The following is a 57,671-nucleotide window of genomic DNA, read 5'->3' as shown; positions in this document are numbered from 1 at the left end:
TTATTAATCGATCAGGTTATTTCTAAACCCGCTGAACTTGCCAGTGGCAAATTAACCGCTATTAAAAATGTCACAACCAATGACACTGTTGTTTTTGGCGAATTTTACCCACCGTTATTACTACTTGAAAGCATGGCTCAAGCATCAGGCATTCTTGCACATTACTACCTTTCACCTATGAGTGAAGATCAGCGATGTTATTTTGCCAGTATAAAAAACGCACGCTTTTATGATGTGGTTAAAGCCGGTGATCAGCTACTTATTGAGATCCAATTTTGCCGGCAGCGACGCACTATTGTTAGCTTTTCAGGTACGGTGAAAATTGGTGAAAAGATAGTTTGCACCTCTGAATTTATGTGTGCAAGGCAATAAAAAAGGATTGGTAGCTCAAACCAATCCTTCATATCATCATCTTATTGACATTATACTTAACTTAATTGGCCACTTCTTCATTACGCAATAATTGTGTTATCTCAGAAAGAGTGATCTTTTCAAAATTCAATACTTTTTCAACGAGTTGAGCCGATTGTTTATCCTCTATTACTAAAGAGGCATTATCGTAAAACTTACTGATCACATCTTTATCTGTTATTGGATTTTTCGGATTACCATATTGAATATCTAACCTCTCCGTGATCTTCTCGCCATTTTTTAATGTCACAAAAATTAATCCAGGAAAATAGGTAGGAAATGGAATTTCGCCTTTTTCTGGATAACGATAACTCACTTTTTTCGCTAACCTTTGAATATCTTCACGTTGTAGGTTTTCAGGAAATAATGAAGATAGCGTTAAAGCATTATCTAAAAAGCCCGCTGCAAATAGCCACGGTAAACTAAATTTTGCCCCATAAGCTGTTTTAGGCGCCCATTTTGTTTCAAGTGGCTCGCAAATTAAAGCGGCTGCAACAGGATCAACCACGCACTCAACGCTTTCAATATCATCAGCCGTGATCCCTTTTTTCAGCAAATTACGGCCACAATCAATAGTGGCATGAGCAAAATGACACACTGGGTAAGGCTTAATAGAAACATTTAAAAATTCCCATATTTCACCTAATCCCAATGCGACTTGTTCGGGTTGTGCTTGCTCTCGAATACCATGAGTTTGATAAAGACTATAGCGACCTTCAAATATCGTTTCAGGGCCAGTCATTCCACCTTTTGCTAATGATGCTGCGATAATACCAGATTGCGCAGCCCATCCCGCATGAAAGCATTTAGAAGATGAGCTATTAGCAAGATATTCTGCTACTCCTCCTGCTTGGCTTCCTGTTAATCCTAATGCATTCACAGTTTGTTCAGGCGTTAATTTTAATAGTGAGGCTGCACAAGCTGTTGCACCAAAAATACCAGCAATCGCTGTGGCATGAAAACCACGCTGATGAAATCCACTATGGCTTGCTAAGCCCACTCTTGCTGCTACTTCCCAGCCAATCACCCATGCTGTTAAAATATCTTGTGATGATGCACCAATAGATTCACCCAATGCAAAAGCAATCGGCGTTAATACCGCACTGCCATGTGCAATCGAGTCTGTGTGTGTATCATCAAAATCTAATGCATGTGAAGCAATACCATTTGTCAATGCAGCCACAGTGATACTTGCCGTTAGCGAACTCCCCCAGATTGGAACATTTCCTTGACTATCAGGTAAAAAAGCTACACCTTGGCGACTTTGAATAGCGCTTTGTTGCACACTTCCAGCAAGGGCGACACCTAATGTATCTAATAAATGAATTTTAGCGCGCTCTACAACTTGAGCAGGTAAATCAGAAAAATGGGTTGTGGTAATAAATTGGGCTAACTGCTGACTCAATGTCATAAACACCTCGGAATAGATAAGAAAAAGCCAGCAATATCACCGGCTTTTAGGATAATAAGAAGGTTAGATACAATTAAGTCACTTAGTCATTTAGCCAGCCAGAGGCTTTGGTTTGTGCAACAACACGATCAACTTGGGCTGGTGCATTACCAACATATGTCGTTGGATCTAAAAGCGCATCAAGCTCTTCTTGAGTAATGTGATCACGAATACGAGTATCACGATTAATCGCTTCCACAAAGGTGATACCTTCTTCTTGCCCAGACATTGATGCTTCATACACAATTTCATGTGCAGTTTGTTTACCCGCTTTATCAGATAATGCAAACATCACACGCTCTGCCAACATGAAGCCCCCTAGGATATCCATATTTTCGCGCATTTTCTCGACATGCACATTCAGTCCGCCTATTACTGTTTTCATATTATCGAAGATAACAGATAGCATCAAACACAGTTCTGGCATGATCTTCCATTCCATTTTCCAGATTGCACCATCACGCTCATGTTGATGTTTCATCATATCCGTTAAAACAGAAAGATTCGCTTTTAGGGTATTACTCACACAGGCCGCATTTTCAACAATGGCAGGATTACGTTTATGTGGCATGGTCGAAGAACCCACTTGCCCCTTACCAAAAGGCTCAGATAATTCATCAATTTCGTTATGTGCTAACAGTAAGATTTCATTAGCAATTTTACCTAAAGTTCCGCTAATTAAGCCTATTAGCATGCCATATTCACTGAATCTATCACGCGCAGGTTGCCATGAAATTTCAGGTACAGCTAAACCTAAGCGTTTTAATACGCGAGCTTCTAATTCATCTGCCTTATCGCTTAAAGAGGCTTTTGTGCCGACCGCTCCGACAACACTGCCAACAAATAAACGAGGTTCTATCTCTTTAAGACGTTGATAATGACGCGCTAATTCAGTTAACCAAATCGCTGTTTTATGTCCAAACGTAATTGGCAGAGCTTGTAATGCTAATGTACGCCCAACCATTGGTGTGTTGCGATGTTGTTCGCTTAATGAAAGCAGAGCACGACCTAATACTTTGATATCACGCAAGAAAGTATGATGAGCATCTTTTAGTTGCAGTACAAGGCCAGTATCAATTACATCTTGTGTTGTTGGACCAAAGTGAACATATTCTCCATAATGTTCTGGACAAGCATGCTCTAAACCACGAATTGTTGGCACTAATGGATGGCGAGTAAGACGCACTTGTTCTAATACATAATCCATATCAAGTTTTTCAAGCTTCGCAGTCTCTGCAATAACTTTTGCAGCGTCTTTTGGAATCAAACCTAATTCAGCTTGCTCAATCGCTAATGCAGCTTCGTAATCAAGCCAATTTTGCATTCTAGTTTTATCAGAAAAAATAGTTCTCATTTCTTCTGTTGACCATAAATTCTTTAATAAAACAGAATCAAAAACACTGGTTCCCATAATTATTTCCCCTGTTAAAAGAATAATAAAAAAATCGTTTTTTAAATAAAACGACTTGTTAGATTGTTATTTTATTTATGCAATATAATCTCAATAAAAACACTTTGATAATTTTAATCTAATTTAAAGCTTTTCTAATCAATTAAAAAATAACATTAATTCAAATAGTTACAAATAACTCTTTATTTATTAGTTATAACTTTTGAATCTTAAATGTTATTTAAGATTTAATTAGAATAATTAATGCTAAAAAATTAGAGGAAGATCATCATTTTTAAAAAATAGCTATTTTAAAAACAAATAAGTTTGTTATAAATAATAGAAACAAAATAAGCGCAAACAGTAATTAACCCTTTTATTTAATTACCAGGGAACTCTATTTCTATATTTGGAGATATTAATAATGAAACAAAATAAACAAACAAAACTAATACACAGTGGACGCCAAGCAATCAAAACTTCTGGCCCTATTAATCCACCAGTCATGAGGGCCAGTACCATTGTTTTTGATTCGATTAAAAGCTGGCGCGAAGTGCGTGATCGCCGAGCAACAGAGCGTGTTTTAAGCTATGGCGCACGTGGTACCGAAACTGCATTCGCCCTTGAAGCTTTAGTAACCGAATTAGAAGGTGGCTATCGCGCTCAGCTGTTCCCTACTGGATTGGCAGCTATCGCCGTCACTATTATGGGATATGCGCGTAGTGGTGGGCATGTTTTATTTGCTGATTCTGTTTATGAACCTGTGCGTAAAATTGCATCGGCTTTTCTTGAGCCCAATAACATTGCTTATAGCTTCTTTAAAACAGATGGTTCAGATTTTGAGCAAAAAATTCAACAAAATACACAGCTTATTTTTGTCGAATCACCCGGCTCATTACTTTATGAAATGCTCGATTTACCTGAAATTTGCAGAATTGCTCATGAACGGGATATTCCTGTCGGTGTTGATAATACATGGGGCTCTGCGTGGCTTTATAACCCACTGGAATTAGGCGCTGATGTCTCTGTTATTGCTGCAACTAAATATTTATGCGGTCACTCTGATGTGATGATGGGCATTATGGTTGCGAATGAAAAAGCATGGAAAAAAATTGGTGCATTACCTGAAGCATTAGGTCAAGCCAGTAGCCCTGATGATGCAGCACTGGTACTTCGCGGAATGAGAACATTAGGTCAACGTATTGCTGCTCATGGCAAATCAGCTTTGGCTATCGCACAGTGGTTAGAGACACGTCCTGAAGTTGAAAAAGTATGGTTCCCTGAATTACCTAATCACCCTCGTCATGATTTATGGAAACGTGACTGCAAAGGCAGTAATGGCCTATTAACCATTGAGTTTAAACAAGAATTTACCGCAAAACAATCAGAGCAATTTATTGATGCGCTTGAACTATTTGGTATTGGTGCATCTTGGGGTGGATTTGAAAGTCTTGCATTACCCGCCAATGTCGTTGGCGCAAGAACAGCGTCTAATTGGCGTGAAGGTCATGGCCCTTTTGTACGTTTACACATCGGCCTTGAAGCAACTGACGACCTCATTGCAGATATTACACAAGCTTTTTCAGCATTAAACCAATAACAAAAAGTATTGCATCATTACCGGGGAATTCACTATGACAGGTTTAATTATTGCCGCGCTGGTAACAGTGCTGGTGGTTTATTTACTGGCGCGGGGTTATAAACCTCAACCAGTATTATTACTCGGCGGGTTATTACTCTTGCTCTTAACAGCATCTCTAGATCTTAATCCGTTATTACCAGAAAATAAATCCACTCAATTTAAATATTTTGATGTTTTCCAAATCTTTACGAATATTATGAGTTCTCGCCTAGCGGGTCTTGGTTTAACATTAATGGCAATTGCCGGTTTCTCTCGTTATATGGAACACGTTGGCGCAAGCCGTGCTTTATTCGCTATTTTTGAAAAGCCATTAAAAGCGATAAAATCACCTTACTTATTATTAGTGATTTCATTTCTCGTTACTCAAATCTTGGTGATCTTTATCCCTAGCCATGCAGGTTTAGGTATGCTGTTAATGGTCACTATGTATCCGATATTAATTCGTTCTGGTATTAGTCCACTTTCCGCTTTAGCCGTAATTGGATGTTGCCAGTTTATCGACCATGGTCCCGGTTCTGGTAATGTGATTATGGCAGCAAAAACAGCGGATATTGAACCTGCCGTCTATTTTGTTCAGCACCAATTACCCGTTACTATTCCTATTATTATTGCGGTTGCGATTACTCATTTCTTTATTCAACGCTGGTGGGATAAACGTGAAGGATTTGTTTTCGACCCAACAACCATTGATGTCGTAAAAGAAGAAGGTAATAAAGTCCCGTTATCTTATGCCTTATTACCCGTGATCCCTTTAATTCTGATTATCGGCTTCAGTCCTTTGCTACACCCTTATATTAAATTAGAAGTCACCACAGCGATGATTATTAGTACTGTGATTGCACTTCTTTTTGAATATGTTCGCTTACGCGATGCAAAAGCGGTAATGAATAGCTTTATGCTGTTTTTTGAAGGAATGGGTAAGCAATTTGTATTAGTGGTCTCGTTAATTGTATCAGGTGAATTCTTTGCGAATGGTTTACTAAAAAGTGGTGCCGTCGACACACTCATTAGCTCTGCTCAAGATGCAGGTTTTGGTATTGCCGCCATGATCATTGTCATGAGTGCCATTCTTGCATTAGCCGCCTTTTTAATGGGATCAGGTAATGCGGCATTCTTCTCATTCGCCGCCTTAACACCGAAAATTGCTGCATTCTTAAAAGTAGATGTGGTCACTTTAATTTTACCAATGCAAATAATGACAAGTTTTGGTCGTACTGTTTCACCCATTACTGCCGCTATTGTCGCCATTGCAGGTATTGCGAATGTCTCACCTTTCCAAATAGTTAAACGTACTGCTATTCCTATGGCTGTCGCAGCCATTGTGAACTTAGCAATGACATTCTGGTTTTTATATTCTTAATTAAGTTGCGTTACCCCTTGCCCTTAAGCTCATTTACTCCTGAGTTTAAGGGGTTTTTTCTTATCATTGACTGTAACCTTTGATTGAAATAATTAACGCCAACACCAACTTTACTCAGGCTATTTATAAAAAATAAATAGCCTGTTTATTTAACTATTTATCTCTTTTTTAGCCACTATCATTTGTCGATTAAACTGACTTAGCACTTGTTTCAACTTCATATCTCGATATACTTTTGCGCAACATTCATCTGCAAATGAACATTATGAAAAAAATAATTATTGTTATTATCGCGCTACTTGCCTTTGGTTCTATCGGTGGTGTTTTCCTTGCGGGCTTAAATATCTATACACGCTCCACAACACCAATAGAAACAGAGCAAACTCAACCTGAAACATCACCTACACAGCAATTTCCAGCTATCCCAGACAGCTCACCTTCTGCTAAATAAATGAGGTCGCACCGTGGAATACGATTACTTTGTTACACCCCAATGGCTATTTGAACATCAACATAATGCTGATGTTGTGATCCTTGATGTCAGCGCACCAATGCCCACTCAACAGATTGACTATCAAGCACTTTACCTTGAACGTCATATTCCACATGCTCATTTTTTTGATCTCGATGAAATCGCAGATAAAACGACAACATTGCCACATATGTTGCCATCTGATGCACTCTTTTCAGAAACGCTGACGCAATTAGGTATCTCTAATACCACAACGGTTATTCTTTACGATCAAGGCAACTTATTTTCCGCACCTAGAGGTTGGTGGACATTAACAACGCTAGGTTGTTGTAATGTGCGTATTCTTGCTGGTGGCTTACAGGCATGGGTTGAAGCTGGATTTGCAACAGAACAAGGTAAAGCAATTAAAGTGCCGGCACTGTCTCCTTTTATTGTTGAACGTCATGCACAACGTTATGCCAATAAACAGCAACTTCTTGATAATTTAGAGACCAAACAAAAACAGGTAGTTGATGCACGTTCTGCTGATCGTTTTTATGGTAGAGCACCTGAACCCCGTCCTGGTTTGCGTAGTGGACATATCCCGGGTAGTAAAAATGTGCCTTGGAATGAACTCGTTGTTAATGGGCAATTGAAAAGCAATGCTGAGCTAAAGCAAATTTTTGAACAATCTGGTATTGATTTATCACAACCTATTATTGTGACTTGTGGTTCAGGTATGACCGCGGCAATTTTATTTTTAGCGTTAACCGTATTAGGTTGCCAATCTATCGCACTTTATGACGGTTCTTGGGCACAATGGGGTGCTGAAAGTGCCCTTCCTTGTGAATGCTAACTTGATCTATTTTGCCTGAAAAAGTAAACCCGCATTACGCGGGTTTGTTGTCAATCTCTATTTGGTATGAAGATATTAACTTGCAAATATCTTTGCAAGATAGAGCACCACAATGGCACCAATCACAGCAACGACAAAACTACCAAAGTTAAAGCCATCCACTTTGCCTTTGCCAAAGAAGCTACTAATTGCGCCACCAACAACCGCCCCCACAATACCTAAAATACAAGTCCATATCAGACCAATATCATAAGAGCCAGGCATTAAGAATTTCGCCAGAATACCCGCAATCAAACCAAAAATAATCCAAGAAAGAATTCCCATATTTCCCCCTAAAATAGTCATGATATAGACAACATACCTAAAAATGTCACCTATTGAGTGTAAGTCGAAATAGTTATTTTTTCCAATTGTTAGAGATAAGTAACATCATATTTAAGATAAATAGAGAGATTATTGCTTAACGAACAAAAAAATAGCGCTGATTAATGAGCGCTATTATTATCGAATAAGATTATTTTTAAACTACAGCGCCTCTATGGCGAGCGCAATTTCTGGCGACGTTTTTAATGTTCTAATTTGCCGAAATAACTCATCGGCCTCGGGATACTCTTTGCGTAAATAGCTAAACCACTGTTTAATCCGTGATGCATGATAAATTGTTGTATCGCCACGCTTTTCTAAACGAACATAGCGCTTTAATAATTCAATCACCTCTTGCCAAGGCATTCTTGCTTCAATCCCCTTTACAACACGGCTTAAATTAGGCGTGTTCATGGCGCCACGACCAATCATTATCGCATCACAACCCGTTGTCGCTAAACAGGCGAGTGCGTCTTCACGGTTCCAAATTTCACCATTGGCAATCACAGGTATTGAGAGTCTTTGACGAATATCACCAATGGCTTGCCAATTAATTTTTTCAGCATTATAGCCATCTTCTTTTGTCCTGCCATGTATCGTGATTTCCGTAGCACCACCTTGTGCTACGGCATCAGCAATTTCATGACTATACGCAGAAGAATCCCAACCAAGTCTTACTTTAACAGAGACAGGTAACGCTGAAGGCACTGCGTCACGCATTGCTTTTGTTGCTTGATAAATCGTTTCTGGCTGTTTTAGAAGAGAAGCACCACCACCACTACCATTGACTGTTTTTGAAGGGCAACCACAGTTTAAATCAACCCCCCAAGAGCCTAATGATACCGCCCTAAAGGCATTTTCAGCCAACCATTGTGGATGTTGCCCTAATAATTGCACCCGCACCAGTGTTCCACTTTTAGTGCGACTTTCTGTATGTAGTTCAGGACATAAGCGATAAAAAGCTTTTGTTGGTAATAATGAATCAACAACACGCACAAACTCTGTAATACAGAGATCGTAATCGTTAATCGAAGTGAGTAACTCTCTCACAAGGGGGTCTAAAACCCCCTCCATTGGCGCTAATAGAACTCGCACTTTTTAACCTCAAAACTCTTTTCTAGCTTTTGACCAAGGGCTTTGATTATTACTACCTTCATCACTTTTACGTGAACGACGAGGCCCTAATTTACCAGTACGAGAGCCATCTTTATTACGGTAGTTTTCTTTGCTTTTATAACGACCACCGTCTTTACTGCCTTCACTATCATTCTCTTTACGAGCATTATTACGATTATCTTTGCCACGAATATCTGCACGCCCATGACCACCGCCACTTCTACGTGGTGCATTATTTTTTGGCTTCTTATGCAATGGAGCCGCTTTAATTGAAGGATCAGGATCGTAACCTTCTAAGGCTAAACGAGGAATTTCACGTTTTAATAGACGCTCGATATCAGCTAATAATCCATGTTCATCAACACAAACCAATGAAATAGCTTTACCTGTTGCAGCAGCACGACCTGTTCTACCAATACGGTGAACATAATCTTCTGCAACTTGCGGTAATTCAAAATTGACGACATAAGGCAGTTGGTCAATATCAAGGCCACGAGCGGCAATATCAGTTGCCACCAGCGCTTTTAATTTACCGTCTTTAAAGTCAGCTAAAGCACGAGTTCTCGCACCTTGGCTTTTATTGCCATGAATAGCCGCTGATTTGATACCATCAGCATTTAAATGTTCAGCAAGCTTATTAGCACCGTGCTTTGTACGTGTAAAAATAAGCACTTGTGGCCAGTTTTCTAAGCCAATTAAATGTGATAACAACTCTGTTTTACGTTTTTTATCCACTAAATGGACATATTGATCAACAGATTCAGCTGCTGAATTTTTTGGTGCAACGGAAATACTCACAGGATTATTTAACAACGAGTTGGCAAGTCCTGTGATCTCTTTAGAAAATGTCGCAGAGAACAATAAATTTTGACGTTTTTTCGGTAATTTATTGATCACACGGCGAATATCATGAATAAAGCCCATATCTAACATACGATCAGCTTCATCAAGCACTAAGACTTCAACACGAGAAAGATCAACCGCATTTTGATGTTCAAGGTCGAGTAAACGCCCAGGCGTTGCGATCAATACATCAACGCCACCACGCAATTTCATCATTTGTGGGTTAATACTCACACCACCGAAAACCACAAGTGAACGAATAGGAATATAACGGCTATACGCTTTTACGTTTTCAGCAATTTGAGCGGCAAGCTCACGTGTTGGTGTCAAAATCAGCGCTTTAACGGGTTGGCGACCTTTAGTTTTTGTAGCTGATTGAGATAACTTTTCCAATATTGGTAATGTAAAAGCTGCTGTTTTACCTGTGCCTGTTTGTGCACTGGCTAATACGTCTTTACCTGCCAAAATCGGCTCAATCGCCTGTTGTTGAATAGGGGTTGGGGTTTTATACCCTTGTTCATCAATAGCGCGGAGAAGCGCCTCACTTAAACCAAGCGATGTAAAATCGGTCAAAACAGTAGTCTCCTACAACCAAAACGTATAACACGGTGATTGAAATTAAAAATGACGGGCTTTCATACTGTCAATCTATAAATATTATTACTCTATAGGTACTATCATTTCTAGGTATAGACAGTGATAAAAGAGAATGAACCTTGCTAGGTTAACCTAATAACCCCTATTTTAACAGTTTTTGCTATATTCAGAATACAAAAATAATTTTCAATAATAGATAGTATTTTTTATTACAAATCACTTTTATTCGATTATTTATTACAAATTTTCCCTATTGTTCAATATCATCTAATATAATACGCCTTGTTATCGCTGTTTTTAATATCATTGGTTTTGTTACATTTTACTTAAGTAAGGTATCTTCGATTATGTCAGAAACCCATCAGAAGACGACACGTGGTGAACTAGCAAAACGACAATTATTGGAAGCGGCATGTGAGATCTTTGGTAAAAATGGCCCCGATGCAGCCACCACACGCCAAATTGCACAAGCTGCTCAACAAAATATTGCCGCTATCGCTTATTATTTTGGTTCTAAAGAAGGGTTATATCTCGCCGTTGCACAACATATTGCTGATCTTATTCGCCTTGATTTTGAACCGACAGTGGTCATTCTTGACGAATTTCTTGAACGACCTAACCCAACAGAACATTTGCCATTACTGCAAACGCTTATCACAGATAGTTTTCTACAATATGCTCGTCTTGTGCTTGATAAAGAAAATATTCATCTTAGTCGTATCATGGCAAGAGAACAGCTTGTTCCCACAGAAGCATACTCTTTGATCCACCAACAAGCATTATCGCCGCTTTTAACGCGTGTAAACAAACTATTAGCTCTCTATATTGGTTTAGATGCTACACTACCCACAACGATGTTACATACTCACGCTATTTTAGGCGAAGTGCTATCATTTCGTTTAGTAAGAGAAACCATTCTTAGACAAACAGGATGGGATAGAATAGGTAAAAATGAATATCAAATTATCTCGAATACCTTAAAAACTCATATTACTTTATTACTCAACGGATTAAGAGAGATTTACACTAACCCACATCACGCATAAATAGAGTTATTATGAAAACTAAAAAAGTCAGTTTGTTTATTATCTTAATGATTATTATCGGTATTATTGCAGGTATCTATTATTATGAAGAAAACAAAGAGTCTGAATTAGTACTCTATGGCAATGTCGATATACGTACAGTCAATCTTAGTTTTCGTGTTGCTGGAAGATTAGACACATTACTCGTTGATGAAGGTGCCCCAGTCAAACAAGGGCAATTGTTAGGAAAACTTGATGATGCCCCCTATCGTAATGCACTAAATAAAGCTTATGGTGAGCGTGATAGTGCTATTGCTGCATTAGCGTTAATGGAAGCCGGTTATCGCAGTGAAGAAATTGCACAAGCCCAATCTGATGTGTCATTAAAACAAGCAGCTTGGCAATATGCCAACAACTTTTATAAACGCCAGCAAGATTTGGCTAACCGAAAAGTCATTTCAGCCAATGAGTTAGATAGCGCAAGAAATAATCGCAATCAAGCAGCCGCAGCCTTAAAAGCAGCCCAAGATAAATTAAATCAATATCAAAATGGTTATCGAAAAGAAGATATTGATGCGGCGAAAGGACAAGTTATGCAAGCTAAAGCCGCCGTCGCACAAGCAGAATTAAATCTCCAAGACACGCAATTAATCTCTCCATCACAAGGTACTGTGTTAACTCGAGCTGTGGAGCCAGGCACAATATTATCTGCTGGAAGCCCTGTATTTACGGTGTCATTAACTAACCCTGTTTGGGTCAGAGCTTATATCAGTGAAACACATTTAAACGAAGCTATTCCCAATCGAGAAGTTTATCTCTACACCGATGGACGTAAGGATAAGCCATACCATGGTACGATTGGATTTGTTTCCCCAACAGCCGAATTTACGCCAAAAAGTGTGGAAACACCTGAATTAAGAACGGATTTAGTTTATCGCCTCAGAGTGGTTGTAACAGATGCCGATGACGAATTGCGCCAAGGTATGCCTGTCACCTTAAAATTTGCCTCCTCTCATTAAATGTGAGGGAAAAATGGAACACACTGATTACACTATCGAACTTCAAGGTGTTGAGAAACGCTTTATAGGGATGGAAAACCCTGCAGTTTCGTCATTAACAGCCACCATCACAGGTGGCTCTGTGACGGGATTAGTTGGCCCCGATGGTGCAGGTAAAACAACCTTAATTCGGATGCTTGCTGGGCTATTAAAACCAGATGCCGGTGATATTCGTATTTTAGGCATGGATCCGCAAAAACAGAGTGTCGATGTCAGAGCTATTCTTGGCTATATGCCACAAAAATTTGGGCTCTATGAAGATTTAACAGTATTAGAAAACCTTAATCTTTATGCTGATTTAAAAAATGTCATCGGTGAAGAGCGTAAAAAAGTTTACCAACAGTTGCTCTCTTTTACCGATCTCACTCGCTTTACCTCTCGCCTTGCAGGCAATCTTTCAGGCGGAATGAAACAGAAATTGGGGCTTGCTTGTACTTTATTAGGTAGTCCTAAAGTTTTACTGCTTGATGAGCCCGGTGTTGGGGTCGATCCCATTGCACGCCGTGAACTTTGGCAAATGGTGCATGCTTTGGCCAGCGATGGCATGTTGATACTATGGAGCACCTCTTATCTTGATGAAGCAGAGCAATGTAAAAACATTCTTTTGCTTAACAAAGGAGAGTTACTTTATAGTGGTATTCCACAAGACTTAACAGCAAAAATGGCAGGTCGTTCTTTTCTGCTTGATGTTGAAGGCCATCAGCGAAGAAAAGTATTACAACAAGCTATTATTCAACCTCAAGTAACTGATGGTGTTATTCAAGGACAATCTGTTCGTTTGATCCTGAAAAAACAGAGTAATCAATCTGAATTACTGAACGCTTTGGGTAAACCTGATGCGAAGCTTATTCCTGCTACTCCTCGCTTTGAAGATGCTTTTATCGATTTATTAGGAGGTGGACCTTCTCATAAATCTGAATTAGCTGAAATTATACCTCAGATCCCTCCTTCACCTAATGAGACTGTGATTGAAGCGCAACAGTTAACCAAAATGTTTGGGCAATTTGCAGCAACCGATCATGTCGATTTTCAAGTTAAACGTGGTGAAATTTTCGGTTTATTGGGCCCTAACGGTGCAGGTAAATCGACAACCTTTAAAATGATGTGTGGTTTATTAGTCCCTACCAGCGGTAAAGCCCTTGTGCTAGGTATGGACTTAAAAGAAAGCTCAGGTAAAGCGCGTCAACATTTAGGTTATATGGCACAAAAATTCTCACTTTATGGCAACCTTAAAGTGGGACAAAACTTGAAATTCTTCTCTGGTGTTTATGGCTTACATGGCAAACAGCAACGCGATAAAATCAACGATATGATAACTGCTTTTGGTTTACAGCCAATGGTAAATCAAATCACTGAAACCTTGCCTTTAGGTTATAAACAGCGCCTTGCCCTTGCGTGCTCATTAATGCATGAGCCTGATATTCTCTTTTTAGATGAACCAACATCAGGCGTTGATCCATTAACACGAAGAGAATTTTGGCTACATATTAATGGCATGGTTGATAAAGGAGTGACCGTGATGGTTACCACTCACTTTATGGACGAAGCCGAGTATTGTGATCGTATTGGTTTGGTTTATCGCGGAAAAATCATTGCGGCTGGTGAGCCAGATTCTCTCAAAAAAATGGTTGCCAGTGATGATAATCCAACTCCTTCAATGGAGGATGCCTTTATTGGTTTAGTGCTGGATTACGATAAAAAACTTGAAAGTGAAAATGATAAAGGGAGCGAAAAACATGCATAATTCAGCTCAATCATCTCATGCTCGCTTTTCTTGGCGACGTTTATACGCACTGTGTTTAAAAGAAACAAAGCAGATCACCCGTGATCCCAGTAGTGCCCTAATTGCTATTGTTATCCCGCTCACTTTGCTATTTATTTTTGGATATGGCATTAATTTAGACTCAAGCAAATTAAATATTGGTATTTTAACTAATCAACAAAGCCAACCCGCACAAGAGCTTGTTTACACCTTCACAAACTCACCGTATATCAATGCAACTATTAGTGATAATCGACAATTATTAATCGATAAAATGCAAGCGGGGCAAATTCGTGGCATTGTGGTTATTCCTGTTAATTTTGCTGAATTACTTGCCCGTCAAGATACTACAGCCCCTATTCAAGTGATCACCGATGGCAGTGAGCCCAATACTGCAAACTTTGTTCAGGCTTATACCAAAGGCGTTTGGCAAATTTGGTTGCAGCAACAAGCCATTAGTAAGGGTATTGATACTACACCATTAATTGAAATAGAGCCTCGCTATTGGTTTAATCCTGCGGCGATAAGTCAGCACTATATTATTCCAGGTGCGGTTACTATTATTATTACCGTTGTCGGCGCAATTCTCACTTCGTTAGTAATAGCTCGTGAATGGGAACGTGGTACTATGGAAGCGCTACTTTCCACCCAAATCACTCGCACAGAACTCTTACTTTCAAAACTTATTCCTTACCAAGTGTTAGGCAGTTTTGTCATGATCTTGTGTATGGTAGTCACCGTATTTGTGCTTGGCGTACCTTATCGAGGATCGTTGTGGATTTTAGGTGGGATCACCTCGCTCTTTTTAGCTACCGCTTTAGGCATGGGATTGCTTATTTCCACGCTAACGCGTAATCAATTTAATGCGGCAATGATTTCGTTAAACGCTGCATTTTTGCCCGCAATTATGTTATCAGGCTTTGTGTTTGAAATTGATAGTATGCCCATCTTTATTCAAGTGGTGACCTATTTTATTCCTGCGCGTTATTTTGTGAGTAGTTTACAAACGCTATTTTTAGCTGGCGATATTCCATTGATATTGATGCTAGATATGTGGCTATTAATTGTATCGGCGATATTTTTTATTGGATTAACGGCGTTAGCAACACGTCGTCGATTAGATTAAAGGGAGAACTTTATGTTTTATCGACTTCTCACCTTGATAATGAAAGAGCTACAGTCATTATTACAAGAGCCTCAAACGCGTATTATTTTAATAGTACCCGTGATCTTTCAGATGATCTTATTCCCTTTTGCAGCGACGTTAGATGTTACCAATGCCTCTATTGCAATTTTTGATGAGGATAATGGAAAACAATCTATTGAGTTAACCCAACGTATCGCCAAAGCAAGTGCATTTGCTCAAACTCTTTTGCTTAAAAACGAACATGAAATAAAAGAAACAATTGATAATCGCAAAGCGCTTTTATTAGTTCGTTTTCCACAGAATTTTAGTGCTGATTTAGAAAGCCGTGCTCCTACCAAATTGCAATTAATCCTAGATGGTCGAAATTCAAATAGTGCGCAAATCGCTGCTAATTATGTACAGCAAATCGTTCAAAACTATCAAGCTGAATTAGCAGGTAATACACCTTCTTTGCTGAATAAAACAGAACTTGTTGTTCGCAATTGGTATAACCCTAATTTAAACTACAAATGGTTTATTGTACCTTCGTTAGTAGCGTTGATTATTACCATTGGCGTGATGATAGTCACTTCACTTTCCGTTGCTAGAGAACGTGAACAAGGCACTTTAGATCAACTATTAGTTTCACCTCTATCAACATGGCAAATTTTTATCGGTAAGGCGATTCCTGCAATGGTTGTCGCTGCCGTTCAAGGTACCATCGTATTAATTATTGGGATATTTGGTTATCAAATTCCGTTTTCTGGCTCACTGGTTCTATTTTACTTTACCATGCTGATTTATGGCTTATCGCTGGTAGGGTTTGGTTTGTTAATATCGGCCTTAAGTTCGACACAACAACAGGCTTTTATTGGTGTATTTGTGTTTATGATGCCTGCGGTTTTATTATCCGGTTATATTTCTCCCGTAGAAAACATGCCCGTTTGGCTACAACATGCCACATGGATAAACCCTATTCGTCATTTCACCGATATCACAAAACAGATTTACCTTAAAAATGCAGATATCACCGTAATATGGCACAGCTTATGGCCTTTATTAGTGATTGCAGTAGGAACGGGTAGCATTGCTTATTATCTTTTCCGAAGAAAGATTGCTTAAAACAATAACAATTAAATTATTCAATACAAAAAAATCCCACAACTTATAAAGTTATGGGATTTATTTTTTATACTGTTGTTAAACAGCGTCTATCAACGTCATATCGTTAAAATTAACGACGGTCGCCTAAAATACGCAGTAACATTAAGAACAAGTTGATGAAATCTAAATAAAGCGTTAATGCACCCATGATTGAGTAACGGCGCATATTTTCTTTATCTTCTTGGTTAATCTCATTACCCATATCTTTTAGTTTTTGTGTGTCATAAGCAGTTAAACCTGCGAAAATTAACACACCAGCGTAAGAGATAACCATGCTCATCATTGAGCTTTGCATAAAGATATTCACGATAGAAGCAATAATGATACCGATAAGCCCCATAAACAGGAAGCTACCCATACCCGTTAAGCTACGTTTAGTGGTGTAACCGTAAATACTTAATGCACCAAACATTGCCGCACAAATAAAGAAGGTGCTCGCAATCGAAGATGCGGTATAAACCAGTAATACGCTTGAGATAGTGACACCGGTTAGCACGGAATAGAGCATAAATAATGAGGTTGCCATTGCACCACTCATTTTATGAACCATACCTGATAACACGAAAACTAATCCTAATTGAGCAATGATCAAACCAAAAAAGACGATCTTGCTTGAGAAAATCATTGATAATAATGCTTCGCTTGATGCAACGTATAATGCAACAAACGCAGTTAATAACAGGCCGACAGTCATCCAACCATAAACCTGAGCCATAAAGGTTTGTAGGCCAGAACCTGTGCGCTGTACGATTGAATCATTTGAACGTGAAAATCGATCCATGATGATTACCCTTTAATCATAGTGATAACGTTAGGTTTAACGATAACGTTTATTTCAGTAAAGAGTCCATTATGGACTCATTAGGATTTAATTTTATCACACTGACTTTACATTTCCATAAAATAAACTGTATGAAATGTCATCATAAAATAAATTGAAGTAAAGTTATGTAGCGTTTAATTCAGCGTAGTGGTTTATTCCCAACGCTCGGCTGAATCATAATCACTTTGGCGTGCTTCAACCCATCTATCATTATTTTCAGAGAGCCCTTCTTTTTTCCAAAAAGGCGCACGTGTTTTTAAAAAATCCATAATAAATTCAGCAGATTCAAACGCGCTATTACGATGGGAACTAGTGACACCCACAAACACTATTTCTTCACCGATATTCAATGTACCCACTCGGTGAATAACACTAACTCGTTGTAAAGGCCAACGACCTCGCGCTTCATTAACAATGTCATTAAGCGCCTTTTCAGTCATACCTGGGTAATGTTCAAGCGTGAGCGTACTGACTTCATCCCCTAAATTGTGATTACGCACTTTCCCTGTAAAGGTCACAACAGCGCCATCACTGTCGCACTCAGAAAGCCATTGGTATTCATCACCAACACTAAAGTTTTCGGTTTGTACTGAAATACGAGTTGATGCGCTCATCTTATCCTCCTGTAACAGGTGGGAAAAAGGCGATTTCATCACCATCATTAATAACGTGAGAACCTTGAACAAAAGATTGATTTACCGCTGAGAGTAACTTGCCATCTTCTAACGCAAGTGACCATCGTTCACCTTTGTTGATTAATACTTTACGTAAATCGTCTACTGTGTGGTATTCACAATCTAATTCGAGAGAATCAACACCCACTAACTCACGGACTTGCGCAAAAAAGAGAACTTTAATCATGCTTCCACCTTAAAGTGGCCTGATTTACCACCTGTTTTTTCTAATAAACGTACAGGCCCTATCACCATATCTTTTTGAACGGCTTTACACATATCATAAATCGTTAACGCCGCTACCGATGCCGCAGTCAATGCTTCCATCTCAACCCCTGTTTTACCGGTTAAACGACAAACAGATTCAATGCGTACACGATTAGATTCAGTGAGTGCTTCTAAACGCACTTCGACTTTAGTTAATAACAGCGGGTGACATAATGGGATTAATTCCCATGTTCTTTTTGCTGCTTGAATACCTGCAATTCTTGCGGTCGCAAATACATCACCTTTATGGTGTTTACCTTCGGTGATCATGCTTAATGTTTCTGCTGACATTTCAACAAAAGCTTCAGCACGCGCTTCTCGCACTGTTTCAGCTTTAGCGCTAACATCTACCATGTGAGCTTCACCGGCAGCATTAATATGAGTTAGTTGAGACATGCACAACTCCTGAAATTAACGAAATAACAGAGCGAAAAACTATCCACCAATAACAGATAAATTCGGTGTCATACCGCTATCGCCTTGATGAAGAAAATGAGTTTCTCGTTTATGAAGAAGCCCGCCCTGAATACGCTGTTGTAATGCTTGTTGTTGACTATCATCAGCAAGTAAGTCGCGTAAAGGAATGCCATTTTCACCAAATAGACAAAGATGGAGATTACCAATAGCCGAAACACGTAAACGGTTACAGGTTAGGCAAAAGTCTTTCTCATAAGGCATGATCAGACCAATTTCACCTTGATAATCAGGATGGGTAAATACTTGAGCAGGCCCGTCACTACGGGCGCGAGGAATTTGTAACCAACCTTCATTGAGTAAGCGCTGACGAATAACTTCACCAGACAAATGAAAGCGGTTGAAAATATCACTCCCGTCACCGGTTTCCATTAATTCAATAAAGCGCAGCTGAATAGGTCTGTCTTTGATCCAATTAAGAAAATCAGGGAGGTTTTTATCATTCACATTGCGCATCAACACAACGTTAACTTTGACTTTTTCGAACCCCGCAGTAAATGCTGCATCAATACCTTCCATTACTTGATTAAATTTATCTTGCCCAGTAATAGCATGGAATTGACGAGGATCGAGGCTATCAACACTCACATTAATTGCACTTAAACCCGCGTCACGCCATTGTGCAACATCTCGTGACAAACGATAACCATTTGTTGTTACTGCAATTTTTTTAATTGCAGCATTATCTTTGATTGTCGCGATAATATCAGTAAAATCGCGGCGCATTGTCGGTTCACCACCGGTTAAGCGGATTTTTTCTGTTCCTAATGCAGCAAAAGATTGCGTGAGTCTACTGATTTCATCTAATGAAAGAAATGATTTGTGTCCATTAGGCTTATAACCATTAGGCAGGCAATAAGTACAACGGAAATTGCACACGTCTGTAATTGAAAGACGTAGATAGAAAAACTTGCGGGAAAACGCATCAACGAGTTGTTGCATAATAACACCTTTCCAAATCGGGAGATGCAGACATTTCTACCTTGCACCCTGGTGACTTGCTTCGTCACGGCCAGAACATCATATCTTGTCAATACACGACTTAGACGTAAAGGCTAGGAGTTTATCTTTACCTGTTTTTCACAGGTTTCTAATACCTATATATTTATTGTGGATTCTACCTGCTAATTATGCAAAAAGCGAATAATGTTTTCGCTATATAATTTATAATACAACGACTTACAACACTTTAGTCACGCTAATAACATAAATAAAAACACTTTAGTTGGTTAAATATTAGGCTATCAAAAGTGAAATAAAACTAGGAATGTGATGAAATCACGTCGTGATCATAGGCTTAAAATTTAATTGTGATAAATTAGCGGCAAATTTTTAAAGATGAGTAGAACAAATATGCGAAATCGCACGCTAAGTGATTTAGATCGTGTTGTTGCCCTTGGTGGTGGTCATGGCCTTGGACGTGTGCTTTCAGCACTCTCCTACTTAGGCTCTCGCCTTACTGGTATTGTTACAACAACAGACAATGGCGGTTCTACTGGCCGTATTCGTCAAGAAGAAGGTGGCATTGCGTGGGGTGATATGCGCAATTGCATTAATCAGTTAATTACTGAGCCTTCGGTGGCTTCTGCCATGTTTGAATACCGTTTTTCTGGTACAGGTGAACTGGCTGGGCACAATTTAGGAAATTTAATGCTAAAAGCGTTAGATAACTTAAGTGTTCGGCCTTTAGAAGCAATTAATCTTATTCGTGGCTTATTAAGAGTCAATGCACATCTTATTCCTATGTCTGAACAAGCCGTTGATCTAATGGCAATAGATGATCAAGGTAATGAGATTTATGGTGAAGTTAACGTTGATATTTTGCCTAAGATCCCACAAAAACTTGATCTTTATCCTAAAGTACCCACGACGAGAGAAGCCATTGAAGCCATTGATCAAGCAGATCTTATCTTAATCGGCCCCGGTAGTTTTTTTACCAGTTTAATGCCTTTGTTATTATTGCCAGAGCTTGCACAAGCATTACGCCGTAGTAGTGCAACAACGATTTATATTGGTAATTTAGGCAAAGAGCTAAGCCCCGCGGCTGCCAGTATGACGATGTCTGATAAAATCGCTATGATGGAAAATTATATTGGTTTACAAACAATAGATGCCGTGATCATTAGCCCTGAAACACAATATGAATCGATGAAAGGTCGATTAATTGTACAGACCCAATTGGAAGCTAAAGATATTCCTTATCGTCACGACCGCCATCTATTAAGCAAAGCTATTGAGTTAACATTACAGCAATTAGGGCAACGTAATTCATCACCTCAAGCTATTAAATAGTATTTATTACCTTGCTTCCATAAAAAAACCGCATCTGCAATAAACAGCAAGTGCGGTTTTTGGTTGGTAAAAACACAATATCACTATTGGTTTTCAACGTATTATTAGCTATTAAGCTGCTTTAATGTAATACGCTGGCTAATCACTTCTTCAATTTCGTCAAGTGTCATTGGTACATCATTTTTCATCAGACCGAGACCAGCCACAGTACGAGAGAAAGATGTTAAATCCAATGGCGGTAAATCCATTATCCAGTTTTCTTCTGTTGCCAACGTATCTTCTGCATTCAGAATATTTTGTATCACATCCGTAAAAGCTTGATGTGAAGAAACCCAATCTTGATCGCCACTTGCCCAAAACCAACGAGCAGCAATAAAGTTTCTCCACATATCTTCCCAGCCATCATAGATCCGACGCAACATTGATGCGCTCATTAATGACCAGGTTTGAGCTTCTTGTTGAGTAATATAACCTTGTTGGCAACCTTCTAGACAAAGTTTGTTAAAACGGCAGAGATCCCAAATAAGGTATTTCACATTTTGGATGTTCATGCGATTAGTGCTCATCATATCAATTTGCCATAAACGCTCATTTTTATCATGTTCAGTTAACTCAGAAAGTAAAATGTCATTTTTTAATGACTGAACATCGTCTTCTTTGCCATTCAAAATTTGATCACGTAGCTGATAAAAATCATTGGTGTGGCCTTGAGTGAGCAACCAAAATAGTTGATACACTAAATCCCAACGGTCGTTAATTCCCCAACCTGCTGATAATCCACCATCATCTTTACCTCGAGCATATTCGTTATATGCCCACTCATTCATTGCGGCATAAGGTGCTGCAACATATAAACCCCATTCATGAGGTAATAACTGAGCTGATGTATTTTCTGCTTCAGATAAAATGGGCTCTTGCCCTGATGTTGATGATTTTTGCAACTCACTATCTTGTACAGTAAATTTGCGTAGCCATTTAAAAAGTATAATAAGAAGAATAACTCCAAGAATTACCCCAGCAGAGCTAGGAAACCCTGCATAAACATAACCACTCATTCACTGTCCTTAATATCTTTTTTATCTTTGTAAATAATTGACGCTTTGTTTGTTGTGGTATTTAAACAGTTGAACGCCATTAAGGGAATATAAAACTAGGCAAAAAATGGAAGATAGAAGATAAAAAGGGATAATCCCTGTAAAATAAGGATACCCCTTTATCGGTTTGTGAATTTAATTTCGCTAATTAAGAGTTAGCAATAAATTGAGCACGTAATGCTTGCAACTTATCACGCGTACTCGCTGCTTTCTCAAATTCAAGATCTTTTGCATATTGGTACATTTCAGCTTCTAAACGTTGGATCTCTTTTTCCAATTCAGCCGTTGATAACAACGGATAATTTTCATGAATATCTGTTGCTTTATGCCCTTTCTTATTGCGCCCTTGCGTAGGTTGACCAATCTTAAGAATATCACCCACTTTTTTATTTAATCCTTTAGGGACAATACCATGCTCAAGATTAAATTGTTGCTGTTTCTCGCGACGACGCTCAGTTTCGCTTATCGCTTTTGCCATTGAATCGGTAATTTTATCGCCATATAAAATTGCTTTACCTTCAAGGTTACGAGCCGCACGACCAATTGTCTGAATCAATGAACGTTCTGAACGTAAGAAACCCTCTTTATCAGCATCTAAAATCGCTACTAAAGAGACCTCAGGCATATCTAAACCTTCTCGAAGTAAGTTGATACCCACTAATACATCAAACTCACCTAGACGCAAATCACGAATAATTTCGACACGTTCAACAGTATCAATGTCAGAGTGTAAATAGCGAACTCGTTCGCCATGCTCTTCAAGATATTCTGTTAAGTCTTCAGCCATTCGTTTTGTTAGTGTTGTAACCAATACACGTTCATTTTTTGCTGCACGAATACGAATTTCAGAAAGTAAATCATCAACTTGTGTGGCAACTGGTCGCACTTCAACAATCGGATCAAGTAAGCCTGTTGGTCTTACAACTTGTTCGATAATTTCATTACCCGATTTTTCAAGTTCATATTTACCCGGTGTTGCTGAAACATAAATCGTTTGTGGTGCTAACGCCTCAAACTCTTCAAAACGTAACGGACGGTTATCAAGCGCGGAAGGTAAACGGAAGCCATATTCAACTAAGGTTTCTTTACGCGAGCGATCGCCTTTGTACATTCCGCCAATTTGTGGAATGGTAACGTGTGATTCATCAATCACTAATAGACCGTCAGCAGGAAGGTAATCAAACAGGGTTGGAGGTGGCTCACCAGGCCCTCTACCTGATAAATAGCGTGAATAGTTTTCGATACCTGAGCAATATCCCAATTCATTCATCATTTCGAGATCAAATTGAGTACGCTGTGTCACGCGTTGTTCTTCAACGAGTTTATCATTCGCTAAAAGCACTTTGCGTCTGTCTGCAAGTTCTTTTTTGATTTCTTCCATCGCTTCAAGAATACGCTCGCGGGGAGTGACATAGTGCGTTTTAGGGTAAACAGTAAAACGAGGCACATTATAGTGAATTTGCCCTGTTAAAGGGTCAAACAGTGAAAGGCGTTCGACTTCTTCATCAAATAGCTCAACACGTAATGCATAATCATCAGATTCAGCTGGAAAGATATCAATCACTTCACCACGTACGCGAAATGTACCTCGCTGGAAGGCTTGATCATTGCGAGTATATTGTAAATCAGCAAGGCGGCGTAAAATGGCACGTTGGTCGATTATCATGCCGTTAGTCAGATGAAGCATCATTTTTAAATAACTATCAGGATCACCTAAACCGTAGATAGCAGAAACCGATGATACGACAATAACATCTTTACGTTCTAGCAAAGCTTTAGTCGCAGATAGACGCATTTGTTCAATATGTTCGTTAACAGAAGCATCTTTTTCAATAAAAGTGTCTGAGCTTGGCACATACGCTTCTGGCTGATAATAATCGTAATAAGAAACAAAGTATTCCACTGCATTTTCAGGAAAGAATTCTTTCATTTCACTATAAAGCTGTGCTGCCAATGTTTTATTCGGCGCCAACACCATAGTCGGACGATTGAGATTGGCAATTACATTGGCAATCGTAAAGGTTTTACCTGAACCTGTTACCCCTAAAAGAGTTTGATGAGCAAGACCATCATCTAACCCTTCACAGAGTGAGGCAATAGCGGCAGGTTGATCACCACCCGGTTTAAATTCAGAATGCAGTTTGAAATCTTTGCTCATATTTTCATCTCCTCGCTGACACTCCTTATGATACTGGATAAAAATCCAGCTTCAATCTCTATCTCACAAAATTTGTCTGAATAATTAGCATAAGTTATCCCCAGTTTTGGAACTGAATTTTTTTCAAAAAGGCAACCCCTTTTTTGTGAATTATTCCAAGAGACACACCAACACCACTTCCTCTATTGATTTTATTTAATTAATTGATATATAAGAATTAAAAATAAAAGTTGAGAATAACACCAATCTTTAGCAATGCATTGTATTCTCTCTATTCAGCGTATTTTTATAATGGTAATACACAAGGTTATCCACAGGAATAGTGGATAACTGTACAAAGTTGTTATCTCTCGGTAGGTTACGTCTTTTTTTCTACCTTAAAATATCCCTAAAAATTGACTGAATTTATTTTTTTTATTTTTTTATTAGTATAAAAAATAGACTTTTATAATTTACTTAATAACCGCCTATCAACTTAGTTTTAAACAGGAAAGATCGAGATAAGAAGTAAAATTATGCTCTTTTACTTCGTTTAAGTAGGGTATTTTGCCTAAAAATGGTGCGTTAATATGCTGTTTTAATGTTGCCAGATATTCTTTTTGATATCGCCCCGCAGGTTCAACTTCATTTGCAACCCAGCCAGCCAATGTTAAACCAGACTGAATAATTGCTTGTTGCGTTAATAACGCATGATTAATGCAACCCAATTTAACACCCACAGTCAAAATAACAGGTAGCTTTTCATTGATAACCCAATCAGAGAAAAAATAGTTTTCTGACAGTGGGGTAAACCAACCACCAGCGCCTTCGACTAAAACCCAATCAGCTTGTTGCTTTAAATAAGACAACCCTTCTGACATCACATTAAAATCAATAGGCTGTTTTATTTCTTGGCTAACAATATGTGGCGATGTTGGCGTTTCAAAACAGTAAGGATTAATACGGTGATAATCTAACTTTACTGTACTGAATTTTTGCAGTGTCAGTGCATCTGAATTACGTAAACCTTCATTTAGCCACTCACTTCCCGAAGCAACAGGCTTATAGCCTACGGTTTGATACCCTTGATGCCCCGCACATTGCAATAGTGCACTACTAACTACAGTTTTACCCACTTCTGTATCTGTACCTGTTAAAAACCATGTCTTAGCCATATGATATTTTTCCTATAACAATTTGATAAGTGAGTAAATATTTACCTGATTCTGTTTTCCATACATTTTCTAGCGCACGAAATTTTTGTCGTGTCATCAACCCTTTTTGTCGATCTCCTTGCACAAAATTGGCGCCAACGCCCTTTAAAGAAGCAAACAACGCATGTAATGAATCATAATGTTCTGTAACCGTTTCAGTAGAAAATTGGCAATGAAAGCCACAACACGCTTTCTTAATATCGTGAAGCGATAAAAAAGGATTAACATGCGGATGTTGATCAAGAGATTGCCAAGCCTCTCTGACTTCTTGCAGTGTCAACGTAGTGAGTGTTGAGAAATAAAGTGCACCTTTTTTATTTACTGCTTTCATGAGTGAGTTAATCGCAACAGATAAATCATCACACCATTGCATCGCTAAATTACTAAACACGATATCCACACTTTGTGGCGTAATTGCACAATGCTCGATATCACTTTGTAAGTAACCATCAGCCCGCTGTTGTTGTTTTGCCACTTGTAGCATGGTGTGTGACAGATCAAGTGCAATAACAAACTTGCCTTGTTGTTTCCATTTTTGGCTGAAATATCCTGTTCCGCATCCTGCATCTAAGACAATTTTGCCACTATCATAACGCGCTAAATCCATTAATTTATTACCGCTATAGCGCTGAATATTGGCGTGATTATCGTAATGAACCGCAGCTTTACCAAATGTTTGGGCTATACGTTGTTTATCTGTTTTGACTAAAGAATGCATGAAGCGTCTCGATTAACAGCTTAATATCTGAAAGATGATGGCGAGTGGTTAACGTTATTCGTAAGCGTGCACTTTGAGGCGGTACAGTAGGAGGAAAAATTGCCTTTACCCATAGACCTTTAGATTGCAGATAATCTGAAAGTGTTTGGCATAATTGCTCATCACCGATAATTAATGGCTGAATAGCCGTTTGTGAAGGCAATAATTTAATAGGAAGCGAAACAACACCTTGACGAAAGGTATCAATTAATTGTTGAAGGTATGCTCGCTCACCATCAGCTTGTTTAATCATATTGAGTGCTGAATGTAACGCAACTGCCTGTGCAGGTGGCATTGATGTACTGTAAATAAGATGGCGTGCGTATTGTTCAAAAAATTCCGCTGTTGACTTGTTACAAAGCACTGCCGCCCCACTGACACCAAAAGCCTTACCAAAAGTCACCACTAATAGCTCAGGTTTGATACCCGCTTCATCACAACTACCTCGACCTTCTTTACCTAAAACACCAATACCGTGTGCGTCATCGACCATTAACCATGCATCATGTTGTCGGCTTATTGTTGCTATTTCTGTTAATGGGGCTTGATCTCCATCCATGCTAAATACCCCTTCTGTAACCACCAAGGTTTTACTAGCCGACGTTTTATTAAGTCGTTGAAATAAAGAATCAGAAGAATTGTGTAAAAAACGCCATAATATAGCGGGTGATAATACAGCGGCTTCCATTAACGAGGCATGGCAAAGTTTATCCGCAATAATAGCATCGTCTTTTTCAAGTAATGCCGAAATAACACCTTGGTTAGCACTATAACCGGATGAAAATAACAATGCATTATCGTAACCTAGCCAATCTGCAAGATGCTGTTCTAACTGTGCATGAGCTTGTGTAAATCCAGTGATATGCCCTGATCCACCGCTACCTACACCATACTCATCAGCACCTTGTTGCCATGCTTTAATGACGTCCGCATGTTGGCTGATACCTAAATAATCATTACCTGAAAAATTAAGGTACTTTTCACCTGATATTGTGATCAAAAAACGCCCCTTCACCTGTTTGATCACGTTGCGTTTTCGCCATAATGGCGTATTTCTACGCCCATTAAGTTGTTCATCTAAATAGGTTTGCCAACTCATTACAGTGCCGCATTATAAAATTGTTCAGTGTCTTTATTGGCAACCGCTTGCATCAAAGCTTCTTCTTGCTGATTGTCACCCATAGATACTGCTAATCGTTCAGGATTTAAGCCTAATTTACGGAATAATTGGTGATCTTTATCTTCAGTTGGATTGGTTGTTGTTAACAATTTGCAACCATAGAAAATAGAGTTCGCTCCAGCCATAAAGCAGAATGCTTGTGTTTGTTCACTCATTTGCTCACGACCGGCAGAAAGGCGTACATAAGAGCGAGGCATCATGATACGAGCAACGGCGATAGTACGAATAAAATCAAAGGGATCGACATCTTCATTATCAGCTAATGGCGTACCTTTAATTTTGGCTAACATATTAATCGGCACACTTTCTGGCGGTTGTGGCAAATTGGCTAATTGCACCAACATTGCAGCGCGATCTTTAACTTCCTCGCCTAACCCTAAAATTCCGCCAGAACACACTTTAATACCCGCATTGCGCACTTTATCAAGCGTATCTAAGCGATCTTGATAGGTCCGTGTTGTCACAATACTGCCGTAAAATTCAGGTGAGGTATCAAGGTTGTGGTTATAAAAATCCAGCCCTGCATCTGCTAATCGGTTAGCTTGTGAATCATCTAACTTCCCCAAAGTCATACAGGTTTCCATGCCTAATGCTTTGACTTCTTTCACCATCTGTTCAAGATAAGGCATGTCACGTTCATGCGGGTTTTTCCAAGCTGCTCCCATACAAAAACGCGTTGAACCCGCTGCTTTCGCTTTTTTTGCTGATTCAATCACTTGCTGCACTTCCATTAAACGCTCTTTTTCTAATCCGGTTTTATAGCGCGCACTTTGAGCACAATATTTACAATCTTCAGGACAAGCTCCTGTTTTGATAGAAAGCAATGTACTGACTTGGATCTGTGAAGGGTCAAAATGTTGACGATGCACTTGTTGTGCTTGAAAAACCAAATCTAAAAATGGCATATCAAACAGTGCTCTGGCTTCTTTTAATGTCCAGCGTTTTAGTGTGCTCACAATACAATCTCCTGTTTAAAAGTGATTGCCAGTTTAAATAATAGGGTTATCATGTCAACTAAAATTGATCACCATTGGTTTACATGATTAAGTGAAAAATAGAATGACACCTGAAGATATCGCTTTCGATTTACGCCACATTTGGCATCCATACACCTCGATGAGTAATCCGTTACCTGCTTACCCTATCGTCAGTGCAAAAGGCGTTGAATTAGTCTTGGCTGATGGTAGAAAACTAATTGATGGAATGTCTTCATGGTGGGCTGCAATTCATGGATATAATCACCCAGAACTTAATAATGCCGTTACAACACAGCTAAGCAATATGTCTCATGTGATGTTTGATGGCATTACTCATCCCCCAGCAGTATCACTTTGTCGTAAATTATTGGCGATAACACCAGAGCCTCTTGAATGTATATTCTTAGCAGACTCAGGTTCAGTTGCTGTTGAAGTCGCACTGAAAATGGCCTTGCAATTTTGGCAGGCTAAAGGTGAAAAACGTCAACGTATTGTGGCGCTAAAGCAGGGCTATCATGGTGATACTTTTGGCGCGATGTCAGTGTGTGATCCAGATAACTCCATGCACAGTCTGTACAAAGGTTACTTGCCTAATCATCTCTTTGTGGATGCACCCAAAACAGGCTTTTATGAAAAATGGGATCCTGCTGATATCCACTCATTACGCTCAACACTAGAGCAACATCATCAAGAAATTGCCGCCGTTATGCTTGAACCCATTGTTCAAGGCGCGGGTGGAATGCGAATTTATCATCCTGAATATTTGAAACACGCAAGAGCATTGTGTACTGAATTTGATGTGTTATTAATTGCAGATGAAATTGCCACGGGTTTTGGCCGAACAGGTAAGCTTTTTGCTTGTGAGCACGCTGGAATTTCTCCTGATATTATGTGTGTAGGTAAAGCCTTAACGGGCGGTTATATGACCTTATCTGCTACCTTAACTACACGTCATATTGCCGAAACCATCAGCCAAGGTGATGCAGGATGCTTTATGCATGGCCCTACTTATATGGGAAATCCTTTAGCTTGTGCTGTTGCTGATGCCAGTTTGTCTCTAATAGAAAAAGGCGATTGGGTAAATCAAGTTGCACGACTTGAAGCCCAACTTAAAAAAGAGCTCCTGCCATTAAAACAGGTAAAAAGTGTCAAAGATGTGCGAGTGTTAGGTGCGATTGGTGTGGTCGAAATGAACGAGCCCGTTAATATGGCAAAATTACAAAAAATCTTTGTAGAAGAAGGGGTTTGGATCAGACCTTTTGGTAAGCTGATTTATATTATGCCACCATTTATTATGCCACCAACAAGCCTGACTAAACTCACTCAAGCTATTGAGAAAGTGGTTAATCTCTCATAAATCTTTCATTCAAATAAACCTCTAGTAAGGTAATGTTTTGCTAGAGGTTTTCAGTAACTTTTATACTGTGATAGTTATTTCGTCACAACAGTAACCCACATTGCGCCTTTACCTACTGGATAACACGCTAATTCTGTTAAGGCACCCGTATGTTTATCAATACGAGAAACAGATGCAAAATCTGATTTTTGACCACAAGAAATCAAGTAATTACCTGTATTATCAAGATTAAAACCACGAGGCTGTGTTTGTGTTGGATAATAACCTACAGGTTGTAGATAATCGCCAGCCTCAGAGATTGCCATCGCACAAATAAAGCTTTCAGAGCGTTCGCTAGCATAAAGAAAACGCCCATCAGGCGTGATATAAATATCTGATGCCCAACGAGTACTGTTAAATGTTTCAGGAACAATATCAACCGTTTGCATTAAACGGTATAAATCTCCCATGCGACGATAAACATTGATTGTCGCATCTAATTCATTAAGGCAATAAAACACATTACCATTAGGATGGAATGCCATATGGCGAGGCCCTGCATTTTGTGCTGTTGTCAGCTCTTCAGTACCTGCTTCTGTTAAACGCCCCTCTTCTGATAAATTAAATAAACGAATATGATCTTCACCTAAACAAGGCACAATCAGTTGTTTATTATTCCAATCAATATTAGATGAGTGAGGTTTATTTAATCCTTCAATAATTTGGATAGGTGATTGAGGGATACCCTTATCATTAATAGGTAAAACAGCTAAATTACCTTGATGATAAGAAGGTACAAATAAGAAACGCCCCGTTTTATCTAAGCATAAATGAACAGGAGTACTTGGAATGGAAGTGATAGCCTTTTGTTCTAACTGACCATCGGCAGCAATCGCAAATGTCACCACACTAAAATGAGGTCGAATACCGACATAAAGGTATTTTCCATCTGCACTTGCAATCATCGGTTGTACTTGCCCTGCAATCTCTACAACCTGCAATAAATCCATTTCACCTTCAGCGTTTAATGCATAAACATGGATTTGTTGACTCTCTGGACTTGCTACGTAGACTACCTGTTTCATCCCTTCTCCTTAAAATCGATTACCCATTGATTTATAAAGAATAATAGAGTAACTAACGATAACCTGTCACGATTAAGCTAGTTTATCTTTTATTAGTTAACGTGTACCATCAGCAACATTGCATCTTAATACTATCAAGGGGCTTATTTATGTCATATCGCGTTATTGCATTGGATCTTGATGGCACACTGCTTGATGACCAAAAACGTATCCTGCCGGAATCTTTAGAAGCACTCAATCTTGCAAGAAAAGCAGGTGTTAAAGTCTTAATTGTAACAGGTCGTCATCATGTTGCTATCCATCCATTCTATCAGGCACTCGATCTTGACACCCCTGCAATTTGCTGTAATGGGACTTACCTTTATGACTATATTGGTAAAAAAGTACTGGAATCCGATCCATTAACCACTCAAGAAACCAGAGCAGTATTAGATCTCGTTAAGCAAACAAATGTACACCATTTAGTTTATGCTGACGATGCAATGATGTACGACCAACTTACTGCAGCAGTACAACGCACTCTTAATTGGGCAGATACCCTTCCCATTGCACAGCGCCCCAATCTCGTTAAAGTCGATGATTTTTATAAAGCAATGCATGATGTTAATGCCATTTGGAAAATTGCCACAACAACGCCTGCTCACGATGAACTACACGCATTAGTTGAAAAAATTGAACAACAAGTCGGCTTAGAGTGTGAATGGTCTTGGGTTGATCAAGTTGATATCGCTAAAAAAGGCAACAGTAAAGGCCGTCGTTTACAACGCTGGGTTGAAGCGAATGGGATGAATATGAGTGATGTTATTGCCTTTGGTGATAATTTTAATGATCTTAGCATGTTAGAACATGTTGGTTTAGGTGTTGCAATGGGTAATGCTTCAGATGAAGTGAAAGCACGTGCGAAAATGGTCACCAAAGTGAATTCGCAGCCGGGTATTGCAGAAACTATTCACAAATATATTTTGTCTTAGTTTTATTTTTACCTCCCCAAAAGGAAAAGACCTCATTTAAAATGAGGTCTTTTTTATCAGCACATATAACGAATGAATCAAAGATGGCGGCTTAGGGAAATACTCTTAATTTGCGCATAAAGCCATTGCCCTTCTTGAATATTCAATTCATCTTTTGCCCAAGGCGTGATCCTTGCCCATAAATAATTACCATCATTGACAAGCTTTACATCGACTTGACCATCATTTTTAATGGTTTCAACCACTTTCATATGCAAAATATTACGAATACTGCTATTTGATGGACGACTCGTGGTTAATGACACATCAGAAGCATCAATACGGACACGCACATCACGACCAATTTTAGCCTCAATTTGAGGTAACCACAGCACTTGGTTACCAAAAGCCGTTGCTGTCATATCGTAATGACTATGGTGTTCTACCACCATCACATTGGCAATGCTGCTTAATGTCTCTTTTTGTAACCATGGACGTAATGCACTGCTTGCCCATACATCTTCCAGCTTACCTGTCGCCTTAATTTTTCCTGCATCCATCACAATGACATTATCTGCAAGTCGAATAATTTCATCAAGACTATGGCTCACATACAAAATAGGAATTTGTACATCTTGTGAGAGCTTTTCTAAATACGGCAGTAACTCGCGTTTACGCGGTAAATCAAGCGAGGCTAACGGCTCGTCCATTAGCATAATATCTGGCGCTGTTAACAATGCTCGCCCTATGGCAACACGCTGTTTTTCACCACCTGATAGTGTTATCGGGAAACGTGAGAGTAAATGTTCGATACCTAACAAATGAATAATGCGATCAAACTGCACTTTCATTGTTGGAGACATACCATAAAGCAAATTTCCTCTTACTGTATAATGAGGAAACAGTCGAGCATCTTGGAATACATAACCCACTTTACGTTTTTCAGGTGGCAGATAAATCTTCTTTTCAGTATCAACCAGTGTGTGATTATTTAATACGATGCGCCCTGAATCGGGTTTGGTTAAGCCACCAATTACATTAATCAGTGAGGTTTTACCCGCGCCAGATAAACCAAAAACTGCAGTAATACTTTCTGTTGGCAGTTCAGTATTGACTTCCAGACGCAGTGATCCTAACGTCTGTTTAAAATTCATCTCTAGCATACGCCCCCCAATCTTTTACGACCCCAACGAGTTAGCCACTCTGAAGCCATTAAAGAGACGAGCGCCAAAATAATTGCAATGACACATAAACGGGCAGCATCCATTTCCGCACCGGGTGTTTCAATCAAAGTATACATTGCCAGAGGGATAGTTCTTGTTTCCCCTGGAATATTGGAGACGAAAGTGATTGTTGCGCCAAATTCTCCCAATGAGCGCGCAAATGCCAACACAATGCCTGCGATGATCCCTGGCATAGACAAAGGTAACGTTATGGTAAAAAAGACACGCAATGGTGAAGCCCCTAAAGTTCTCGCTGCTTGTTCCATTCGTTGATCGACGGCTTCTAATGCTAATCTGATCGCTCTTACCATCAATGGAAATGCAACCACTGCAGATGCAAGTGCTGCGCCTCGCCAACTAAAGGTAAAGCTAAAACCAAACCAGTCATATAACCATTCACCAATAAATCCACGCCTACCCATACTGATCAGTAAAAGATAACCGACTACAACAGGAGGTAGAACTAAAGGTAAATGGATAATGCTATCAAGCAATGATTTACCGGGAAAACGTACCCTAACTAAAAGCCAAGCCATAAAAATACCAAAAGGTAGACTAATAATAACTGCAACTGTCGATACCTTAAGGCTTAGTATGATGGCTTGCCATTCGTATTCACTTAACATCTCCAAAAGTATAATTCCTACAGTGGACTAAAGCCGTATTTCTTAAAGATTTCTGCGGCTTGAGGTGTTTTCAGATAGTCATAAAAATCACGAACTGCTTTATTGTCCTGACCTTTTACAACTGCCATTGGATACTCAACAGGTTTGTGGCTATCAGCTGGGAATACGCCGACCACTTTCACTTTATCACTCGCAACTGCATCAGAACCGTATACGATACCTAATGGTGCTTCATCACGCTCAACCAGCGCCATACCGCTACGCACGTTATTAGTACGAGCCATATCTGGGCTTACTGTATCCCATGCACCTAAATATTCTAATGATTCTTTTGCATAGATACCAACAGGCACATGGTCCGGATCGCCAACAGCAAGTTTTCCACCATTAAGTAAGGATTTCCATTTGGTTTCCTTATTAATAACAACGTCATTTAATTTGCTATCTTTAGGGGCAATGAGTACTAAATCATTACCTAATAGTGTATGGCGTGAATCCGCAACCATTAAATCTTTATCGATTACGTAATCCATCCACTGCTGATCTGCTGAAATAAACAGATTTGCAGGTGCACCTTGCTCAATTTGACGAGCCAATGTTGAAGAAGATGCATAAGATGCAACCACTTCAGTTTTCTTTTCTTGCTTATATTGTGCCGAAATTTCATTAAGAGCATTGGTAAGAGAAGCGGCAGCAAATACCGTTACTTTTTCCGATGCGAAACTTTGACTCACTAAAGCAAAAGAGATAACCGCACCAGCAAGTAACTTACCTGATAATTTTTTCATGTTCTAATTCCACTTAAATTAAGGATAACCACGCTGTATATATCAAGATATAGCGTGAAATGAAAGGATTAGATGTTAGAAACTGGTTATATATCAATAAATATAACCATAAAAATAGGGGGTAAAAAACAAATAGAAAAAAGGTTATATACTCTAAATAATTCAAGGTACAGCTAGGCGACAAGTGAATGAGTCACTAGGAGCATACATAAGTATGTGACTAGTGCGAATGAGTGCAGTCAACAACGCTGTGGCTTGAAGTATGACGAGTATATATATTCTAAATAACTCAAGGTGCAGCTAGGCGACAAGTGAATGAGTCACTGGGAGCATACATAAGTATGTGACAGTGCGAATGAACACAGTCAACAACGCTGTGGCTTGAAGTATGACGAATATGGCGAGTAAAAAAATAGCCCTTTAAGATAAAGGGCTATTCTAAATCAGGAAGGGAAAATTATGATTTTTTGTCTGCTTTTGGCTGACTTGGTGAAATCAAGTTAAACACTTCACCTAAACCATAAATGATGCCCATAATAAGTACCATTACAACAGGTACCATCAAGAGAGCGAACCCTAAACTTTTCAATAATTCAAGCATGATAACCTCTTTATCATGGTATATTCGGAAAGCCAGAGTTGGCATTTCTTCACGAATAACGAATAATAACGCTATAGTTGTATATATTCTAGAGAATTATCGCTTTGTGTCGGCACAAAAAATGCGATAAACACACAAAAAAGAAGAAGCCTATCATTATGCAAGCAGAAATATTATTAACACTTAAACTTCAAGATAAGCTCTTTGCCGATCCTCGTCGTATTGCATTATTAAAACAGATCAAAGCGACAGGTTCTATTAGCCAAGGGGCAAAAATGGCAGGCATTAGTTATAAAAGTGCTTGGGATGCCATCAATGAAATGAATCAACTCGCAGACGAACTTCTTGTTGATAGAGCAACAGGGGGTAAAGGCGGTGGTGGTGCAACACTGACACATTATTGTGAGCGTTTACTTCAACTTTACGATCTGCTAGGTCAAATTCAGCAAAAAGCCTTTGATGTATTGAAAGACGACTCACTTCCTCTTGATAGCCTGTTAGCAGCTATTTCTCGCTTCTCATTACAAACCAGCGCAAGAAACCAATTTTTCGGTACCATTATTGAGCGTGATAACCTGCAAGTTCAACAACATGTTAATATTCAACTGTCTGATAAAAAAACCATCATTCATGCAGCCTTAACGGAAAAAAGTGCAGATCGCCTAGGGCTTAAAAAAGGTAAAGAAGTACTGATCTTAATTAAAGCGCCATGGGTCAATATTGAAAAAGGCTCATCTTTAACACAGCAATATGACAATGCCTTGTCAGGTATCTTAACTCAAATTGAGACGGGCAATGAAAACAGTGAATTAGTAGTGACATTAGAAGGTGGACAAGAAGTGTGTGCCACCTGTTCTAATCAGCATGTTAAAGAGCAAAAACTGCATATTAATGACAGCGTAACGGCTTTGTTTAATGCCGATCAGGTCATTATTGCCACACTGTGTTAATTATTAGCATGGTTGCTTTTTATTAAAAAATAAAACCATCACTTAGTTAGTGTTTTAGTAAAAATATTAAGTGATGGTTATATTTATATTTTAAAAATTGAATATGGAATAATTTTAGGCATTAATTAAATCTAATTTGGCACTATTCAAAATGGCCATAAAATTATCTAAATTAAATTTATGCTTCACATCTTCACTTAAACACCGACTATCATTAAAAAATTCAATTTCTATTTTATCGGCTCCACTATCTTTATTTAATTGACAAAGTATTTGTTTTTTATATGAAATTTCAATAGTAATATTCTCATATTTATTGTCACTTACAAAATCAATTTCAAAGTTAGAATCGATCATCTTTTTTCCTTTAATTTATGAATAACATTATAAAAAGCTCTAGATAACAGGCCCATCCCATCGTAATTGATGACGTAATTCATTAGGGACCAAATTAAATAACATTTTTATATACTTTATATTGCCATCATATAATATACTTATTTTTGAACTGCATTTTTCAGTATATGTTTTAGCTTGAAAGTTTAAAAATGAAATATCACTTTCATCAAAATTTTGATTAAGTATTTTTTTTGGTAAATTATGAATTAACTGTAATTCATAATAACAAGATTTATCTTTTGCTTTTGCTATCATTCCTCTGGACTGAATATTTCTTAATTGAGGTAAAATCCAATACATCATATCTATGTATATTTCATTTTTAGTCATTATTTTTTATCTCTTAAAAAAACATTATGAATATAATGTCAGTTAATTAAGCTTCACAACTAATACAACGCGTAAAAGCTTCTTTTATTGAGACGCCTAAAACCTCGTCACTACAATTGCTTTTTAATGTAAATTGCATTATTAGATATATTTTTCCAACTTAATGATTTAATCGTAATTAAAAATTTGTGGTTTTAAACTCCATATCAAAGCTAATATTTTGTAATCGTAATAAATCACCTGAAAAATTATCCATACGTAAATGGTTTTTCATTTATAAACTAAAGTGATTTAATCTATTTTTTGATAGCAACATTTTAATTTTTATCTTATCTTCAGGATGCTTTAACAAATACTTTTCACAAGATAATCTAATAAATTGATAACAAGTATCTTCGCTTACAATAACAATATCTTTATCTGTTAGAGGATATCCTACTCCAAATTTAACACCTAAAAAATGATCAGATACATCAGCACTATTCATATCTGGAAAAAAGCAATATATTCCATCAAGGGCAAAAGATTCTTTTTGAACAATATTAGAAACAGCATCTAAAAAACAACCTTCATTATATATAAGATCAAAATAACTTTTTATAGTCCAATTAGGCTCACTCTTTTCATAGGGTAATTCAAATAAATATTTCATCAATAATGCTCCTACTTAGGATGGAAGTTAGTAACCATCTTTGTTTCTTTATCTAAATATACTCTAAAAGTAATGCCTTCTGACATTGCATCATAGGATTGCAATTCTTTATCTAACGCATTCTTATATCCATTAGCCGCTGCTTTTTGACCTAATTCAAGTATTTTTTGGTCAGAAAAAATCTTGGGATCATAAATTGTTTTTTTAAAAGGTTGAGCGCCATTACCTTTATAATGAGTTATTTCTCCAGTTTGAGGATGCTTCGCAGGTATTTTATATTCATATATATTATCCCTCGCACATTTGTTGGGATCTCTTTTATAATTTTCAAATTTTTATCCTTTACAACATTGTAAAATACATTAGCATTATGACCACCTGAAATTCCTATTTTCTGGATAAATTTATCTACTGTAGCTAAATTTACTTTAATCTGTTCGCTCTTAATCGGTGCGACTTTTGCATAATAACCTAATTCTTCATCAAGAAGATCATTAGGTAAAACTTTATAGCCTTTTTTTAAATCCATTATATAAATTGAGCATCCAGAAAAGGTGACTAAAATATAGTAATTACCATTGTAATAAACACTTGCCTCTAGTTCACTTTTTTTAGATAAAAGCATTAATTATTCCTCTATAATAGTGATATTAACTTTTATATTTTCTGATGATGCATTTTTAATAAAATTATTTATTACATCCCATTGTTCTTTGGTTGTTCTTGCAGGAACACCTAATTCTAGATTTTTTTATTTAACATCAATTGATAAAATCTAAGCTCTTCTTTTTCTCTAGAATATTTATCTATTTAAGTATTTTTAAAATAAAAAAAATCACCTAACCATTATCTTTAGAATAATATTAAGCAACAGTTTTTTATTTAATTAATATTTTTATAAAAAATTAGTAGCTAAGTTATTTACTCTGAATACATGCGAGTGAAATAATCGCTAATTTTATTGTTATCGAGCAATCTATCTTTGGTAAAATCAAGACTATCAGAGACTACAATATATTTTCTTAGCTCTTCAGGAATATCCTCTATCGTTGCATAAATAGTTGGAACAATAAAACGAAAATAGTCACCCATTTTGGTTTTTCCTTCATATCCTACTGGATGGTTTTCATATAATTCATTAAGGGCTTCAAAAAGAAACATTCCAATCTTTTTAATTCAAAATCAAATTATTTAATTATTTTAGTATCCATTACCTAAAATTTACATATATATTACATTTCAATTTTACAGGATTCTCACTTTCGTTAAATTAAAATTTCTTAGTAGTACACCGACTAAATGCAAGACGAATACCCGAACCTATCTCATCAAATGAGCTATCTAACGATAAAATAACCTTATGGGATGCCCCAATTCCTTCCCACCCTTCAAGACTTGAATGGTAAGAAGGTGAAATTAATATTTTGTTATTAGAAAGATAAATAGAACAGTTTAGCATATTAGCTAAAAGTTGGCGTTTTGAGCGATAATCATATTTATACCGTAATAATTCTAACCATGAATTCCAGTTTTTTTTATATTTTCCTTTTTAAAGAGTTTATCATATTCCTCATCTTTAAGCTGAGTTCGACTATTTTCTAAAACTTTAATTAAACTTTCACCAAGCTTCTTATTTGAACACGTTAAAGAAAGTATAATTGATGAAAAATTCGGATCGATTGTCATTAGCCCATAGCCAGATTCAGTATTTAAGCAAAAAAATTTATCTGTCATTACTATCAAAGCACAATACTCATTATCGTTAATAAACGTCATCATTTTACCTGCGTTATTTTTATTTCAATATTCATACTTTTTCCATAAGCTACCGCACGGTTAATTTCAATCCATTGAGCCTTTGTTGTCGATTGTGGTACGGCAAGCCAAATTTCTCGTTTTGCTATCATTTCTGAATGTAAATTGACTCCTGACAATCTATGACCTTCAAATTTTGCAACATCATCTATATTACCTTTAATTGTATTATAAATTTGTTTTGGTCGATTAAGTTTACTCATCGTTTGAGTATCTAGGCTTTTTGCACTTATTGCTACTTTATCTCATCATCAGAATACCCCTTTATTTTATGGATATTGATAAGAATTTCTGGATAGATAGAATGTAAATCATTTATTAATTGATTATTTTTCATAAATAAACTCATATGATAAAAAATCACCTTACACATCATTAGAATAAGGTGATTTTATTTATAACCCATTTAAACTATATAATTTTACATCATTAGATTTCAATCAACTCACCAATAAAATCATATTTTAAAATATTATTTATATTCTTTCTTGTTGATTTATCTATTAAATACATTAGATAATCATTAAAATCCCAATGAGTATTTTTTATCACTTCTTCATTTTCATCATACTGATAAACTTTATTTGGATTATCTGAATAAGTTAATAAAAATAGATATTGCGTTTCTGACTCTATCGAAAAAAAGAAAGGTTTTTGATCTAATAAATCGTGTTTTTGTATGCCACAAAGCTCAGAACAACTACCTATTTGAAACTGCACATGATCTCTAACAGAGAAACTATTACGGTAAAATAACAACGAGGAATCACCAAAGAAACCACCACTGCAACGCCCCATACAACTTAGAAAATCATATAATTGCTCTGTTACATTAATACGATATAAACGTTCAATTTTTCTTATCTCATCATCAGAATACCCCTTTATTTTATGGATATTGATAAAAAGTTCTGGATAGATAGAATGTAAATGATTTATTAATTGATTATTACTCATAGATAAATTCATATAATAAAAAATCACCTTACACATAATTAGCATAAGGTGGTTTTATTTAGTATCCATTTAAACTCTACGACTAATACAACGCGTAAAAGCTTCTTTTATTGAGGCACCTAAATCCTCGTCACTACAATTGGTTTTTAATGTAATAATTGCACTATCGGGTATTCCCTCACCTACCCAATGATCCATACGTAAATGGTTTAGAGGACTAATAGTAATTTCATCATCTGTAAGCTCTAAGCTACATCTATTCATATTATTAAAAAGTGCTGTTTTATTTTTATAATCATACTCTTTGATTATTTTTTTTATCCAATCTTGATAAGTTTTTTTATCATTATACATTTGATGAAACTTATCTGAATTTCCTTTAATCTGTTCGCTCTTAATCAGTGCGACTTTTGCATAATAACCTAATTCTTCATCAAGAATATCATTAGGTAAAACTTTATAGCCTTTTTTTAGATCCATTATATAGATAGAGTGGCCAGAAAAAGTTAATAAAATATAATGAGCATCATTATAATAAACACTCGCTCTTAATTTATTATTTTTTAATTTAAACATATACTATTCCTCAATAATTGTAATATTAACTTTTATATTTTTTGATGATGCATTTTTGATAGAATCATTAATAGCATCCCATTGTTCTTTAGTGGTTTTTTCTGGAACTCCTAATTCTAATGTTTTTAACTTTACATCTTTTTTATAAATTTCTGTAGTTCCACGTCCATCACCATTATAACTATCTATTTTTGAAATATATGTATTTAATGTATTTTCTATTGATTTTGGATTTTTAATTCTTGAGGCTGTTTGGGTATTCAATGTCTTTACACTAATATATTCACCTGTATTACCATCATAATAGTCAAATGTTTTGGCGTTAAGATGTAATCGTGTCAGTCGTTTATTTGATAGACCAATGTAATTCTCAAATGTCATTCCTTGCTCTACTATTGTACCTTGGTACATCCATTGCATTGTGATTTTATTTCCTGATTTGTCAATAAAATAAATATCATTTATTGGTATAAACTGCGTTTTATTGGCATTAAAACTTATTGGACCATAAATTCTATTACCATTACGCCTAGTTATTGATGCACCTATTGCAATTACTGAAGTTAAGTTTTCAAGTGTTTTTTTATCCCATCCAGTAAATTTACTCGCATTTTCAATCCATTGATTTTTTGAAAATGTTTCACTATCTGTTAATTTATCGGCTTCAGTGTAAGTAAATAATTTGATTTTTTCATAACCACTAAATAAGGGATAATTTCCACCTATCCTAGTTTTCTCTTTTGTGATCCAATAATCTGAAAGTAATGAATCTTCCACATGTGTATATGGATATTTTTTCATTAAAGATTCATAATAATTTCTTTCAGATGAATCTAATGATTCTTGAGCAACGCAATAAACTTTTCGACAAGACGCAGCTAATAAGCGCTCTAATTTATTTTTATCTCCATTGGCTAATTTATTAATTGCTTTTGTTTCTTCTAAATGAAGTTGTCGATTATAACGTTCTACTAACTCTGCTGAATTAGCTGCACTAATAACGCCTTCCGCTTTACCTGTTGCTAGTAAACCAGCCAAAGCACCAACTAGACGGCTTCTCTGAGCTTGCTGTTCTCGCCACTGCTCTGTCTTAATTAGATTATCGTTGAGTGATATCGCCGCTATCTCTGCCGCCAAGGCGCCTGCTACTGCACCAGTAACACTGCCTCCTGCAATTTCTGCACTAATACCTGCAACGACACCATGACTTAACACCTTTCCCGCATGCCCTAATACGGCACCGTTATCACCAATTAGATTGGCACCTTCTGCATGGAATTGACTGCCAATATTGCTTAATAACGCGGTTTTAAAATTATCAATAAAACTACCGCCTTGAATTGCCGTACCCAGTGTTGAGCTAACAACTGAATGCGAGGCGACACGCTGTGCAACTTGATTCCATGTGGCATTATCAGTAAGCAATAACTTGCCTGTTGAGGGTAAAGTTCCTCCTTGGATTGCCTGATCCCAACCCATAAATTGGTCAAGACCTTGCAATGCCCCTGCAACCACCATACTTGTAACAATAGATTTAGCGGTATCACTACGGCCGAGTGATTCAAGTGTTTTTGAGATATTGCCTCGGTTTTCAGCTAAAGAGACAGTCGCTTGCGAAACTAAAGAAGCAAAACCTGCTTGTGCTGCAACCGATGCCGTTGAAGCCACGCTTGCTGAAGCCCCTGCCGCAATAGTAGCTTCACTTGCCATTCCACCAATGGTTGCCGCCGTGGCAGTACCGTAAGTTGCGACCCCTACCGCGATGGCAATAACGGCACCAACAACCGGATTTAATTGCTGAGTTTTATCATTCCAACTGGAATAAGTGTCTTTAACTAAATTCCAATTAATATTTTCTTGCTGTTGGAGAGCGTTAAGCCAAGCATATTCTGGTGTATTACTTAAAACAGTTAATGCTTGTTCTAGTGATTCTTTTTTCTTAGCCTTAATATCCGCAGATATGCCTTTTGGGGCATCAATTGTGAGCTTTCCGCCAATATAGAGTTCAGGTAACACCCATATTCCTTTGGTGTATCCCTGATCACGCTGAGTAATATAAATATCTTTTGAATGAGTAATAACTTGTTTAAATGCCGTATTTTTTACTGCTCTAAAATTAACTTTTCCTGTTTTACTGGTTAATTTTGCATTCTTAGCAGTTTCTAGTTTACTTGCTTCTAAGGTAATATCATCTTTAGCAAATAAATTAATATCGCCATTAGCAATAAATTCGGTAACTTTATTATTGGTATTATAAAATGTTTTTGTATATTTCTTTTTAGTAATACACAAAGTCCACCTATTACATTTTTTCTTTTCCTCTTCGTAATAACTCGACTCTTCCATTGCTTGCGCGTAAAGAAAACCACCTTTAGCGGCGATATCCATCTCTTTATTAGCAGTTAATCTTGATGCTTGAAATAAAATACTGCCTTCAGATAATAGAGTTAGATTATTACCACTATTAATTTCCGTACTTATTTGTTTGCGAAGATCTTCTAACTCAGAACCCGACTCTTTACGAAAATGTGTTTGCAGTGATCCCAATTGAATATTGCCACTACTTGAAATAGTGACATCACCCTCTGATTTAAGTGAACTTCCTTCTGTGATTAAAGTGCCTGATGACGCAATAGAAATACCTTTATTTCCCGTAATAGCAGATGTGGCATACTGAATATCTTGAGCATCTTCGTGAGGATCTGTAATAGCAGAATAAGCATTTGCACCCAGTTTTATATTTCTACCTGCTAATACAATGACTTTATCTTTTGAATTTAATACGGTTGAACTTAAGTCAATATCACGAGCGGCATTTAAAATAAGGTTATTGTCTGAAAATAACTTAGATTGTAATTGAGGATAATAAACATCACTAAAGAAAGGATCGGCTTCTTTTATTGATTTGGAGGCAAGGAAAATATCCTGTCCGGCATTGAAAGTTATGGCTTTATCACTATGATATTTTATTCCTTGACTGATAATATCTTTACCTGAAGTAAAAACGATATTGTTATTACTTTCCCAAACCCCCATGTTAATTAAAAAGCCCGGAATATATCCACTATCTCTAATAAAAGGTACTAAATTAAAAAGAAAAGATTCATCACGATTTATTTTAATATCTTCTAGTGCAGATAAATTTATTTCATTAGGTTTATTAATTATTACATTTGAAATGTAAATATTTTTTCCAGAATGAAAATCTATTTTTTTAGAAATATCAATATATGGTGATTTAATACCTTTTAGAGTATAAAAGGTAGTGGGATTAAATAAATGACTAATATCTCCCTTTTTAGTTGTAGTAGAAAAATATTTTGCAGCTACATCTATATTCTCAAAATTTATAGCATCAGTCGCTGTCAAACTTATATTTTCATCAGCTAACAACTCTGAATTAGTTATATTTATATTTTCATCAGCAATAATAGATAAGGAATCTTTCGCTGTTAAATTTAAAGAAATATTCACATTATTAGCATTTAATAATATATTTTTAGCTAATATAGTATTTTCAAAATCTGATAATCCTCTGAATTTTTTTATTTCTTTTTCTAAAAATGGAAGTTTACGTTCTAAATCTATACTATTTTTAAAATCTAAAACTAAATTGTTACCTGCTTTTATTACATAGTCGGAAACATCATTTACAGAAAATTCATAATGACTACCCGTTTTCACAAAAGGTACGAAATGACTTACCTTATTAAACTTAGCTTCATCAAGCTTATATTTAATTATATCATCACGATAATAAAATTTAACATTATCATGAGAGTACATGTCCCATTTATTAAAATATCCAGAACGATAATAATATGATTTCGCATTACTGCCTGTTGCAATTAAATTATTATTTGCAACAATTCTAGATTTGTTATTAATAAACTCATTAGATTGTATATATAAATTATTCCCTGAAGAAATAACACTTGGAACATATTGATCACTTTTTTCAAAAAATGTGCGTTCTACATTAACTCCTCCATTACTTTTTAAATCTAAAATATCAAACCATTTTTTATCAGAAAAATCTTTTAATTCAGGGAATAAAATAACTAAAAGAAAATCATCCGTAGGACTTCTGGAAGGCAAGAGGAGATGATTACCGATATTTATAGAGAGATTAGAATCAGGCTCTTGTTGTATCTCTTTAAATAAAGGAGTAATAGACTCATTGACCAACTTCTTTGTTCTAATAATCAAATCACCTTTTTCTGTTTTTATTGTGGCTGATTGATTTTCAATTAAACTACTAGGATCACCCTGCGCATTTTTTTGTATCCATAAATTATTTTTTGCCTGAATAAGTGCCTTTTCACCTTTATTAGTGAGTTTATCTGCAAATAAACGCATATCTTTTTCTGAGATAATTTCACTATGATTAGTTAATGTGTTAGATGCTAAAGTAATATCCCTTTTTGCTTTTAATTTTGCATTACTATTAATTTGTAGTTCTTTACTGCTAACATTAATATCTTGTTCAGATTGAATATTGCCATTAAAGGTAATTTTTCCATCAACCGTTAAATTCACACTATTTTTATTTGTTTGAATACCACTTAAATTAACGCCAACCCCTTTTTCTGTACTGACTAGCCTGATTTGGTTGGCATACATTCCACCCAGTGCTTTCGTATCAATAGAAATTGTTGGCTTTATGCCTTCTCCAATAAGGTTATTTACTGTTCCTTTTTCAAAATCAATACGGTTATTTCCTTGCATTAAAGAAAGGTTTTTAGCATTTATTTTCCCGTTTAACTCAATACTACGGCTAATAATGTCAGCATAATTCTGATCTTGAAAATCTATACCTTTCGTGCCAATAACAACATCACCTTTTTTCACTTCTATTGCCGAATAAGCACCTTGAGGATTAAAAAGAGGTTTTCCTGTTGTGAGCGTAATTGCTGGAGTATTAATAAATGAACATTCATCACAAGTAATGCCATTTGGATTGGCAATTAAAACATCTGCTTGTTGTCCTGCAATTTCTAATTTACCTAATAATTGTGAACGCCCATTTCCCACCACTTCATTAATAATTAAATTAGCTGCATTACCTTTTAAATTGGTATTGGCATTCACTTGGTTGGCTAATTGTGTATTAACAGCGGTTGTTGCATTATTCAGTACAACACCTTGTTTACCGACATTAAAGGAGTGAAATTGATTATGAGAAATACCAACATTATTAGGTGTTGTAATATTAATAATAGGAACGGTATTTTGCTGACTTATTTTTATTGTTTTATCTGATGGAGTTATCGCAGAACTCCAAGCAGGGTGTAATGGATAAATAGCGGTTAAATAAATAATGCTATAGCCAATTAAGCGCTGTTTTCGAGAGATATCCTTTTCGTGCATATAAACCTCCAAACTTTAAATAGCAAAAGAAACAGACCAAAATAAAGACCAGTGATCGGGCTTTAATGATGTGGGATAAAACATAGGTTTATTAATTAATATTTGAGAGGAAAAAATAGAGTGATAAAAAGAAGCACCTATTGCACTTCCAATTATTTCACTCTTCTTTGTTTCATATTTATCTGAATGAGCAACACCATAATCAAGCGCAAAAATAAAATTCCACTTTCCTAAAAAAAAATTTATTGGTGATATATTGATTTCATTACGCCAATAAAACCCGCTATTCGCATTCAATTTTGATTCTTTATATCCACGAACTGCTTTTATTCCATCAATTGCTAGTTTTTCTATACTATAAAGATTATCTTGCGTATATTGTCCATAAAATGACGTAATATAGGAAAGTTTATTAAATAATAAATGTTGATAGCTTAAATTTATGCTTAGCTTTCGATAATGACTACGAGGTGAATTATCAGCAATATAATCAGGTGATGCCCCCAAAAAAGAAAGTCCCACTTCTATCATTGGATTAATCGTTAAATATCCTCTATCGAAATGTAAACTATATTGTGGGCTGAATAATAAAGAAGTTAATGTGGGGCTACTTATTAATAATTTTTGTTGAGCTAATTGTGTTTTTGCTTTTTTATGTTTTAATGTCCCCTTTAGGGTTATTCGTTGTTTATTATTACGATAGACTAAACGGCTAATATCAAATTGTTGATTTCTATTTTTGTTTTTATAACTATACTGAGCATTCTGACTTTGAAAAGGATAAGAGGATTGACTATGGAATAATTGATATTGATAAAACCAATAACCATAAGGAATATTCACACTTGCAGAATAAGAGCGAGAATAGTGAGCACGAGAAAAATCTATATTTGAACTTAGTGAAAAACCCCATTGTTCACCCAATCCAAATAATGAATCTATGGTTGTAGTATTCGCTAATAGAATTTCACCTGTTATTTTATCACCTGAATTATCAACGATTAATTGATTTTTAAAAGGCGTTTTTTTATTGTTTTGAACAATAAAAATAGAAGAATATCCCACACTATCGCTTGGTTTTATATCTAATGTATATTGTGATGTTGTTAATCGATTAAGTTGTTCTAACCCATGTTCTAACTCTCGTAGATTTAAAATCGCTCCTTTAAATGAAGGAAAAATAATATCGACCAATCTAGAAGAAACACCATTGATAGAAATATCTTTTATTCTGCCTTCAATAATCTTTATTACTAATTTATGATTGGAAATCTCTTGCTCTTCAATTATTGCTTGCGATGTGACATAACCTTTTTTAATATAATTATGAGTAATTAATTCAGCTATCTTTTTTATCTTATTTGATGTTAAACATTGTTGTAGATATGGTGAAATTATTTTAGATTTACTTCTATAATCTAATAAATTGCTTCCTATCAGATCAATTTTATTAATAAGAAAGCAATTGTTATTTACACTTTCATTATTCAAAGAAAAACTATTTTTACTAAAGAGTAAAAGTACAAAGCAGAATAGGTGAATTTTTTTAAATTTATGCATATATAAATCATCCTTAAAAAGATGTTTATATATTTACATAGGAAACGCATTTTAAAGGTTATCATTAAATAGTAGGTGTATAATACTTGTGGAAAACGTTCTTTCAGCAAATATTGACAAGTTTCTATTAACCCTATATTGCTAGATACTTAACTTGCACTTAGCTTACATTAAAAAAACAAGGCTAATAATAATGAAACACTTGCAACTCAACAAAACACAATTTCGCTTAAGCGATAAACTCTGTTTACAAATTGACAATTTAGTCATAAACGAAGGTGACAGTTGGGCATTTGTAGGCAGTAATGGAAGTGGCAAAACTGCCTTAGCAAATGCATTATGCCAAGAAGGTATTTTGCTCTCTGGTGAGTTTATCAATACATTTTCTCGTCCAATTAGCCTCTCTTTTGAAAAACTACAAAAAATGATTGAAGAAGAGTGGCGTCGTAATAACACAGATTTATTAAGTGAAGGTGAAGAAGACACTGGCTTAACCGTAGCTCAAGTTATTCAAATGCAGGTAAAAGATGATGACAGATGCTTTTTATTAGCAAAACAATTTGGTATTGAATACTTGCTATCAAGACGATTTAAATATCTTTCTACTGGTGAGTCTCGGAAAGTATTACTTATTCAGCTTTTAATGAACAAACCAGATTTGATTATTTTAGATGAGCCTTTTGATGGCTTAGATGTTGATTCTCGCCGCGCTTTAAATGAGTTACTAACTCTATTACATCAACAAAATCTTACTATCATACTGATTTTAAATCGTTTTAATGATATTCCTGACTTTATTCAGTATGCAGGTCTACTAATTAATTGCGAATTAGTCGCCAACGGTGAGAAAGAACAGGTGTTATCTGACTCTGTAATAGGGCAATTATCTCACAGTGAAACGCTGGAAAATCTCACATTACCTGAGCAAGATCTACCAGATGCTATTCCTCAATTATCACCGACACTTTCCCCTATCGTGCTAAAAAATGGCGTAGTGAGCTATAACGACAAACCTGTTCTTCACCATTTAAGCTGGGAGGTAAAACCTCAGCAACATTGGTAGATTTTAGGCCCTAATGGTGCAGGGAAATCGACGTTATTAAGTTTGATTACAGGTGATCACCCTCAAGGTTACAGCAATGACTTAACACTATTTGGCCGCAAAAGAGGCAGTGGTGAAACAATATGGGAGATTAAACGCCATATTGGTTATGTCAGTAATGCCTTGCATCAGAGTTATCGAGTTTCTTCAACAGTAAAGAATGTCATTATTTCAGGTTTTCATGACTCTATTGGCATTTATCAAGCGATTACAGATAAGCAGCTTAAACTTGCTGATGAATGGTTAGCGTTAATTGGTTTAACAAACTATGCCAATAGTCCATTTCATGCTTTATCATGGGGGCAGCAACGTTTAGTGTTAATTGTTAGAGCATTAGTTAAGCACCCTACTTTGCTCATTCTTGATGAACCACTGCAAGGATTAGATACAACGAATCGGCTCTTAATCCAACGTTTTATAGATATCATGATAAGCCACAGCAATACGCAACTTTTATTTGTGAGCCACCATCAAGAAGACGCGCCATCGTGTATTACTCATCGATTGACATTTATTAAAGAAGGCGAAATTTATCGTTACCAACAAGAAATTTGTTAAATGTTGATTTTTACTGTCATAATCAGGGCAATGATTTTAGAAATTAACGGTAAACTTAGCTTTACTTTTTTATTTAAATTGACGCTTTTTTGCTTATTATTCGAACAATAATAAATAAAAAATGTGTCATTTTTACGGACGTTATTTTCGTCTATTTTTTATACAAAACGGATATTTTGTTTTTTTACGCCGATCCCGCTAGATTAACAGCTTGAACGATTAAGCAAAAGGTGTGACAACTGTGCAATAATTCATCGAACAAACGACATTTTTGACTTAATCCCTCTTGTTTTGTCACTTATGTTTGGCGTTCTTGTCGATGATCCATATAATGATTGAAGTGCTGATTTTAAACTTATATTAAGAAAGTAATTATAGGAGTCTAAACTATGGCAGTAACTAAGCTTGTGCTAGTTCGACACGGTGAAAGTGTATGGAACAAAGAAAACCGTTTTACAGGCTGGACTGACGTTGAGCTGTCCGAAAAAGGCCGTAATGAAGCGCAAGAAGCAGGTAAACTGCTAAAAGCTGAAGGTTTTGCTTTTGACTATGCATATACTTCTGTTTTGAAACGCGCAATTCACACCTTGTGGAACATTCTTGATCAAGTTGATCAACAATGGCTGCCAGTTGAAAAAAGCTGGAAATTAAACGAACGTCATTATGGCGCTCTGCAAGGTTTAAACAAAGCTGAAACCGCTGAAAAATACGGTGATGAGCAAGTTAAACAATGGCGTCGTGGTTTTGCTATCACTCCACCAGAATTAACTAAAGACGATGAACGTTTCCCAGGTAAAGATCCTCGTTATGCATCTTTAACTGAAGCAGAACTGCCATTAACAGAAAGCCTAGCATTAACTATCGACCGTGTAACACCATACTGGGAAGAAGTGATCAAACCACGTGTTGCTTCTGGTGAGAAAGTTATCATCGCCGCTCACGGTAACTCACTGCGTGCTCTGGTTAAATACCTAGACAACATGAGCGAAGATGAAATTCTTGAGCTGAATATCCCAACCGCTGTACCTTTAGTTTACGAATTTGATGAAAATATGAAACCAATCAAACGTTACTACTTAGGTAATGCTGACGAAATCGCAGCAAAAGCAGCCGCTGTTGCTAACCAAGGTAAAGCAAAATAATTTTACTTTTATTTTGAGTTAGATAAAAAAATGCCACTTCAAAGTGGCATTTTTATACTCTAAATTTAATTATTACGCTTTATTTCGACGCGCCGCAACTGCATATGCTAGTTGGCGTAACAGTATTTCGGTATCATCCCAACCAATGCAGGCATCGGTAATGCTCTTGCCGTAAACCAAAGGCTCGCCGCTTTCTAATGACTGGCTACCTTCCACTAAATGGCTTTCAATCATAACGCCAATTAATGCTTTTTCACCCGCACTAATTTGTTGGCAAATGTCAGCACCAACTTCCATTTGTTTCTCAAATTTCTTGCAACTATTGGCGTGACTGAAATCAACCATCACATTTTGTGGTAAACCGGCTTTTTTAAGCCCTTCTTTCACCGCTGCAACATGTTCAGCGCTGTAATTTGGCTCTTTACCACCACGTAAAATAATGTGGCAATCACCATTACCTGCTGTACGCACAATAGCTGAATGACCCCACTTAGTCACTGAAAGAAAACAGTGTGGTGATCCCGCCGCATTGATTGCATCAATAGCAACTTTAATGGTGCCATCTGTACCATTTTTAAAACCAACAGGACAAGATAAACCAGATGAAAGCTCACGGTGAACTTGTGATTCTGTGGTTCGAGCGCCAATAGCCCCCCAACTCATTAAATCAGCAACGTATTGAGGTGTTATCATATCTAAGAACTCGCCAGCAGTTGGTAAGCCACTATCATTAATCGTTAATAAAAGATTACGAGCAATGCGTAAACCTTCATTAATATCAAAAGTATGATCCATATGAGGATCGTTAATTAAGCCTTTCCAACCGACTGTTGTACGTGGTTTTTCAAAATAAACACGCATTACAATTTCAAGTTTATCTTTCAGCTCTTCTCTAATAAGACTTAAACGTTGTGCATACTCCAGTGCAGCTTTCGGATCATGAATAGAACAAGGTCCAATTACCACTAATAGACGATCATCTTTTCCTGCTAGGATTTGATGAATAGCTTCACGGGCATGACGAACTGTAAAAGCCGCATTATCAGTTGCTGGAAACTTTTCCAATAAAGCCACTGGCGGTAAGAGTTCATTAATTTGTGTTATTTTAAGGTCATCATTTTGATAATTCATTCCCGTGTATCCACTCTTTTATGTTATCTAGTCAATGTTATTATTGCTTTCCCAATCTAACCATTCATTTTCTATCTGTAAACACCCTTTCACCTTAAAGCATCTATAGTTATTTTTCTAAAAAATCGTCAAAAATGGAAATAGCGCATTTAAGCGAAATAATGATTCAAAATTGCGTTAAGGATAAGAATAAAAACAATGAATAGTAAAGCTGGCGAGAAAGATAACTCTGCCAGCCTTTTTTTATTAGGAGAGATAATTATTTCTACTAGAGTGTTTTGCTGCTTTGATCCACAAACGAGAACCATTAATAGCGATAGCCAGTAAAATAATATATTCAACAGACATTGCATAAACACCTTGTTTGTAGAATATAACAATACTAATCACATTAATAACAGACCAAATTAGCCAGTTTTCAACTAATTTCCGTGTCATTAAGATCATCGCTACAATCGACAGGACGGTCATTGTAGAGTCCCAGAATGGGTAAGCATCAGGTTCAATCACTGGTGTAGCTAAGTTTGCGCCAAAGACATTTAGTATATCAACAGCAACAACGGCTAAATAACCAAATACAGTATCAATATTAAAAGTCAAAGCGACAATAGCAGCAATTGAAACAATAATTAAAAAGAGACGATGGCTTGGTTTTAACCAACGAATTCTTAGTTCCGCTTGCTCAAAATCATTTACTCGGCTCCATGCATACCATCCATAAATATTGGCCGCAAAGAAGAAAATTTGAAGCAATAAACTTGCATATAACTGAATTTGGAAAAAGATAATGGCAAATAAGGTGACGTTAATCAGTCCAAATAAGTAATTAATAATTTTTTCCTGACTTGCAAGCCATATACACAAGAGACCTGCTATAGTGCCCACAGCTTCAATCCACGAAAGTGGGTACCCACCTTGTCCAAGTGGAATGTTGACTAAAATATTATTGATACTAAACCAACTCATGACATCCATTTTACAACCCCGACTTAATCATAGAAAAAAACAAAGAAAATATGGGTTATTGCGACATCTTTGCAAAGTAGTAAAGATATATTATAAATTCATATTTATAATGGCACTTAGTTTTAAATACTAAACATTATATTGCTTAACTATAAAAACAACAAAAAAATGTTTTATACACTAAACAAATTATTCTGATCTACGCTTTAAACAATAAAAACGATAAATAACTTTATACCTTTTAATTATTAGAGAGAAATATGGAGCCAACAACACGCTTAATCGATCGCACACTATCTTTTGCTCTCCTCGATCCTAGAATTGAAGCTGTAATACTGACAGGATCATTAGGTCGTAATAAAAAGATAGACAGTTATTCTGATATTGATATAGAGCTTATCGGTTATGGTGCGACTGAACTCGCAAAAAACCAACATTGGTTATCACAATTTGGTGATAGCTTAGTTAACTTACAATTAGAGTGTGAAGATCCTAAAGGTAAACTTTGGCCTATTTATTTACATGTTTTAGCTCAAGGTCGCAAAATGGACATTATGATGGCAGAACCTGAGCGTATTTTTAGCATGAAAACAGAGGGACTTAGCCCAGTTTACCAGCGTGGATACCAGATCTTACTTGATAAAACAGGTTTATGTGACGGACTTCCTGAAATTAGCACTATAACGCCACCTACGCTCACGAAAGAGCAAGCTTACGATAATGCTCAAGAATTCTGGTTCGAAGCGTCACAAGTCGCTATAGCCATTTTACGCCATGAGTTTTGGTTTGCTAATTATCGTATAAACGATATGCGTGAATGGCTAATCGAGTTACTTGAACAAGTTGCGCTAAGTACATCAACACAAGATGTGTGGTATCAAGGAAAAAATCTGAAAGAATGGCTACCTAAGTTTTATTCATTGCGTTCACTAGAAAGCACCTTGGCAATGAGTACACCTTATGAGTCAGCAGCCGCCCTTTCTGTTATGATGGCTTTTTTCCTTGATGCTTCGAAACGGTTAAACCATCCTATCGATACAGCCATTAAAACCCAAGAGCTTGTCAGTAATTGGTTAATCGATAATGAATTTTTGACTGAAAATGAATACACCCAAATCACGTCATCAATTATTTGTCATTACTGATTTGAACATTATTACAGATTAAGACCTGATAGTTTTTTCAATTGGGATAAAACTATCTTCATTGCTTAATAAAGTGGTGAACTGCACTATCAAAAAATAGAAAGATAATAAACGTTATTTACTGTTTAAGAAATGATAGATATATACGGAAGGGTTTGAAATGGTGGGTCGTGGGCGATTCGAACGCCCGACCAATTGATTAAAAGTCAACTGCTCTACCGACTGAGCTAACGACCCATTTCAATAAAAACGGATTGGTATTCGAAAATGGTGGGTCGTGGGCGATTCGAACGCCCGACCAATTGATTAAAAGTCAACTGCTCTACCGACTGAGCTAACGACCCTTTTTCGAACTCGCCACATTCTCTGTGGCAACGGCGGGTAATAATACTGATTTAATGTATTTGTGCAACGTTTTTTTTCAAAAAAACATTCAACCGTTGAAAAAACAATCATTTAACCCCGAAAATGCAACATTTTACATTACGGGGTCAATAATTAGAGTGTTCCTAGCTGCTTTTGCGCTAATTTAGCGCCAGCGCTATTTGGATATTGCTTAATCACTTGTTGGTAAACAGCTTTAGCATTATCCTTTTGCCCTTTCTCTTGCATAATTAAACCAATTTTATAAAAGGCTTCACTTGCTTTTTGAGATTTTGGATAGTTTTTAACAACAATAGCAAAGGTGCTTGCTGCCTGATCCTTATTACCTTTTAAGTAATACATCTGACCCAACCAAAATTGTGCATTTGATTGATAGCTAGATTTTGGATAGTTATTGATAAAGTTGTTTAATTCAACAATTGCCTTATCGTAATCTTTTGAATTCAATACGATATCAATTGCTGCATTATAATCAGCCTTCTCATCACCTTGCCCTGAATTAGTTGCCGCAGGAGATGTTGAAGAAGCAGTATTATCAGATTGGGTGGCTTCTGTTGATGTTGAAGCTCCACCACCAAGGCTATCTAATTGTTGATAGATATTGCGTTGGCGTTCAACAACTTGATTTAACTGATATTGATTTTCCTGAATTTGACCACGTAACATATCAATATCACGCTGAGAATCAGCGAGTTGTTGCTGTAATTGAGTCAAAAGCTGGCTGTGAGCATTTGAAAAACGCTCAAGTTGGGCGAGTCGTTCATCGGTCGAACCTGAACCGATATTACTGATTGGCGCTTGGGCAATAGCGGCTACAGGAGCCGCTACGCCAACCAGTAACAACAGACTCATCAAGAAAGGTCTGAAGTTACTGTTGTTCATGCCGTTCTCTTAGTAATCCAGTACTGCACGACGGTTTTTCGCATAAGCGGCTTCGTCATGACCCAGTACAGCTGGTTTTTCTTTACCGTAAGAAACGATTGACAGTTGTTCAGCTGATACGCCTTTACCTTGCAGGTACATTTTCACAGCGTTAGCACGACGTTCGCCCAGCGCGATGTTGTATTCTGGAGTACCGCGTTCATCCGCATGACCTTCTACAGTGATACGTACTGAAGGATTAGCACGCAGGAATGCAGCGTGTGCATCTAACAGGTTAGCGTAGTCTGAGCTAATGTCATATTTGTCAAAACCGAAGTAAACGATGTTTTGTTGTTTCAGTTGTTCTAATTGCTGACGTGCTAATTCTTCAGCAGTAGGACCTTGTTCAACAACTGGTACATTGTTTGTATCAGTTTGATCGTCGTTTTTGTTTGAGCTACATGCTGCAACAGCAACGAGTGGTAATGCTAACATCAACCCTTTAAACACTTTGTTTAATTGCATCTCTATTTGTTCCTTTATTTGTTTGCCATACATAATTTTTATGCATCACATAAACGGCGACCAGGCAGGCGATTTAACCTGACCATCAGTCGCCGGAAGACGCGCTTTGAAACGTCCATCAGTCGATACTAGCTGCAAAATGGTGCCTAAGCCTTGTGTAGAGCTATAAATAACCATTGTGCCGTTAGGCGCGATGCTTGGCGTTTCATCCAGAAACGTATCTGTTAGATATTGTACGGAATTCGTTTCCAGATCCTGCTTAGCGATATGTTGCCTACCGCTTTCAGAACTCACCATAACTAAGAAACTGCCATCTGGGCTTACTGCAGGATTTTGGTTTTGTTTACCTTCCCACGTAATACGCTCAGGCGTTCCTCCGTTAATATTAACCTTGTAAATTTGTGGACGTCCACCTTGATCTGAAGTATAGACTAAGGTTTGTCCATCTGGCATCCAATTTGGCTCAGTATTATTACTTCTGCCATTGGTTACCTGTGTCATATTTCCACTGGCTAAATCCATAACATACAGATTTAAGCTACCACTCTTAGAAAGAGCAAATGCAAGTTTAGAGCCATCTGGTGAAAACGATGGTGCACCATTATGTCTTGGGAATGATGCTATTTGACGAATTTCACCTGTTGCTAATGTTTGTACCACTAAAGCAGATTGACCACTTTCAAAGGTCACATATGCAAGTTTAGCACCATCTGGTGACCATGCTGGTGACATTAATGGCTGTGATGAACGATAAACACGATCTTGGTTAAAACCATCATAGTCAGAAACGCGTAATTCATAAGGATATGCGCCACCATTAGTCACAACAACATAAGCAATACGTGTACGGAATGCCCCACGAATACCTGTCAGTTTTTCAAACACTTCATCACTGGCTGTGTGAGCAGAATAACGTAGCCATTTAGATGGGACCTTAAACTCGCTTTGAGATAAAACCGCGCCTGGAGAGCCCGCAACGTCAACTAGCTGATAGCTTACTAAATATTGACCATCCGCTGACGGTTGTACGCGTCCAACAACAACAGAATCAATCCCTAATGCAGTCCATAATGCAGGTTGGACTTCAGAAGCCGTGACAGGCTGTTGAGGTATACGTGATACATCAATAGGATTAAACTTTCCGCTATTACGTAAATCTGCTGCAATCACACCAGCGATATCTTCTGGCATTTGACCAGTGCCTTCCCATTTAAAAGGAACAACACCGATAGGGCGTGCAGTATTCACCCCTTGTGTAATTTCAATTCGAACTTCAGCGTTAGCCAGAGTGGTTACGCATAAAATTAAAAGCCCGAAGATAACATTTAATGCCTGCTTCATCATGTCTCCCTTTTATTATTGCGGTTATTACGCAATAACGCACAGAATAGTAACAAACGCTTTTCAACAACACCATACAACGCATCAATAACATTCTAAAATAGATATAAATTAGTGTGTGTTTTCCTACAATCAGACAGTTTTATGGTTTAAACTCAATTACTGATGATTTTACTTGTTCATAAACATCTTTCGGTGGCTTCGGTAATTTAGCGGTATTTGCTGCTCTTAATGCCACTTGACATAAAGAAGGGTCCCCCCCTACAACCTTCGCACTGATTAACAAGCCATCAGGTGCAATACTGACTTTTAGCTCACAAGTTCGCCCTTTATACAACTCAGGGTCAATAAACTTTTGCTCAATAGCCGTTTTTACTTGTCCAATATAAGTAGCAACACCTGCATTATTGGCACCAGTACGATTTCCACCGCCTTGACCAGCGGCGGCTGCACCACTTTGTTTATTACCATCAGCCATTAAACCATCAAGTAAACTATCTACTGCTTTACTTTGCTGTTGAGCTGCGGCTTTTGCTTTAGCCTCTGCTGCTGCTTTGGCTTTTGCTTCTGCGGCTGCTTTGGCTTTAGCGTCCGCTTCAGCTTTCGCTTTGGCTTCAGCTTCTGCTTTCGCTTTAGCATCTGCCTCAGCTTTAGCTTTCGCCTCTTCCGCTTTTTGCTTTGCGGCTAATTCAGCTTGTTTTTTCGCTTCAGCTTCTGCTTGTTTTTTAGCATCTGTTTGCTCTTTTAAAATGCGATCACGTTCAGCTTTTGCTTGCGCAGCCGCTTCTTCTGCAA

General features: G+C 37.0%; 54 protein-coding genes, 2 tRNA genes, 3 pseudogenes and 1 riboswitch (2 of these 60 running past the window's edge). Of the genes and pseudogenes, 17 read left to right on the top strand and 42 right to left on the bottom strand.

Translation table 11 applies throughout. The features are described from left to right. Window positions 1-372, top strand: the 3' portion of a protein-coding gene (fabZ, locus tag CUB63_RS03840) for a 3-hydroxyacyl-ACP dehydratase FabZ (protein WP_006537564.1). It extends 54 nt beyond the left edge of the window; the window shows 372 of its 426 coding nt (coding positions 55-426); the start codon falls outside the window, past its left edge; it ends in the stop codon at window positions 370-372. A 61-nt stretch (window positions 373-433) separates the two neighbouring features. Here fabZ and CUB63_RS03835 read toward each other — a convergent pair whose 3' ends face one another. After that, window positions 434-1,822 carry an MmgE/PrpD family protein gene (locus CUB63_RS03835; RefSeq protein WP_109847488.1) on the bottom strand — a complete coding sequence of 463 codons (1,389 nt, stop codon included), beginning with the start codon at window positions 1,820-1,822 and terminating at the stop codon, window positions 434-436. A gap of 82 nt (window positions 1,823-1,904) precedes the next feature. Then, the gene (gene purB, locus CUB63_RS03830; RefSeq protein WP_006537567.1) at window positions 1,905-3,272 is read right to left on the bottom strand and encodes an adenylosuccinate lyase; all 1,368 of its coding nucleotides are present in this window, start codon (window positions 3,270-3,272) and stop codon (window positions 1,905-1,907) included. Between the two features lie 403 nt (window positions 3,273-3,675). Between purB and metC the strand changes: the two genes are divergently transcribed. The 4 genes from metC (at window position 3,676) to sseA (ending at window position 7,560) form a co-directional block, all read left to right on the top strand. Next, on the top strand, window positions 3,676-4,851 hold the full coding sequence (gene metC, locus CUB63_RS03825) for a cystathionine beta-lyase (RefSeq protein WP_072062876.1): 1,176 nt from the start codon (window positions 3,676-3,678) through the stop codon (window positions 4,849-4,851). A 34-nt stretch (window positions 4,852-4,885) separates the two neighbouring features. Continuing rightward, window positions 4,886-6,253, top strand: a complete 1,368-nt coding sequence (gene dcuC / locus CUB63_RS03820) for a C4-dicarboxylate transporter DcuC (protein ID WP_072062877.1) — start codon at window positions 4,886-4,888, stop codon at window positions 6,251-6,253. Between the two features lie 265 nt (window positions 6,254-6,518). Beyond that, window positions 6,519-6,704 carry a hypothetical protein gene (locus CUB63_RS03815; RefSeq protein WP_036912140.1) on the top strand — a complete coding sequence of 62 codons (186 nt, stop codon included), beginning with the start codon at window positions 6,519-6,521 and terminating at the stop codon, window positions 6,702-6,704. A 13-nt stretch (window positions 6,705-6,717) separates the two neighbouring features. Then, a complete protein-coding gene (gene sseA, locus CUB63_RS03810; protein ID WP_109847487.1) occupies window positions 6,718-7,560 on the top strand; it encodes a 3-mercaptopyruvate sulfurtransferase in 843 nt (280 codons plus the stop codon). Between the two features lie 75 nt (window positions 7,561-7,635). Here the strand turns inward: sseA and CUB63_RS03805 are convergent, their stop codons facing one another. From CUB63_RS03805 to rhlE, 3 genes are all read right to left on the bottom strand, one after another. Continuing rightward, window positions 7,636-7,884: a GlsB/YeaQ/YmgE family stress response membrane protein gene (locus tag CUB63_RS03805; protein WP_072062879.1), complete on the bottom strand. Its 249-nt coding sequence runs from the start codon at window positions 7,882-7,884 to the stop codon at window positions 7,636-7,638. A gap of 201 nt (window positions 7,885-8,085) precedes the next feature. Continuing rightward, entirely contained in the window at window positions 8,086-9,018 is a 933-nt protein-coding gene (gene dusC, locus CUB63_RS03800; protein WP_109847486.1) for a tRNA dihydrouridine(16) synthase DusC, read from the bottom strand. A gap of 9 nt (window positions 9,019-9,027) precedes the next feature. After that, window positions 9,028-10,455, bottom strand: coding sequence for an ATP-dependent RNA helicase RhlE (gene rhlE / locus CUB63_RS03795; protein WP_109847485.1), 1,428 nt, complete (start codon window positions 10,453-10,455; stop codon window positions 9,028-9,030). A 371-nt stretch (window positions 10,456-10,826) separates the two neighbouring features. Here rhlE and CUB63_RS03790 point away from each other — a divergent pair, with 371 nt between their 5' ends. From CUB63_RS03790 to CUB63_RS03770, 5 genes are read left to right on the top strand one after another with little or no spacing between them, the layout of a single operon-like run. Then, window positions 10,827-11,525, top strand: a complete 699-nt coding sequence (locus tag CUB63_RS03790; protein ID WP_006537579.1) for a CerR family C-terminal domain-containing protein — start codon at window positions 10,827-10,829, stop codon at window positions 11,523-11,525. Window positions 11,526-11,536: 11 nt separating this feature from the next. Continuing rightward, entirely contained in the window at window positions 11,537-12,523 is a 987-nt protein-coding gene (gene hlyD, locus CUB63_RS03785) for a secretion protein HlyD (RefSeq protein ID WP_109400707.1), read from the top strand. Between the two features lie 13 nt (window positions 12,524-12,536). Beyond that, complete coding sequence (locus CUB63_RS03780; protein WP_109847484.1) at window positions 12,537-14,306, top strand: ATP-binding cassette domain-containing protein; 1,770 nt, start codon at window positions 12,537-12,539, stop codon at window positions 14,304-14,306. Further along, window positions 14,299-15,450 (top strand): ABC transporter permease, encoded by a 1,152-nt coding sequence (locus CUB63_RS03775; RefSeq protein ID WP_072062885.1) that lies wholly within the window; start codon window positions 14,299-14,301, stop codon window positions 15,448-15,450. Before CUB63_RS03780 ends, CUB63_RS03775 begins: the two co-directional genes overlap by 8 nt. A gap of 12 nt (window positions 15,451-15,462) precedes the next feature. After that, window positions 15,463-16,572 (top strand): ABC transporter permease, encoded by a 1,110-nt coding sequence (locus CUB63_RS03770; protein WP_109847483.1) that lies wholly within the window; start codon window positions 15,463-15,465, stop codon window positions 16,570-16,572. Between the two features lie 112 nt (window positions 16,573-16,684). Here CUB63_RS03770 and CUB63_RS03765 read toward each other — a convergent pair whose 3' ends face one another. From CUB63_RS03765 to moaA, 5 genes are all read right to left on the bottom strand, one after another. Next, window positions 16,685-17,395, bottom strand: coding sequence for a Bax inhibitor-1/YccA family protein (locus tag CUB63_RS03765; protein ID WP_006537586.1), 711 nt, complete (start codon window positions 17,393-17,395; stop codon window positions 16,685-16,687). Between the two features lie 194 nt (window positions 17,396-17,589). Then, on the bottom strand, window positions 17,590-18,051 hold the full coding sequence (moaE, locus tag CUB63_RS03760; protein ID WP_006537587.1) for a molybdopterin synthase catalytic subunit MoaE: 462 nt from the start codon (window positions 18,049-18,051) through the stop codon (window positions 17,590-17,592). 1 nt (window position 18,052) lies between these two features. Next, window positions 18,053-18,298 (bottom strand): molybdopterin synthase sulfur carrier subunit, encoded by a 246-nt coding sequence (gene moaD, locus CUB63_RS03755; protein WP_109400705.1) that lies wholly within the window; start codon window positions 18,296-18,298, stop codon window positions 18,053-18,055. Continuing rightward, the gene (gene moaC, locus CUB63_RS03750) at window positions 18,295-18,774 is read right to left on the bottom strand and encodes a cyclic pyranopterin monophosphate synthase MoaC (RefSeq protein WP_072062889.1); all 480 of its coding nucleotides are present in this window, start codon (window positions 18,772-18,774) and stop codon (window positions 18,295-18,297) included. The genes moaD and moaC overlap by 4 nt, the downstream gene beginning before the upstream one ends. 39 nt (window positions 18,775-18,813) lie before the next feature. After that, window positions 18,814-19,794, bottom strand: coding sequence for a GTP 3',8-cyclase MoaA (moaA, locus tag CUB63_RS03745; RefSeq protein ID WP_072062890.1), 981 nt, complete (start codon window positions 19,792-19,794; stop codon window positions 18,814-18,816). Then, window positions 19,784-19,926, bottom strand: a riboswitch (molybdenum cofactor riboswitch). (Overlaps the previous gene by 11 nt.) A 279-nt stretch (window positions 19,927-20,205) precedes the next feature. Here moaA and yvcK point away from each other — a divergent pair. Beyond that, a complete protein-coding gene (gene yvcK, locus CUB63_RS03740) occupies window positions 20,206-21,144 on the top strand; it encodes a uridine diphosphate-N-acetylglucosamine-binding protein YvcK (protein ID WP_072062891.1) in 939 nt (312 codons plus the stop codon). A 104-nt stretch (window positions 21,145-21,248) separates the two neighbouring features. On the opposite strand, the gene CUB63_RS03735 is transcribed toward yvcK, so the two are convergent. From CUB63_RS03735 to bioB, 6 genes are all read right to left on the bottom strand, one after another. After that, the gene (locus tag CUB63_RS03735; protein WP_072062892.1) at window positions 21,249-22,199 is read right to left on the bottom strand and encodes a DUF1266 domain-containing protein; all 951 of its coding nucleotides are present in this window, start codon (window positions 22,197-22,199) and stop codon (window positions 21,249-21,251) included. Window positions 22,200-22,386: 187 nt separating this feature from the next. Then, on the bottom strand, window positions 22,387-24,396 hold the full coding sequence (uvrB, locus tag CUB63_RS03730) for an excinuclease ABC subunit UvrB (RefSeq protein ID WP_109847482.1): 2,010 nt from the start codon (window positions 24,394-24,396) through the stop codon (window positions 22,387-22,389). 470 nt (window positions 24,397-24,866) lie between these two features. Next, a complete protein-coding gene (bioD, locus tag CUB63_RS03725) occupies window positions 24,867-25,550 on the bottom strand; it encodes a dethiobiotin synthase (RefSeq protein WP_006537597.1) in 684 nt (227 codons plus the stop codon). After that, window positions 25,543-26,307: a malonyl-ACP O-methyltransferase BioC gene (gene bioC / locus CUB63_RS03720; RefSeq protein WP_109400701.1), complete on the bottom strand. Its 765-nt coding sequence runs from the start codon at window positions 26,305-26,307 to the stop codon at window positions 25,543-25,545. The genes bioD and bioC overlap by 8 nt, the downstream gene beginning before the upstream one ends. Further along, window positions 26,282-27,445 (bottom strand): 8-amino-7-oxononanoate synthase, encoded by a 1,164-nt coding sequence (bioF, locus tag CUB63_RS03715; protein ID WP_006537599.1) that lies wholly within the window; start codon window positions 27,443-27,445, stop codon window positions 26,282-26,284. Before bioF ends, bioC begins: the two co-directional genes overlap by 26 nt. After that, window positions 27,445-28,482, bottom strand: coding sequence for a biotin synthase BioB (gene bioB / locus CUB63_RS03710; protein ID WP_072062897.1), 1,038 nt, complete (start codon window positions 28,480-28,482; stop codon window positions 27,445-27,447). Before bioB ends, bioF begins: the two co-directional genes overlap by 1 nt. Window positions 28,483-28,585: 103 nt before the next feature. On the opposite strand from bioB, the gene bioA reads away from it, so the two are divergent. Then, the gene (gene bioA, locus CUB63_RS03705) at window positions 28,586-29,860 is read left to right on the top strand and encodes an adenosylmethionine--8-amino-7-oxononanoate transaminase (protein WP_109847481.1); all 1,275 of its coding nucleotides are present in this window, start codon (window positions 28,586-28,588) and stop codon (window positions 29,858-29,860) included. Window positions 29,861-29,934: 74 nt separating this feature from the next. On the opposite strand, the gene pgl is transcribed toward bioA, so the two are convergent. Next, window positions 29,935-30,924: a 6-phosphogluconolactonase gene (pgl, locus tag CUB63_RS03700; protein WP_109847480.1), complete on the bottom strand. Its 990-nt coding sequence runs from the start codon at window positions 30,922-30,924 to the stop codon at window positions 29,935-29,937. Between the two features lie 149 nt (window positions 30,925-31,073). On the opposite strand from pgl, the gene CUB63_RS03695 reads away from it, so the two are divergent. Further along, window positions 31,074-31,895: a pyridoxal phosphatase gene (locus CUB63_RS03695; RefSeq protein ID WP_006537605.1), complete on the top strand. Its 822-nt coding sequence runs from the start codon at window positions 31,074-31,076 to the stop codon at window positions 31,893-31,895. A 77-nt stretch (window positions 31,896-31,972) separates the two neighbouring features. On the opposite strand, the gene modC is transcribed toward CUB63_RS03695, so the two are convergent. The 4 genes from modC to CUB63_RS03675 form a co-directional block, all read right to left on the bottom strand. Then, window positions 31,973-33,037: a molybdenum ABC transporter ATP-binding protein ModC gene (gene modC / locus CUB63_RS03690; RefSeq protein ID WP_006537606.1), complete on the bottom strand. Its 1,065-nt coding sequence runs from the start codon at window positions 33,035-33,037 to the stop codon at window positions 31,973-31,975. Next, window positions 33,031-33,723, bottom strand: a complete 693-nt coding sequence (gene modB / locus CUB63_RS03685; protein WP_006537607.1) for a molybdate ABC transporter permease subunit — start codon at window positions 33,721-33,723, stop codon at window positions 33,031-33,033. Before modB ends, modC begins: the two co-directional genes overlap by 7 nt. A gap of 17 nt (window positions 33,724-33,740) precedes the next feature. Continuing rightward, window positions 33,741-34,511: a molybdate ABC transporter substrate-binding protein gene (modA, locus tag CUB63_RS03680; RefSeq protein ID WP_072062901.1), complete on the bottom strand. Its 771-nt coding sequence runs from the start codon at window positions 34,509-34,511 to the stop codon at window positions 33,741-33,743. 457 nt (window positions 34,512-34,968) lie between these two features. Continuing rightward, window positions 34,969-35,112 (bottom strand): AcrZ family multidrug efflux pump-associated protein, encoded by a 144-nt coding sequence (locus CUB63_RS03675; RefSeq protein ID WP_071788544.1) that lies wholly within the window; start codon window positions 35,110-35,112, stop codon window positions 34,969-34,971. Window positions 35,113-35,270: 158 nt separating this feature from the next. Between CUB63_RS03675 and modE the strand changes: the two genes are divergently transcribed. Then, complete coding sequence (modE, locus tag CUB63_RS03670) at window positions 35,271-36,062, top strand: molybdenum-dependent transcriptional regulator (protein ID WP_109847479.1); 792 nt, start codon at window positions 35,271-35,273, stop codon at window positions 36,060-36,062. A 114-nt stretch (window positions 36,063-36,176) separates the two neighbouring features. Here the strand turns inward: modE and CUB63_RS03665 are convergent, their stop codons facing one another. The 13 genes and pseudogenes from CUB63_RS03665 to CUB63_RS03605 form a co-directional block, all read right to left on the bottom strand. Beyond that, on the bottom strand, window positions 36,177-36,419 hold the full coding sequence (locus CUB63_RS03665) for a hypothetical protein (protein WP_109847478.1): 243 nt from the start codon (window positions 36,417-36,419) through the stop codon (window positions 36,177-36,179). Between the two features lie 39 nt (window positions 36,420-36,458). After that, a complete protein-coding gene (locus CUB63_RS03660; RefSeq protein ID WP_109847477.1) occupies window positions 36,459-36,791 on the bottom strand; it encodes a zinc ABC transporter substrate-binding protein in 333 nt (110 codons plus the stop codon). A gap of 274 nt (window positions 36,792-37,065) precedes the next feature. Further along, on the bottom strand, window positions 37,066-37,443 hold the full coding sequence (cdiI, locus tag CUB63_RS03655; protein WP_006537614.1) for a ribonuclease toxin immunity protein CdiI: 378 nt from the start codon (window positions 37,441-37,443) through the stop codon (window positions 37,066-37,068). An 11-nt stretch (window positions 37,444-37,454) separates the two neighbouring features. Beyond that, entirely contained in the window at window positions 37,455-37,685 is a 231-nt protein-coding gene (locus CUB63_RS17945) for a CdiA family toxin C-terminal domain-containing protein (protein WP_368868874.1), read from the bottom strand. Further along, the gene (locus CUB63_RS03645) at window positions 37,682-38,068 is read right to left on the bottom strand and encodes a contact-dependent growth inhibition system immunity protein (protein ID WP_109847475.1); all 387 of its coding nucleotides are present in this window, start codon (window positions 38,066-38,068) and stop codon (window positions 37,682-37,684) included. Before CUB63_RS03645 ends, CUB63_RS17945 begins: the two co-directional genes overlap by 4 nt. 3 nt (window positions 38,069-38,071) lie before the next feature. Next, window positions 38,072-38,182, bottom strand: a pseudogene (locus CUB63_RS17940) (endonuclease toxin domain-containing protein); the annotation flags it as partial. A gap of 182 nt (window positions 38,183-38,364) precedes the next feature. Further along, window positions 38,365-38,535 carry a hypothetical protein gene (locus tag CUB63_RS03640; RefSeq protein ID WP_157955970.1) on the bottom strand — a complete coding sequence of 57 codons (171 nt, stop codon included), beginning with the start codon at window positions 38,533-38,535 and terminating at the stop codon, window positions 38,365-38,367. Window positions 38,536-38,713: 178 nt separating this feature from the next. Beyond that, window positions 38,714-39,177: pseudogene (locus CUB63_RS17935) on the bottom strand (contact-dependent growth inhibition system immunity protein). 41 nt (window positions 39,178-39,218) lie between these two features. After that, window positions 39,219-39,491 carry an endonuclease toxin domain-containing protein gene (locus CUB63_RS03625; protein WP_322975547.1) on the bottom strand — a complete coding sequence of 91 codons (273 nt, stop codon included), beginning with the start codon at window positions 39,489-39,491 and terminating at the stop codon, window positions 39,219-39,221. Between the two features lie 196 nt (window positions 39,492-39,687). Next, a complete protein-coding gene (locus tag CUB63_RS03620) occupies window positions 39,688-40,215 on the bottom strand; it encodes an SMI1/KNR4 family protein (protein ID WP_109847572.1) in 528 nt (175 codons plus the stop codon). Window positions 40,216-40,284: 69 nt separating this feature from the next. Continuing rightward, on the bottom strand, window positions 40,285-40,791 hold the full coding sequence (locus tag CUB63_RS03615; protein WP_109847471.1) for a contact-dependent growth inhibition system immunity protein: 507 nt from the start codon (window positions 40,789-40,791) through the stop codon (window positions 40,285-40,287). 3 nt (window positions 40,792-40,794) lie between these two features. After that, window positions 40,795-46,161: a DUF637 domain-containing protein gene (locus CUB63_RS03610; RefSeq protein WP_109847470.1), complete on the bottom strand. Its 5,367-nt coding sequence runs from the start codon at window positions 46,159-46,161 to the stop codon at window positions 40,795-40,797. A 15-nt stretch (window positions 46,162-46,176) separates the two neighbouring features. Next, window positions 46,177-47,721 carry a ShlB/FhaC/HecB family hemolysin secretion/activation protein gene (locus tag CUB63_RS03605; RefSeq protein ID WP_109847469.1) on the bottom strand — a complete coding sequence of 515 codons (1,545 nt, stop codon included), beginning with the start codon at window positions 47,719-47,721 and terminating at the stop codon, window positions 46,177-46,179. Window positions 47,722-47,914: 193 nt separating this feature from the next. On the opposite strand from CUB63_RS03605, the pseudogene modF reads away from it, so the two are divergent. Together modF and gpmA are read left to right on the top strand one after the other, a co-directional pair. Continuing rightward, a pseudogene (modF, locus tag CUB63_RS03600) lies at window positions 47,915-49,381 on the top strand (molybdate ABC transporter ATP-binding protein ModF). A 389-nt stretch (window positions 49,382-49,770) separates the two neighbouring features. After that, window positions 49,771-50,523, top strand: a complete 753-nt coding sequence (gene gpmA, locus CUB63_RS03595; RefSeq protein ID WP_072062906.1) for a 2,3-diphosphoglycerate-dependent phosphoglycerate mutase — start codon at window positions 49,771-49,773, stop codon at window positions 50,521-50,523. Window positions 50,524-50,595: 72 nt separating this feature from the next. On the opposite strand, the gene aroG is transcribed toward gpmA, so the two are convergent. Then, window positions 50,596-51,654 (bottom strand): 3-deoxy-7-phosphoheptulonate synthase AroG, encoded by a 1,059-nt coding sequence (gene aroG / locus CUB63_RS03590; protein WP_109400688.1) that lies wholly within the window; start codon window positions 51,652-51,654, stop codon window positions 50,596-50,598. Window positions 51,655-51,900: 246 nt separating this feature from the next. Further along, a complete protein-coding gene (gene pnuC / locus CUB63_RS03585) occupies window positions 51,901-52,629 on the bottom strand; it encodes a nicotinamide riboside transporter PnuC (RefSeq protein ID WP_082147311.1) in 729 nt (242 codons plus the stop codon). 251 nt (window positions 52,630-52,880) lie between these two features. On the opposite strand from pnuC, the gene CUB63_RS03580 reads away from it, so the two are divergent. Continuing rightward, entirely contained in the window at window positions 52,881-53,765 is an 885-nt protein-coding gene (locus CUB63_RS03580; RefSeq protein WP_006537637.1) for an aminoglycoside 6-adenylyltransferase, read from the top strand. 161 nt (window positions 53,766-53,926) lie between these two features. Here the strand turns inward: CUB63_RS03580 and CUB63_RS03575 are convergent. The 6 genes from CUB63_RS03575 to tolA form a co-directional block, all read right to left on the bottom strand. Beyond that, a tRNA-Lys gene (locus CUB63_RS03575) sits at window positions 53,927-54,002 on the bottom strand. Window positions 54,003-54,033: 31 nt separating this feature from the next. After that, a tRNA-Lys gene (locus CUB63_RS03570) sits at window positions 54,034-54,109 on the bottom strand. Between the two features lie 154 nt (window positions 54,110-54,263). Next, window positions 54,264-55,031, bottom strand: a complete 768-nt coding sequence (gene ybgF, locus CUB63_RS03565) for a tol-pal system protein YbgF (RefSeq protein WP_072062909.1) — start codon at window positions 55,029-55,031, stop codon at window positions 54,264-54,266. A gap of 9 nt (window positions 55,032-55,040) precedes the next feature. Beyond that, window positions 55,041-55,535, bottom strand: a complete 495-nt coding sequence (gene pal / locus CUB63_RS03560; protein WP_072062910.1) for a peptidoglycan-associated lipoprotein Pal — start codon at window positions 55,533-55,535, stop codon at window positions 55,041-55,043. A gap of 45 nt (window positions 55,536-55,580) precedes the next feature. Further along, window positions 55,581-56,876: a Tol-Pal system beta propeller repeat protein TolB gene (gene tolB / locus CUB63_RS03555; protein WP_023581196.1), complete on the bottom strand. Its 1,296-nt coding sequence runs from the start codon at window positions 56,874-56,876 to the stop codon at window positions 55,581-55,583. A gap of 142 nt (window positions 56,877-57,018) precedes the next feature. Continuing rightward, on the bottom strand, window positions 57,019-57,671 hold the 3' portion of the coding sequence (tolA, locus tag CUB63_RS03550) for a cell envelope integrity protein TolA (protein WP_109847468.1). It continues 415 nt past the right edge of the window; 653 of the gene's 1,068 nt are visible here — the last part of the coding sequence; its start codon lies off the right edge, out of view; the stop codon is at window positions 57,019-57,021.

It is taken from the genome of Proteus penneri, from assembly GCF_003144535.1.
GTDB lineage: Bacteria > Pseudomonadota > Gammaproteobacteria > Enterobacterales > Enterobacteriaceae > Proteus > Proteus penneri.
This window is presented reverse-complemented; position numbering and strand designations above follow the sequence as displayed.

Coding starts and splice junctions, on each gene's coding strand:
- CUB63_RS03770 (WP_109847483.1), top strand. CDS start 15,463: ATGTTTTATCGACTTCTCACCTTGATAATGAAAGAGCTACAGTCATTA.
- CUB63_RS03645 (WP_109847475.1), bottom strand. CDS start 38,068: ATGCTTTTATCTAAAAAAAGTGAACTAGAGGCAAGTGTTTATTACAAT.
- bioC (WP_109400701.1), bottom strand. CDS start 26,307: ATGCATTCTTTAGTCAAAACAGATAAACAACGTATAGCCCAAACATTT.
- CUB63_RS03640 (WP_157955970.1), bottom strand. CDS start 38,535: ATGGGTGACTATTTTCGTTTTATTGTTCCAACTATTTATGCAACGATA.
- CUB63_RS03695 (WP_006537605.1), top strand. CDS start 31,074: ATGTCATATCGCGTTATTGCATTGGATCTTGATGGCACACTGCTTGAT.
- CUB63_RS03835 (WP_109847488.1), bottom strand. CDS start 1,822: ATGACATTGAGTCAGCAGTTAGCCCAATTTATTACCACAACCCATTTT.
- tolB (WP_023581196.1), bottom strand. CDS start 56,876: ATGAAGCAGGCATTAAATGTTATCTTCGGGCTTTTAATTTTATGCGTA.
- ybgF (WP_072062909.1), bottom strand. CDS start 55,031: ATGAACAACAGTAACTTCAGACCTTTCTTGATGAGTCTGTTGTTACTG.
- yvcK (WP_072062891.1), top strand. CDS start 20,206: ATGCGAAATCGCACGCTAAGTGATTTAGATCGTGTTGTTGCCCTTGGT.
- aroG (WP_109400688.1), bottom strand. CDS start 51,654: ATGAATTATCAAAATGATGACCTTAAAATAACACAAATTAATGAACTC.
- CUB63_RS03665 (WP_109847478.1), bottom strand. CDS start 36,419: ATGATCGATTCTAACTTTGAAATTGATTTTGTAAGTGACAATAAATAT.
- CUB63_RS03615 (WP_109847471.1), bottom strand. CDS start 40,791: ATGTTTAAATTAAAAAATAATAAATTAAGAGCGAGTGTTTATTATAAT.
- moaD (WP_109400705.1), bottom strand. CDS start 18,298: ATGATTAAAGTTCTCTTTTTTGCGCAAGTCCGTGAGTTAGTGGGTGTT.
- dcuC (WP_072062877.1), top strand. CDS start 4,886: ATGACAGGTTTAATTATTGCCGCGCTGGTAACAGTGCTGGTGGTTTAT.
- bioD (WP_006537597.1), bottom strand. CDS start 25,550: ATGGCTAAGACATGGTTTTTAACAGGTACAGATACAGAAGTGGGTAAA.
- CUB63_RS03735 (WP_072062892.1), bottom strand. CDS start 22,199: ATGAGTGGTTATGTTTATGCAGGGTTTCCTAGCTCTGCTGGGGTAATT.
- modE (WP_109847479.1), top strand. CDS start 35,271: ATGCAAGCAGAAATATTATTAACACTTAAACTTCAAGATAAGCTCTTT.
- CUB63_RS03605 (WP_109847469.1), bottom strand. CDS start 47,721: ATGCATAAATTTAAAAAAATTCACCTATTCTGCTTTGTACTTTTACTC.
- CUB63_RS03610 (WP_109847470.1), bottom strand. CDS start 46,161: ATGCACGAAAAGGATATCTCTCGAAAACAGCGCTTAATTGGCTATAGC.
- bioF (WP_006537599.1), bottom strand. CDS start 27,445: ATGAGTTGGCAAACCTATTTAGATGAACAACTTAATGGGCGTAGAAAT.
- purB (WP_006537567.1), bottom strand. CDS start 3,272: ATGGGAACCAGTGTTTTTGATTCTGTTTTATTAAAGAATTTATGGTCA.
- moaA (WP_072062890.1), bottom strand. CDS start 19,794: ATGCAACAACTCGTTGATGCGTTTTCCCGCAAGTTTTTCTATCTACGT.
- modC (WP_006537606.1), bottom strand. CDS start 33,037: ATGCTAGAGATGAATTTTAAACAGACGTTAGGATCACTGCGTCTGGAA.
- gpmA (WP_072062906.1), top strand. CDS start 49,771: ATGGCAGTAACTAAGCTTGTGCTAGTTCGACACGGTGAAAGTGTATGG.
- CUB63_RS03815 (WP_036912140.1), top strand. CDS start 6,519: ATGAAAAAAATAATTATTGTTATTATCGCGCTACTTGCCTTTGGTTCT.
- CUB63_RS03775 (WP_072062885.1), top strand. CDS start 14,299: ATGCATAATTCAGCTCAATCATCTCATGCTCGCTTTTCTTGGCGACGT.
- CUB63_RS03780 (WP_109847484.1), top strand. CDS start 12,537: ATGGAACACACTGATTACACTATCGAACTTCAAGGTGTTGAGAAACGC.
- pgl (WP_109847480.1), bottom strand. CDS start 30,924: ATGAAACAGGTAGTCTACGTAGCAAGTCCAGAGAGTCAACAAATCCAT.
- CUB63_RS03765 (WP_006537586.1), bottom strand. CDS start 17,395: ATGGATCGATTTTCACGTTCAAATGATTCAATCGTACAGCGCACAGGT.
- CUB63_RS03660 (WP_109847477.1), bottom strand. CDS start 36,791: ATGACTAAAAATGAAATATACATAGATATGATGTATTGGATTTTACCT.
- hlyD (WP_109400707.1), top strand. CDS start 11,537: ATGAAAACTAAAAAAGTCAGTTTGTTTATTATCTTAATGATTATTATC.
- modB (WP_006537607.1), bottom strand. CDS start 33,723: ATGTTAAGTGAATACGAATGGCAAGCCATCATACTAAGCCTTAAGGTA.
- modA (WP_072062901.1), bottom strand. CDS start 34,511: ATGAAAAAATTATCAGGTAAGTTACTTGCTGGTGCGGTTATCTCTTTT.
- pal (WP_072062910.1), bottom strand. CDS start 55,535: ATGCAATTAAACAAAGTGTTTAAAGGGTTGATGTTAGCATTACCACTC.
- CUB63_RS03790 (WP_006537579.1), top strand. CDS start 10,827: ATGTCAGAAACCCATCAGAAGACGACACGTGGTGAACTAGCAAAACGA.
- cdiI (WP_006537614.1), bottom strand. CDS start 37,443: ATGAAATATTTATTTGAATTACCCTATGAAAAGAGTGAGCCTAATTGG.
- CUB63_RS03805 (WP_072062879.1), bottom strand. CDS start 7,884: ATGGGAATTCTTTCTTGGATTATTTTTGGTTTGATTGCGGGTATTCTG.
- CUB63_RS03620 (WP_109847572.1), bottom strand. CDS start 40,215: ATGAGTAATAATCAATTAATAAATCATTTACATTCTATCTATCCAGAA.
- moaE (WP_006537587.1), bottom strand. CDS start 18,051: ATGAGCGCATCAACTCGTATTTCAGTACAAACCGAAAACTTTAGTGTT.
- CUB63_RS03580 (WP_006537637.1), top strand. CDS start 52,881: ATGGAGCCAACAACACGCTTAATCGATCGCACACTATCTTTTGCTCTC.
- bioA (WP_109847481.1), top strand. CDS start 28,586: ATGACACCTGAAGATATCGCTTTCGATTTACGCCACATTTGGCATCCA.
- moaC (WP_072062889.1), bottom strand. CDS start 18,774: ATGTCTCAACTAACTCATATTAATGCTGCCGGTGAAGCTCACATGGTA.
- metC (WP_072062876.1), top strand. CDS start 3,676: ATGAAACAAAATAAACAAACAAAACTAATACACAGTGGACGCCAAGCA.
- uvrB (WP_109847482.1), bottom strand. CDS start 24,396: ATGAGCAAAGATTTCAAACTGCATTCTGAATTTAAACCGGGTGGTGAT.
- CUB63_RS03675 (WP_071788544.1), bottom strand. CDS start 35,112: ATGCTTGAATTATTGAAAAGTTTAGGGTTCGCTCTCTTGATGGTACCT.
- pnuC (WP_082147311.1), bottom strand. CDS start 52,629: ATGGATGTCATGAGTTGGTTTAGTATCAATAATATTTTAGTCAACATT.